General features: G+C 40.4%; 52 protein-coding genes (1 of these 52 running past the window's edge). 20 read left to right on the forward strand and 32 right to left on the reverse strand.

Annotated features, from left to right (window positions below):
* Positions 1 to 501: 501 nt before the first annotated feature.
* The 6 genes from CSV70_RS16715 to efeO all read right to left on the reverse strand — a co-directional run bounded on the left by CSV70_RS16715 (position 502) and on the right by efeO (position 9,264).
* Positions 502 to 1,209 (reverse strand): ferritin-like domain-containing protein, encoded by a 708-nt coding sequence (locus tag CSV70_RS16715; protein ID WP_233191807.1) that lies wholly within the window; start codon positions 1,207 to 1,209, stop codon positions 502 to 504.
* A 331-nt stretch (positions 1,210 to 1,540) separates the two neighbouring features.
* Complete coding sequence (cysI, locus tag CSV70_RS11145) at positions 1,541 to 3,265, reverse strand: assimilatory sulfite reductase (NADPH) hemoprotein subunit (protein WP_099661146.1); 1,725 nt, start codon at positions 3,263 to 3,265, stop codon at positions 1,541 to 1,543.
* Between the two features lie 23 nt (positions 3,266 to 3,288).
* Positions 3,289 to 5,103: an assimilatory sulfite reductase (NADPH) flavoprotein subunit gene (locus CSV70_RS11150; protein WP_199171619.1), complete on the reverse strand. Its 1,815-nt coding sequence runs from the start codon at positions 5,101 to 5,103 to the stop codon at positions 3,289 to 3,291.
* 307 nt (positions 5,104 to 5,410) lie between these two features.
* Positions 5,411 to 7,159 carry an FTR1 family iron permease gene (locus tag CSV70_RS11155; RefSeq protein ID WP_233191808.1) on the reverse strand — a complete coding sequence of 583 codons (1,749 nt, stop codon included), beginning with the start codon at positions 7,157 to 7,159 and terminating at the stop codon, positions 5,411 to 5,413.
* Positions 7,134 to 8,411 carry an iron uptake transporter deferrochelatase/peroxidase subunit gene (gene efeB, locus CSV70_RS11160; RefSeq protein WP_099629026.1) on the reverse strand — a complete coding sequence of 426 codons (1,278 nt, stop codon included), beginning with the start codon at positions 8,409 to 8,411 and terminating at the stop codon, positions 7,134 to 7,136. The genes CSV70_RS11155 and efeB overlap by 26 nt, the downstream gene beginning before the upstream one ends.
* 4 nt (positions 8,412 to 8,415) lie before the next feature.
* Entirely contained in the window at positions 8,416 to 9,264 is an 849-nt protein-coding gene (efeO, locus tag CSV70_RS11165) for an iron uptake system protein EfeO (protein ID WP_099629027.1), read from the reverse strand.
* A 244-nt stretch (positions 9,265 to 9,508) separates the two neighbouring features.
* Here efeO and CSV70_RS11170 point away from each other — a divergent pair, with 244 nt between their 5' ends.
* The 3 genes from CSV70_RS11170 to CSV70_RS11180 all read left to right on the forward strand — a co-directional run bounded on the left by CSV70_RS11170 (position 9,509) and on the right by CSV70_RS11180 (position 13,149).
* Positions 9,509 to 10,591, forward strand: a complete 1,083-nt coding sequence (locus tag CSV70_RS11170; protein ID WP_099629028.1) for a DUF2157 domain-containing protein — start codon at positions 9,509 to 9,511, stop codon at positions 10,589 to 10,591.
* The gene (locus tag CSV70_RS11175) at positions 10,581 to 11,120 is read left to right on the forward strand and encodes a GDYXXLXY domain-containing protein (RefSeq protein WP_085131681.1); all 540 of its coding nucleotides are present in this window, start codon (positions 10,581 to 10,583) and stop codon (positions 11,118 to 11,120) included. The genes CSV70_RS11170 and CSV70_RS11175 overlap by 11 nt, the downstream gene beginning before the upstream one ends.
* A gap of 295 nt (positions 11,121 to 11,415) precedes the next feature.
* Complete coding sequence (locus CSV70_RS11180) at positions 11,416 to 13,149, forward strand: AAA family ATPase (protein ID WP_099629029.1); 1,734 nt, start codon at positions 11,416 to 11,418, stop codon at positions 13,147 to 13,149.
* A 49-nt stretch (positions 13,150 to 13,198) separates the two neighbouring features.
* On the opposite strand, the gene CSV70_RS11185 is transcribed toward CSV70_RS11180, so the two are convergent.
* Positions 13,199 to 14,515: a cytochrome P450 gene (locus tag CSV70_RS11185; RefSeq protein WP_099629030.1), complete on the reverse strand. Its 1,317-nt coding sequence runs from the start codon at positions 14,513 to 14,515 to the stop codon at positions 13,199 to 13,201.
* A 95-nt stretch (positions 14,516 to 14,610) separates the two neighbouring features.
* On the opposite strand from CSV70_RS11185, the gene CSV70_RS11190 reads away from it, so the two are divergent.
* Complete coding sequence (locus tag CSV70_RS11190) at positions 14,611 to 14,766, forward strand: DUF1540 domain-containing protein (protein ID WP_085131684.1); 156 nt, start codon at positions 14,611 to 14,613, stop codon at positions 14,764 to 14,766.
* Between the two features lie 83 nt (positions 14,767 to 14,849).
* Here CSV70_RS11190 and CSV70_RS11195 read toward each other — a convergent pair whose 3' ends face one another.
* Positions 14,850 to 15,257, reverse strand: a complete 408-nt coding sequence (locus CSV70_RS11195) for a PaaI family thioesterase (RefSeq protein WP_085131685.1) — start codon at positions 15,255 to 15,257, stop codon at positions 14,850 to 14,852.
* A 382-nt stretch (positions 15,258 to 15,639) separates the two neighbouring features.
* On the opposite strand from CSV70_RS11195, the gene speD reads away from it, so the two are divergent.
* Genes speD through nspC form a run of 6 tightly spaced genes read left to right on the forward strand, consistent with a single transcriptional unit; the run spans position 15,640 to position 21,993 of the window.
* A complete protein-coding gene (gene speD / locus CSV70_RS11200) occupies positions 15,640 to 16,464 on the forward strand; it encodes an adenosylmethionine decarboxylase (RefSeq protein WP_085131686.1) in 825 nt (274 codons plus the stop codon).
* A gap of 10 nt (positions 16,465 to 16,474) precedes the next feature.
* Entirely contained in the window at positions 16,475 to 17,932 is a 1,458-nt protein-coding gene (locus CSV70_RS11205) for an aminotransferase class I/II-fold pyridoxal phosphate-dependent enzyme (RefSeq protein WP_332308455.1), read from the forward strand.
* A complete protein-coding gene (gene speE / locus CSV70_RS11210; protein WP_085131688.1) occupies positions 17,929 to 18,780 on the forward strand; it encodes a polyamine aminopropyltransferase in 852 nt (283 codons plus the stop codon). Before CSV70_RS11205 ends, speE begins: the two co-directional genes overlap by 4 nt.
* On the forward strand, positions 18,770 to 19,630 hold the full coding sequence (gene speB, locus CSV70_RS11215; protein WP_085131689.1) for an agmatinase: 861 nt from the start codon (positions 18,770 to 18,772) through the stop codon (positions 19,628 to 19,630). Before speE ends, speB begins: the two co-directional genes overlap by 11 nt.
* 16 nt (positions 19,631 to 19,646) lie before the next feature.
* Positions 19,647 to 20,846, forward strand: coding sequence for a saccharopine dehydrogenase family protein (locus CSV70_RS11220; protein WP_085131690.1), 1,200 nt, complete (start codon positions 19,647 to 19,649; stop codon positions 20,844 to 20,846).
* A 10-nt stretch (positions 20,847 to 20,856) separates the two neighbouring features.
* A complete protein-coding gene (gene nspC, locus CSV70_RS11225) occupies positions 20,857 to 21,993 on the forward strand; it encodes a carboxynorspermidine decarboxylase (protein ID WP_099627646.1) in 1,137 nt (378 codons plus the stop codon).
* 616 nt (positions 21,994 to 22,609) lie between these two features.
* Here the strand turns inward: nspC and cax are convergent.
* The 10 genes from cax to CSV70_RS11275 all read right to left on the reverse strand — a co-directional run bounded on the left by cax (position 22,610) and on the right by CSV70_RS11275 (position 34,623).
* Positions 22,610 to 23,656 (reverse strand): calcium/proton exchanger, encoded by a 1,047-nt coding sequence (gene cax, locus CSV70_RS11230; protein WP_255397471.1) that lies wholly within the window; start codon positions 23,654 to 23,656, stop codon positions 22,610 to 22,612.
* Positions 23,657 to 23,843: 187 nt separating this feature from the next.
* A complete protein-coding gene (nikC, locus tag CSV70_RS11235; RefSeq protein ID WP_085131693.1) occupies positions 23,844 to 24,740 on the reverse strand; it encodes a nickel transporter permease in 897 nt (298 codons plus the stop codon).
* Positions 24,741 to 24,757: 17 nt separating this feature from the next.
* On the reverse strand, positions 24,758 to 25,762 hold the full coding sequence (locus CSV70_RS11240; RefSeq protein WP_085131694.1) for an ABC transporter permease: 1,005 nt from the start codon (positions 25,760 to 25,762) through the stop codon (positions 24,758 to 24,760).
* 92 nt (positions 25,763 to 25,854) lie between these two features.
* Positions 25,855 to 27,483 (reverse strand): ABC transporter substrate-binding protein, encoded by a 1,629-nt coding sequence (locus CSV70_RS11245; protein WP_085131695.1) that lies wholly within the window; start codon positions 27,481 to 27,483, stop codon positions 25,855 to 25,857.
* Positions 27,480 to 28,499: an ABC transporter ATP-binding protein gene (locus CSV70_RS11250; protein WP_085131696.1), complete on the reverse strand. Its 1,020-nt coding sequence runs from the start codon at positions 28,497 to 28,499 to the stop codon at positions 27,480 to 27,482. The genes CSV70_RS11245 and CSV70_RS11250 overlap by 4 nt, the downstream gene beginning before the upstream one ends.
* Entirely contained in the window at positions 28,474 to 29,499 is a 1,026-nt protein-coding gene (locus CSV70_RS11255; protein WP_085131697.1) for an ABC transporter ATP-binding protein, read from the reverse strand. Before CSV70_RS11255 ends, CSV70_RS11250 begins: the two co-directional genes overlap by 26 nt.
* Before the next feature lie 215 nt (positions 29,500 to 29,714).
* Positions 29,715 to 31,595 (reverse strand): alkaline phosphatase family protein, encoded by a 1,881-nt coding sequence (locus tag CSV70_RS11260; RefSeq protein ID WP_158232419.1) that lies wholly within the window; start codon positions 31,593 to 31,595, stop codon positions 29,715 to 29,717.
* A 187-nt stretch (positions 31,596 to 31,782) separates the two neighbouring features.
* A complete protein-coding gene (locus CSV70_RS11265) occupies positions 31,783 to 32,580 on the reverse strand; it encodes an alpha/beta hydrolase family protein (protein WP_099629032.1) in 798 nt (265 codons plus the stop codon).
* 235 nt (positions 32,581 to 32,815) lie between these two features.
* On the reverse strand, positions 32,816 to 34,162 hold the full coding sequence (locus CSV70_RS11270; RefSeq protein WP_099629055.1) for a sodium-dependent transporter: 1,347 nt from the start codon (positions 34,160 to 34,162) through the stop codon (positions 32,816 to 32,818).
* A gap of 176 nt (positions 34,163 to 34,338) precedes the next feature.
* Positions 34,339 to 34,623 (reverse strand): con-10 family general stress protein, encoded by a 285-nt coding sequence (locus CSV70_RS11275; protein WP_099629033.1) that lies wholly within the window; start codon positions 34,621 to 34,623, stop codon positions 34,339 to 34,341.
* Positions 34,624 to 34,856: 233 nt separating this feature from the next.
* Here CSV70_RS11275 and CSV70_RS16610 point away from each other — a divergent pair, with 233 nt between their 5' ends.
* Positions 34,857 to 35,015, forward strand: coding sequence for a YfhD family protein (locus tag CSV70_RS16610; RefSeq protein WP_198166082.1), 159 nt, complete (start codon positions 34,857 to 34,859; stop codon positions 35,013 to 35,015).
* Between the two features lie 34 nt (positions 35,016 to 35,049).
* Here CSV70_RS16610 and CSV70_RS11280 read toward each other — a convergent pair whose 3' ends face one another.
* Together CSV70_RS11280 and CSV70_RS11285 are read right to left on the reverse strand one after the other, a co-directional pair.
* Positions 35,050 to 35,787 carry a hypothetical protein gene (locus CSV70_RS11280; protein ID WP_099629034.1) on the reverse strand — a complete coding sequence of 246 codons (738 nt, stop codon included), beginning with the start codon at positions 35,785 to 35,787 and terminating at the stop codon, positions 35,050 to 35,052.
* A gap of 4 nt (positions 35,788 to 35,791) precedes the next feature.
* Positions 35,792 to 39,640, reverse strand: a complete 3,849-nt coding sequence (locus tag CSV70_RS11285) for a DEAD/DEAH box helicase (RefSeq protein WP_099629035.1) — start codon at positions 39,638 to 39,640, stop codon at positions 35,792 to 35,794.
* Positions 39,641 to 39,913: 273 nt separating this feature from the next.
* On the opposite strand from CSV70_RS11285, the gene CSV70_RS11290 reads away from it, so the two are divergent.
* The 3 genes from CSV70_RS11290 (at position 39,914) to CSV70_RS11300 (ending at position 40,737) form a co-directional block, all read left to right on the forward strand.
* Positions 39,914 to 40,129: a hypothetical protein gene (locus tag CSV70_RS11290; protein ID WP_085131703.1), complete on the forward strand. Its 216-nt coding sequence runs from the start codon at positions 39,914 to 39,916 to the stop codon at positions 40,127 to 40,129.
* A gap of 153 nt (positions 40,130 to 40,282) precedes the next feature.
* Positions 40,283 to 40,471, forward strand: coding sequence for a hypothetical protein (locus CSV70_RS11295; RefSeq protein ID WP_099629036.1), 189 nt, complete (start codon positions 40,283 to 40,285; stop codon positions 40,469 to 40,471).
* A gap of 29 nt (positions 40,472 to 40,500) precedes the next feature.
* Positions 40,501 to 40,737, forward strand: coding sequence for a hypothetical protein (locus CSV70_RS11300; protein ID WP_085131705.1), 237 nt, complete (start codon positions 40,501 to 40,503; stop codon positions 40,735 to 40,737).
* Positions 40,738 to 40,849: 112 nt separating this feature from the next.
* Here the strand turns inward: CSV70_RS11300 and CSV70_RS11305 are convergent, their stop codons facing one another.
* Positions 40,850 to 41,179: a YunC family protein gene (locus CSV70_RS11305; RefSeq protein ID WP_099629056.1), complete on the reverse strand. Its 330-nt coding sequence runs from the start codon at positions 41,177 to 41,179 to the stop codon at positions 40,850 to 40,852.
* Positions 41,180 to 41,562: 383 nt separating this feature from the next.
* Here CSV70_RS11305 and glnA point away from each other — a divergent pair, with 383 nt between their 5' ends.
* From glnA to CSV70_RS11320, 3 genes are all read left to right on the forward strand, one after another.
* Positions 41,563 to 42,897, forward strand: coding sequence for a type I glutamate--ammonia ligase (gene glnA, locus CSV70_RS11310; protein WP_085131707.1), 1,335 nt, complete (start codon positions 41,563 to 41,565; stop codon positions 42,895 to 42,897).
* A gap of 126 nt (positions 42,898 to 43,023) precedes the next feature.
* Positions 43,024 to 44,601, forward strand: coding sequence for an amidohydrolase (locus CSV70_RS11315; RefSeq protein ID WP_099629037.1), 1,578 nt, complete (start codon positions 43,024 to 43,026; stop codon positions 44,599 to 44,601).
* 51 nt (positions 44,602 to 44,652) lie between these two features.
* Complete coding sequence (locus CSV70_RS11320) at positions 44,653 to 45,138, forward strand: TspO/MBR family protein (protein ID WP_099627653.1); 486 nt, start codon at positions 44,653 to 44,655, stop codon at positions 45,136 to 45,138.
* 40 nt (positions 45,139 to 45,178) lie between these two features.
* Here the strand turns inward: CSV70_RS11320 and CSV70_RS11325 are convergent, their stop codons facing one another.
* Together CSV70_RS11325 and CSV70_RS11330 are read right to left on the reverse strand one after the other, a co-directional pair.
* Positions 45,179 to 45,406 (reverse strand): hypothetical protein, encoded by a 228-nt coding sequence (locus tag CSV70_RS11325; RefSeq protein WP_085131710.1) that lies wholly within the window; start codon positions 45,404 to 45,406, stop codon positions 45,179 to 45,181.
* A gap of 79 nt (positions 45,407 to 45,485) precedes the next feature.
* Positions 45,486 to 46,466, reverse strand: a complete 981-nt coding sequence (locus tag CSV70_RS11330; protein WP_099627654.1) for a YsnF/AvaK domain-containing protein — start codon at positions 46,464 to 46,466, stop codon at positions 45,486 to 45,488.
* 161 nt (positions 46,467 to 46,627) lie between these two features.
* Here CSV70_RS11330 and CSV70_RS11335 point away from each other — a divergent pair, with 161 nt between their 5' ends.
* Positions 46,628 to 47,035, forward strand: coding sequence for a YugN family protein (locus CSV70_RS11335; RefSeq protein ID WP_099627655.1), 408 nt, complete (start codon positions 46,628 to 46,630; stop codon positions 47,033 to 47,035).
* Positions 47,036 to 47,196: 161 nt separating this feature from the next.
* Here CSV70_RS11335 and CSV70_RS11340 read toward each other — a convergent pair whose 3' ends face one another.
* From CSV70_RS11340 to namA, 4 genes are all read right to left on the reverse strand, one after another.
* Positions 47,197 to 47,538 carry a CHY zinc finger protein gene (locus CSV70_RS11340; RefSeq protein WP_099629038.1) on the reverse strand — a complete coding sequence of 114 codons (342 nt, stop codon included), beginning with the start codon at positions 47,536 to 47,538 and terminating at the stop codon, positions 47,197 to 47,199.
* A gap of 111 nt (positions 47,539 to 47,649) precedes the next feature.
* Positions 47,650 to 48,381 (reverse strand): YqcI/YcgG family protein, encoded by a 732-nt coding sequence (locus tag CSV70_RS11345; protein ID WP_099629039.1) that lies wholly within the window; start codon positions 48,379 to 48,381, stop codon positions 47,650 to 47,652.
* Positions 48,382 to 48,624: 243 nt separating this feature from the next.
* Complete coding sequence (locus CSV70_RS11350; protein ID WP_085131715.1) at positions 48,625 to 48,993, reverse strand: carboxymuconolactone decarboxylase family protein; 369 nt, start codon at positions 48,991 to 48,993, stop codon at positions 48,625 to 48,627.
* A gap of 110 nt (positions 48,994 to 49,103) precedes the next feature.
* Positions 49,104 to 50,123 carry an NADPH dehydrogenase NamA gene (gene namA, locus CSV70_RS11355; protein ID WP_099629040.1) on the reverse strand — a complete coding sequence of 340 codons (1,020 nt, stop codon included), beginning with the start codon at positions 50,121 to 50,123 and terminating at the stop codon, positions 49,104 to 49,106.
* Positions 50,124 to 50,266: 143 nt separating this feature from the next.
* On the opposite strand from namA, the gene CSV70_RS11360 reads away from it, so the two are divergent.
* Positions 50,267 to 50,890, forward strand: coding sequence for a Yip1 family protein (locus CSV70_RS11360; protein WP_158232420.1), 624 nt, complete (start codon positions 50,267 to 50,269; stop codon positions 50,888 to 50,890).
* Between the two features lie 79 nt (positions 50,891 to 50,969).
* On the opposite strand, the gene CSV70_RS11365 is transcribed toward CSV70_RS11360, so the two are convergent.
* Positions 50,970 to 51,524 carry a DJ-1/PfpI family protein gene (locus tag CSV70_RS11365; RefSeq protein ID WP_085131718.1) on the reverse strand — a complete coding sequence of 185 codons (555 nt, stop codon included), beginning with the start codon at positions 51,522 to 51,524 and terminating at the stop codon, positions 50,970 to 50,972.
* Positions 51,525 to 51,670: 146 nt separating this feature from the next.
* Between CSV70_RS11365 and CSV70_RS16520 the strand changes: the two genes are divergently transcribed.
* A complete protein-coding gene (locus CSV70_RS16520) occupies positions 51,671 to 51,844 on the forward strand; it encodes a hypothetical protein (protein ID WP_157111230.1) in 174 nt (57 codons plus the stop codon).
* Between the two features lie 35 nt (positions 51,845 to 51,879).
* On the opposite strand, the gene CSV70_RS11370 is transcribed toward CSV70_RS16520, so the two are convergent.
* The 4 genes from CSV70_RS11370 to CSV70_RS11385 form a co-directional block, all read right to left on the reverse strand.
* The gene (locus CSV70_RS11370; RefSeq protein WP_099629041.1) at positions 51,880 to 53,181 is read right to left on the reverse strand and encodes a purine/pyrimidine permease; all 1,302 of its coding nucleotides are present in this window, start codon (positions 53,179 to 53,181) and stop codon (positions 51,880 to 51,882) included.
* A gap of 201 nt (positions 53,182 to 53,382) precedes the next feature.
* Complete coding sequence (locus tag CSV70_RS11375; RefSeq protein WP_085131720.1) at positions 53,383 to 55,746, reverse strand: penicillin acylase family protein; 2,364 nt, start codon at positions 55,744 to 55,746, stop codon at positions 53,383 to 53,385.
* A 280-nt stretch (positions 55,747 to 56,026) separates the two neighbouring features.
* A complete protein-coding gene (locus CSV70_RS11380; RefSeq protein ID WP_099629042.1) occupies positions 56,027 to 56,821 on the reverse strand; it encodes a VLRF1 family aeRF1-type release factor in 795 nt (264 codons plus the stop codon).
* A 132-nt stretch (positions 56,822 to 56,953) separates the two neighbouring features.
* On the reverse strand, positions 56,954 to 57,671 hold the final stretch of the coding sequence (locus CSV70_RS11385) for a Na+/H+ antiporter NhaC family protein (RefSeq protein WP_099627663.1). Its footprint extends 794 nt past the window's final position; 718 of the gene's 1,512 nt are visible here — the last part of the coding sequence; its start codon lies off the right edge, out of view; it ends in the stop codon at positions 56,954 to 56,956.

Consider the following 57,671-nt stretch of genomic DNA (forward strand, 5'->3'; position numbering starts at 1 on the left):
TTTAGAGTATCAGAATGTACCGGAACGGAGAAAGGCCGACTCCTGAGGGATCAGCGTGCGTCTTGAGACCCTGGACGTAGCAAAGCGAAGGAAGCGGCTCAAGCCACGCCCCTCGGAAAGCGTGCCTTTCGGAGTTCAGGGAAACGCGGTGAGATAGTTATGTCTCAGCCTCCTTTGGATTTCTTATGTCCAAACGCACCCTTAGATGGGATAGTGGTTTAAACTCGTTAATCTGTGTTGCAGCCGGACGCGTGTGCTATGGGCGGGCGGTGAACCACTGATCCTCCCAAAATCACCTGCTGTAGCGAAGATTAACTTAGTAATTACAAATAAATCATGTTACGCAAACCCGCCCGATAGCTGAACCCCGCAAATAGATCTATAAAATTAATAACTTAAAAGTGTTCACAGAAGTATTACTAAATATGAAATAGCTACCATGTAAAGGTAGCCGGTTCTTCAACTAAGCATACATGGTCGTTCGTTTTCCAAGAAGAAATTTCATGGAATTTTCTTACTCTCCTGTAACAATTGAGATTCTCCTGTTCGCTCCCAAGATTCCACAGTTTCATACGCTTGCTTAGGAGAATACCCTTTGCCCACAAGTACCCCCATCAAGATAAACTCTTGAAAAACATGTGTTAAATTGATACCCCTTTTCACATCTTCTTGTGCTTCTTCGACTAAAAACTCTGTGTACCTAATCCAATCGTCAGGAGTTTTTTCTATATTTGATTCATTTTGCACATGACTATTCGTACGATTTTCAGTGTAAAGAAAATTGTACTTTGCGGCATGCTTAAGTTCATCAGTTAATATATCAAATACTATGTCTCGATTTTGACAATCCGGTAGACCTTTTCGTATTTCTCTATACTTTTCTACTGCTTTTAACTCGCCAAAAAGGGCTTGCTGAATTCCTTCTATATAGGAAGCTGGTTTCTTAAAATCCTCTGCAGTTACGTCCATTACTTCTTGACCAGTAAAATCTTTATACATTTTCTTAAACATTAAATTATGTCTAATCTCATCATCTCGAATGGATGAAATTATTTCTTTATCTTCCTGTGTGGGAGCAACAGATATTAAGTACTCATAAAAAAGCCGGTCTTCCTTTTCTCCTTGAACCGCCTCAAACATCAATGCTAATGACTTTTGTAATGCTTCTGGATCGTATCCTTGATATATACTGTTCCCTAAATAGTACACAATTGTCCCCCTTATATATATTTTCATTCATATCATATGGGGTAAATTATGAATTGGTTACTAGTAGCCCATCTATTCTAAAGGTACCTCAATACCGTTAATACCCAAATTACCTAATATTACAGCACCCATAACAATGCCAGCACAGCACCATAATAATAATATCGATAACCATCTTACTAAATGCAATATTACATAAAATCGTTTATCGAGAACAAGAATTCTAAACTCTCTCCTTAATCAACCATATATGTACAATTCACTTCTACACAATATTTCATTTCATGAAAAAGAGCAGTTAGTTTTCACACTAGCTGCTCTGCTTATTTAATCACACGGTATGGAAATTCGTTCCGTCTGTAGTTTCTGCCACAATGCCAGCACGAATTACAAAGTCACCAAAGTGTTCCCCATCATTGCGTTCTTTCGCATAACGCTTTAATATAGGTCCTAATTCACCTAATATCTCTTCTTCACCAATATTCTCACGGTAGATCTTACTCAGGCGTTGCCCCGAAAAACCGCCACCTAAGTACATATTATACTTGCCTGGTCCTTTACCAATGAATCCGAGCTCTGCAATCGCTGGACGTGCACAGCCATTTGGACAACCCGTCATACGCGTCACGATTTCTTCATCTCCAAGCCCTGCTTCATCTAACAAGCCTTCGATTTTCGTGATCAATGAAGGTAGATATCGCTCTGCTTCTGCCATCGCCAACCCACATGTCGGCAGCGACACACATGCCATGGAGTTTCTACGTAATGCTGACTGCTCAGCTGATGACTCTAATCCATACTTCGCAATGATTTCTTCTATATTCTCTTTATTTGAAGCCGCTACATCACCTAATACTAAGTTTTGATTCGGACTCAAACGGAAATCACCTGTGTGGATTTCTGCAATTTCACGAAGTGCGGTCATCAGTTTATAGTTTTCCGTATCACGCACGCGACCGTTTTCAATGAAGAATGTATAATTCCAGTGTTCATTTTCAGCTGGTATCCAACCATAGCGATCGCCATTATGATCGAAGTGATAAGGGCGTGATTCTTCTAATTCCCAGCCAAGACGACTATGAAGTTCTTCAATTAACCAATCAAGTCCACGAGAATCAATCGTGTACTTGAATCGCGCATACTTTCGTACAGAGCGATTTCCGTTATCACGTTGGATCATCATCAAATGCTTCGCTACTTCTACCACTTGATCTGCAGGGATGAAGCCAATTAGACGACCTAACTGAGGATAGGTCTGCTCGTCGCCATGGGCCATTCCCATACCGCCACCAACTGCCACGTTAAAACCGACTAGTTTTTCGTCTTCTACTATAGCAATCAATCCAATATCTTGGGAGAATACATCGATATCATTCATTGGAGGAACTGCAATACCAATCTTGAACTTTCTCGGTAAGTACGTAGCACCATATATAGGTTCCACCTCTTCCCCTGCCGTATCCACAACCTTTTCCTCATCCAACCAAATTTCATGATAAGCCGTTGTTTGTGGCAATAAGTCTAAGCTTAATCGCTTCGACCACTCATAGACTTCCGTGTGAACCGATGACTGATTCGGATTTGGGCTGCACATGACGTTTCGGTTGACATCACCACAAGCTGCGATGGAATCCAGTAATGCATCATTCATTTCCTGGATATTCTTTTTCATATTCCATTTTAAAATACCGTGCATTTGGAACGCTTGGCGTGTCGTTAATTTTAATGTGCCATTACCATATTTATGTGCCAATTTATCCATAACAAGCCATTGTTTTGGCGTAGCGAAGCCAGCTGGTGTCCGCACGCGGATCATGAACTGATAGGCTGGCTCTAGCTTTTGACGCTGTCGCTCGACCCGCAGATCTCGGTCATCCTGCAAATAACTGCCGTGGAATTTCATCAGACGGTTATCATCATCTGGAATTCCTGAACTGATAGAATCATTCATCGTTTCAATGAGATTTCCTCGCAAGTAATCACTTTCAATTTTAATTTCTTCTACATCACTCGGTGCTCCATCTTGTATATGGATCGGTTTTGTTGTTGAAGACACGCTTCCACTCCCCTTCAAATTACTTAATAGACGTCTCTCTGATAGCGTTTTTCTTGAACTAACTGTGTTATGAATTGTTCGGCTTCTTCAAGTGATTTATCGCCTTCTTGCTGAAGGATTTCCAGCAAAGTCGCGTGGACGTCTTTTGCCATGTTCTGTTCATCACCGCATACATAAATCACTGCACCTTCTTCAATCCATTGATACAGTTCTCGACTCGATTGTTTCATACGATGCTGCACATATACTTTTTCATCCGTATCACGTGAAAAAGCTACATCGAGACGTGTTAACGTGCCATCCTTCACGTAATTTTGCCACTCAGTCTGATAATAAAAATCGGTCACATAATGCTGATCTCCAAAGAACAACCAAGACTTTCCTTCCGCTCCTGTTTCACTACGTTCTTCAATGAATGAACGGAATGGCGCGATACCCGTCCCTGGCCCTATCATAATGATGGGTGTTTCCAAATTAGCAGGCAAACGGAAATTATCATTTTTATGAATATAGATGGGTAATGTATCTCCCGGTTCAAGGTTTTCTGCACATTGGATAGAGCAAACGCCTTGTCTATCGCGGCCATGCGCTTCGTAACGAACAACACCAATTGTCAGATGGACTTCTTCAGGATTCGCTTCTAGGCTACTAGCAATTGAATATAATCTCGCGGGCAATTTACGAAGAATCCCCACCAGTTGTTGTTCTGAAGCTTCTACTGGTCCGAAGTCCGTTAATGCATCGTATACATCCCGTCCATCAACATACGCACGTAGTTCATCCGCATTTTCTTTATTTACAATTCGTTTCAACTCTTCCGACTTGGAGTAAGTAGATAGTTTTTCAAGTAGCGGTTTAGTTACTACGGTAATCTCTAAGTGATTCAGTAAAGCAATACGTAAAGCACGGCGTTCTCCTTGTGAATTGATTTCAACTGTTTCTTCTGCATTCCAATTACCTAGCCTAATAATCTTATCGACTAAGTCGGAATTATTCGTTGGAAAAATCCCTACACTATCTCCTGGTTTATATGTCAATCCAGAACCTTCCAATGAAATTTCTATATGACGCGTCTCTTTATTTGAACCTCGACCGTTTAGGTTAATATTTTCAAGTACTTCTGCTTTAAATGGATTTGTGCGTGAGTACTGAGTGGAGGATGAAGCTTCAACTTCTACACTAGCTGCCGCTGATTGGCCCCCCGTATGAATTTCCAATGAGACTTCCACTGCCGCTAACCACTGTGCTGCAGGCTCATCATAATCCAAATCACACTCTACACGCGGTGCTAACTGAATAGCACCGAGTTCGGCTAGTTTCTGATCAAAATCAGCACCTGTCTTACAGAAAAATTCGTACGAGCTATCGCCCAGTGCCAATACAGAATAATGAAGATGATCTAGTTTTGGCGCACGTTTACCATGCAAGAACTCAAAGAATGGTAAAGCTGTGTCAGGTGGATCTCCTTCTCCATGTGTACTGACGACCAGCAATAGGTTTTCAATTTTCTTCAGATTATTTGGTTTAAAATCATTCATGGACTGGATTGTTACATTAAAAGATTGTTCTTTTAACTTGGCAGCTGCTCGTTCTGCTATTCCCTGTCCGTTACCTGTTTGTGATCCGTAAAGAACAGTTATTTCTTTTATCGCTGTCGGAACTTCGATGGCGGGACGTTCTAACACAGCGACGCCAGCCGATGGTACTGAAGCTGAACTGACAGCTGTTAAATAACCACTCAACCAACTTTGCTGTGTTTCTGTAATGTTCGGTAATAAACGATTGAGCAATTCTACTTGTTCTTCACTAAAAGGACTGTTCGATACTTGTAACGCCATATTCATCACCCTCGCAACCTCTTATTGTATTTTTATTATGGCTTAACGTTGTAGAAAATCTGACTAAACTGACAACTTTTTTAAGATGGTTTCATTGTATTATGATTATTCCTATTAGTCAAGTAGGTATTTAATATAGAATGAATTGACAGTTTCCGAGTAGTGATTTGTGCTTCGCAAGAGACGTGTTCCCTACGTACTCACTAGTTAAACTACTACATCTATCAAACATAAACTTTGAACTTAGATATACGTAAAAAAGAATGCCCTGTTGAAGTGAAGTAACTTCTAGGACATTCTCGTTTAGTTAATTCGATAGTTTTACGTTAGTGTGCTTACCTGTTCTTCGTATCCAGGCAGCTACTAAGATGAGGATTAGTAAACCGAGTTGTGCCATAATCGTTTCATAGGTCGGATAAAAACCAATTAAGTCAATTATCGGCAATCTGGGTTGTACCGTTGTGTTGATCACGTTCGTCAACTGCAACGTATGCAGACTGACACCAATAATCTTGAAAGCCAGTACGTAGATCAAAATCGTCGCTACTGCAAAGAAGCGATGGATCGGAATACGATGGCTGAGCTTCATGAAGACGACCGCAACGATCGCCAATATGATAATAGCTAGCAATATCCCCATCACAAATTCCAGAGTAGACATTTTCGGCGCAATTCCTGCATAGAAGACAATCGTTTCCGCACCTTCTCTAAATACAGAAAGGAAACTGACCGATGCCATGGCGAATACACTACCTTTTGAAATTGCTTGACCCATTTGCTTAGATATATATCGATTCCACGAGGCGATATTAGATTTTTGATGCATCCAAATGCCGACACCAATCATTAGTGCAGCAGCTACTAGTCCAACATAACCTTCCATTATTTCACGGTCATTACCAATCGTGAGAGATTGCAATACCGTGGACATCATGATCGCTACTACCATACTAAGCATCATGCCAGCACTTGCTCCAACAAACACCCATTTACGCATAGCTTGTTGATTAGCACTAGTTAAGAATGATAATAGTGCCATAATAATCAGCAATGCTTCGAGACCTTCACGTAATAAAATCAGTGCAGAGTCCCAAAAACTGAAACTATCATTTGTTTGCAGTAAGGCAATCTGTTGTTTGAAATTTTGTAACTGACGATCGGCATTTTTAAGATCATAACCACTATTTGACAATTGTCCAATCATCAAAGGTAGTTCATTTTCAAGCTCTGTATAAAGAGAGGCATTTTTCGTACGCACTTCCCCTTCTACATTCGGCCAAATTTTAATGAACTCACTCAATGATTTCTTCGCGTTATCAAGCTCTCCATTTTGTAAGAAGTCTGAGCTTTCATCTAACAGTGCAATCAATGTGGTCAAAGAATAGTCTTTAGTTGCTGTCTCTTTCAACGTCCCCTCGACAAACTGATCTACCGTGACAGTTAATTCATCAAATTGTGTCCGCAACATATTAAGGTCAGGTTCTTCCTCCGCCAACGTGATTCTCATGAATGCCATAGCCGTTTCAATTGCACCATACGCTGAAATACTTTGCTCTCGCACTGGACGTTCATTGCGTGTCCAAGTAGAAATGAACTGTTGATTGGCTTGTTCGATTTCTTCAAGTGAACCCGACTCAATTGATAATCGCAAGTCCGCGAGCGACGATTCCATCGCTTTTCCAAACTTCTCACGTTCCGCTTGTTCGTCAACTGGATTTTCTGACATTTCCAATTCATGTACTGCTTTAGATAATGAACTCAATAACACTCCGCGTGTTTCCGAGTCAGCTTGTATTGCTTTTTTTAACGTTTTATCGATTTCTTTCGTGTACCGCGAACTCTCCAGATTCTGTTGTTGCCAAATCGTTTCGAATTCTAGTAAAGATGTCAGTGCTTCTGCATCGTTCGATTTCTTAGTTTGCATAATCGAATCACTAATGGAAATATAGAGGTCACTATAATTTGTTTCCGTTTCAGCGAACGCTGGACGGATTGGCATGAATAGAACGATTAACATAACTGCAATCCATTTATATAATTGAGAAGAGTGAGTCACCGATAAAGCCTCCCTTTTGAATCCCAGGGAAGCAGGCGAATAGCGCACTGCCGCGATGAGTAATATATTCATTTAATTTATCTTCACGACCAAAACTATTTTGGATTGCGATAAATTGTTCGGGATCTTTTTGGAACGAGATGAACAATAAACCTGCATCAAATGTACCTGTTGAATCCATAACGCCCGAACTATAGGAGAATGATCGACGTAAAATTTTCTTTTTGGATTTCTTAGCCAACCGCACATGGGAAGTTTGGGAGATAACATACTCACCATTTGCATCTTTTTCATCCAAGTCTACTTCGTCCGTTTCTTTTTCTTTACCTATTGGCGCTCCCGTATCACGATGACGGCCAAATGTAGCTTCTTGTTCCCGCAAAGCTGTTCTGTCCCATGTTTCTAAATGCATCTGAACTCGACGGACAGCCATGTACGTACCATTGGTCATCCAACTTTTTGATTGACCAGCATCTATCCAAGCGACTTCATTCATTTCAGCTTCTTTAGATCCATTAGGATTAACTGAACCATCTTTAAATGCAAATAAATTTCTTGGTGTTTCTTTTTTCTTCCCTTTCATTGGATAGGAATTAAAACCTGCTTGTGTCCATTTTAATGACACTTTCCCTGAAGCTATACGCACTAAGTTTCGAACTGCATGGAACGCAACTTGCGGATCATCTGCACAGGCTTGAATACAAATATCTCCACCCGTATAAGTTGGATCTAGTTGATCTTTCGGGAAGTGCGGCAAATCTTTCAGTTCAGAAGGCTTTTTTGATGCTAAGCCTATAGATTCTTTTTCAAATAGTGACGGACCTACACCAAACGTCAACGTTAAATTGGAAGCATCCAATCCGACTGCTTCTCCTGTATCTTTTGCCGGAATGAGCATATTAGAAGTCTGACCATCAATCTGTTCACCATTCATCATGCGAACAGCAATGGGAGTCCACGTTTTAAATAGATCCATTAATTCTTGTTGTGAATGTACCAAGACATTTAACGAAGCAAAATATACATAACTTTGGCATTCAGTCGCAATTCCGGATTGGTGCTTTCCATAGAAATTAATCTTGTTTTTTGAGAGTGGATTATCTTCTTCCTCTACCATTCCGAATACTTTGAGAACACTGCCAAGACCTGATGCTCCGATCGCTACACCTGCTGCACCTGCTCCTGTATACTTCAGCATTTGACGACGTGAAATTTTCTTTTCATAGAATTTCTCTTCCGTTTGGTCCGTCATAGTATCACTCCGTTACGATGCCCATCATACTTAATGGTTCACCTAATTGATTTACCGCTTCTGATAGCGATTTTGTATCTTCTTTTGTTAGTTCTTCATACGATATATAGCCGCCATTTCCATCTTCATATTCAGCAAGTAGACTATTGATTGTTCGGAATTTCGTTTCAAGTTCATCGACTAGTTGCTGATTTTTCTCTGCCATCTTATCCTTTAGAATTTCATAGATTTTTTCTGCACCTTCAATATTTGCTTTAAAATCATATAGATCGGTGTGAGAATAAATTTCTTCTTCACCAGTTATTTTAGAAGTAGAAACTTCATTCAGTAAATCGACTGCTCCCGTGATCATCAAGTCAGGTGATACTTCAACTGTTTCTACTCGTGCACGCAGTTCCTTTGCATCCTTAAGTAATTGATCCGCAACATCTGCGTACCCTTCGGTTGTATTCTCCACCCATAGACCGTACTCGATTTTATGATAGCCAGACCATTCTTCTTCTCCTTGCCCCTCTTCTTGAACATCTGCAAGGCGTGCATCGATTCGTGGATCTAAGTCTCCAAAGCTTTCTGCAATCGGTTCAGAGCGTTCAAAATACATTCTAGCAAGAGGATAGATTTTCTTTGCTTCTTCTATATCTCCCGCTTTAACAGCTGTGACGAATTTTTCTGTGCCCATAACGAATTCATCCATTTGTTCAAGCGCAAACTCTTTATACGCATCTGTTTCAACAGTTAAGTCGACTTCTTCAGTTGCTGCTGGTGCTTTTCCCGTAGATTCTTCAGCTGCTCCACAACCTGATAGTAAAATTCCTGTTGTTAAAACGAAAGCTGTTACTATTTTTTGTTTCATATTTATTCCTACTTCCCAAAGTTTAGTTTTCTGTTATCAATGATAATCGTTCTCAAATGAATGTCAATAGGAAATTAAAGGAGAAATATGTATCTTTCTAGTATTTATTGTATTTTTAGAAAATATACGAGATACTATATTTAACTAGATAATTCCTGTTAGGATATTTTCATCCTTGATATTCTGTAACATATAATGTATTAATCAGTCTACTTAGTAACTATTATGAAAGGAGGGAATTAGTATGAAAAGAACAGTTAGTAAGCAACAATTCACTTTCTTGCAACAAGAGTTTTCTTTTCTACAACAGCAAGGCAAAATGAAAGAAGCAGATGTCAACGAAATGCTCTCGCTATATGAATCTAAGGGTGGCACTAATTTCGTGAGAATCTTGCTGGCTTTTGGAGCTATATTAGTGGGGATAGGCATACTGAGTTTTATCGCAGGTAACTGGGCTGGACTAACGCCTTTCTTTAAGTTTGGATTAATTGTCGTTGGCATGATCTTGGCATACATCGCGGGATACAAGCTTGAAAGCAATTACGAAAGAACGTCCCGCAGTATGTATTATATAGGAGCTGCCATTTTTGGAGCCGGGATATTTCTAATTGGTCAGAGCTTTCATTTACAACATACCGTATATACAGATTTCCTATTATGGGGTATCGGAATCTCGCCACTTGCCTATTATTTAAAAGATCAATTGCTCGCTGTGTTTGCAAGTGCATTTTTTATTATCTACAGTTTTAGTGCTTTCTCTGCCTATGAAGTTGGAAGCTTTGGTCCTTTCTGGTTGCTACTATTGATTCCTCTACTATTTTGGATGAATGAAACACGATTCGGAAGAAAAAGCTCATTGTTTGTTATGAATGTATTGCTTAGTGCGGCTTTTATCGTCAATATGCTAGAATTCTTCCATATTGAGGAATGGATTTCCGTATTGATTGTCTTTGTATTAGGCGTACTTCTTGCACTCGCACCTTTTCAACATTATCGTACAGAGTCCTCTTGGACGGGTTCCGTACTATTTGGAATTACGGGTATTATGCTGACTTTCCCGTTCATATGGAATGATTTACGATTTGGTGATGCTGTACCTTATATCTTCACCGCTGTATTCATTATCTTATTGATTTATCTTCTAAAGAAAGACAGTTTACCTGCTATTTTGATCACGTGTGCGTTAATCTACCGTTATTACACGGATATCACATATGACTTCATGCCAAAGTCATTATTTTTCATCGTAGGCGGTTTGCTGTTGATTGGCTTTGGATTCTGGTTTGAAAAATCAAGACGAGAGACGGTGAAACGTCATGAAGAATAAACGGAATCTATTTCTTGTTGCTTTAATAGTCCCAATTATCCTTCTCCTAGCGATGACTTGGAAGCCTTTATATACAATGAATACAGGTAAAACCATCACATTGGAAACAGTACCTGTCGATCCGCGCGACATTCTTTATGGTGATTATGTTAGTCTCCAATTTGCGATTGAAGAATTCTCCAAAGAAAGACTTGATCCGGCGCTTATTAAAGAATTCTCCAAACATGATACTGGTAAATTGACGGTATATGCCGTTTTAGAACAAGATGAAGGAAATTTATACGGGTTGAAGACCGTTACACATAAGAAACCAAGTGACGGTCTATTTTTAAAAGGAGATATGTATTATTACGGCGAACACAGTATCGATGAAAATCAAATGTATTTCGCAAACTTCCTTCCCGATCGTTTCTATGTAGCTGAGAATACGGGTATGCAGTTAGAGGATTTATCACGCAAAGGTCAATTGCTTGCAGATATAAAAGTTCGTGATGGCTTTGCTGTGTTAGAAGATGTACGACCTAAATAGGTCACTTTATCAAAGTAGCGGAAGCCGTTGCTGGAGGTCGTGGAATACACGATTTCTAGCAACGGCTTTTTAGTTTGTATTATTTTTGAAGATAGTGAGAAATCGACTGTTGGATGTAGGGCAGTTCATATAGTTCATTCTCAAGAAATACATGATAGTATCACGATATCGCTTGTTTTTAGGCATTTTCTCACAAAGACTTGAATTTGTAACTATTTATTCTGTTTATATACTATTCAAAACTCCTACTTTTACGTATAATTTAAGTAATTCACTAAAGGAGCTGGAGCTGAACTTGAAGCCTATTTCAAAATTAGCATCAAAAATTTTTGTCGTAGTCCTCTTTGTCATGGCCATTGCTGCAGGTGCCACTTGGAACTATTTACAATCCACTGGGGGAAAAGAAGTTTCTTTTGCCCAGATGGAAAAACTGATTGCTGAACAATCAGATGCTAGTGTCTTATTAAACGAAACAGCCAAAGGTCAATTATCAATCATTGTAGATAACACAACATACAGCACGATGGTGCGTCCACAGAGTACATTAGTGGATGACTTGGTACAGAAATATAATGTAACTTATCAATATAAAGCAGCAAGTTCGATGGGTAGCTGGATTTTTGGTGGGCTTGTCCTGGCAGCTCTTTTGACACTTTTCATTCTGCATAAAAAAGGCAAGCTCAATATTGGTGCGTCGGCTATGAAGCATCAAGCGTCAAAAGCGACTCCTCTTCCTGATATTACAATGGACAATATTGGTGGAATCCCTCAAGAAATGAAAGAAGAAATCCTCCAAACGTTAGAAGTATTCAAAAACCCTGAAGTTGCAAATGAAATGGGCATTGCATTGCCTCAAGGTATTTTACTATATGGACCTCCGGGAACAGGTAAAACATTACTAGCTCAAGCTATCGCAAAAGAAATAGGAGCTACTTTTTATTCTTCTAGCGGAGCAGCCTTTACAGAATTATTTGTAGGTGTTGGAGCTTCACGGGTACGTACACTTTTTGAAAATGCCCGCAAACAACGCCCTGCTGTTATCTTCATAGACGAAGTAGATGCATTGGCTGGAAAGAGAAAAGAACATGGTGGAGAAGAATCGGAAAAGACGTTAACCGAACTACTTGTTCAACTTGACGGTGGTAATGATAATGACGGTGTGTTATTCATTGCAGCTACGAATCGAAAAGATATGCTGGATGATGCCTTCTTACGTCCAGGACGTATCGACTTTACGTTTCACGTTCAATTGCCAGATACAAAAGGACGTCGCGAAATTATCGATATCCACACAAACGGCAAAACGTTGGCTCCTAATGTAGCAGCGTCTCTCGATACACTTGCAGACAGCACGTCAGGTTTTTCTGGTGCAGAAATAAGCAGCTTGTTCGAAACAGCCAGCCGCCGTGCCATTCGCGAAGGTCGGAAATTAATCGAGAAGCATGATTTGGATTTTGCAATTGACCGGACAATCCTTGGAAATACAGCACGCACATTAAGCGACCAAGAAACGAAGCGTCGTGTAGCCATTCATGAATCCGGACACGCCATCGTCGCTGCTCTTACAAAGCCAGGTTCGGTTAGAAAAGCAACCATTATTCCAAGAGGTCAAGCACTCGGTTATGTAGCCCCAATTCAAAAGGAATTGCATTTATCTACAGCTAGCGAATTGCTCGACCAAGTCAGTATGATCCTAGCAGGTGGCATTGCAGAGCGTCTATATTTGGGTGAGCATAGTATCGGCGTTGGAGGCGATGTGGAACAGGCCAAGGATATTCTTGAGCGTATGGTGAATACGGGTTTGTTCCAAGATGGATTTTCTTTACTCTTCAATAAAGCGGAAAAAGAAGAAAAAATGCAAATGCTATTTAACCAAGCTGCAAAAAAAACAGAAATGCTCATTAAAGAGCATGCATATCAATTTGAAGAGTTAGTCAATGCACTATATAAAGAAGAAACACTTGAAGGTGATGAAGTACAGCGCATCGTCGAGTTATCGACTCCTAAAGATGCGGTAGTATTTATCTGATAGCAAAACAGCGATCATCTGGATGATCGCTGTTTTTGTTTTGCGTTGGTTAAAGGCGCTTCTCTAACTTCATAGGCCATCCATCTTTGATTCGCAATGAAATCAACGGTTCCGGAACGGGCGCATGTGGTCGCACATTACGGAATATAAACTTCTTATAAAGTACCGATATGATCAAAGTCGCTTCGAGCATCGCAAATCGCGAACCGATGCAACTGCGGGAACCGCCACCAAATGGAAAATAACTAAATGGCGCATACTTATTACCTGCTGCAAACCGATCCGGGTCAAATGCACTAGGATTCGGGAACACCTCTTCATTTCGATGAACCGCATACGGACAGATCATAAACGTGCTTCCCTTTTTGAAAGTTCTTCCAAACATCTCAACAGGTTCGTTAAGTTCGCGATAAATCAACCAAGCAGGCGGATAAAGACGCAAGCCTTCTTCAATAACTTGCTGTGTATATGGTAATTCCCGCATCCAATTAAATGGACTCCCTGTCATGTCCGCAGTATTCAATTCGACCAACAAACGTTTCTCTACTTTTGAGTGCCCCGCAATTTCAGCAAATAACCAGCCCAATAAGTTCGCTGTTGTTTCATGTCCCGCAAGCAACATCGTCATCATCTGATCACGCACTTCTTTATCTGACAATTTGTTTCCATCCTCGTCTGTCACCGCCATCATCAAGCCCAGCAAGGAATCTTTAAACCACCCAGGGTGCTCTTTTGCAGCAATTAACACATCGCTAATCATTGCTTCAAGTGTCTGGATTGCTTCCTTATGCTTCAAATTGGCTTTAGTCGGAACAGAAGCTGGAATCATCACAGGACTAAATAAAATTTTGATACTTTGCTCAATCGTTGTCGTGACGGCGTCCGCAAGCTCTTTCTCTTCTGCCGAGACATCTGTCGAAAACATTGTTCGTGTAATGATTGATAATGTCAACCGCATCATAACCGTGTGTATATCTACTTCCTCTTCATGTTCAAGTCGATCGACTAACTTCTCCGTTTCGTCAATGATGGAATAGGCATAGCGTTCCAGTACCTCTTTATAAAACGCTGGTTGAATATATTTCTTCTGCTTCGCATGCCGCTCACCTTCCGTCGTCAGTAGACCTTCTCCCACTGTTCTTTGCAACACGGTCGTTGTTCGTCCTTTAATAAATGACTGATCTTGACGAATCAAGATTTCCCGAATAGCTTCAGGACTGTTGACCACAAATGTTGGGGAAATGCCCGTCTTCAATGAAATCACATCACCAAGCGGCTCTACTCGCATAAAGAAAGCAATCGGATCACGCACGAATTCCAAATAGTTCTGTAATCGTGGTGTCGCAATATCTTGTACAGTGACCATGAACTCTCCTCCACAATTATCATAATGTATTACTTCTCCATCTCCTGTATGTATGCAGTATTTCTGGATATGCTAGTAAAAAGGAGGTGGGTCAATTGGCAAAAGACGTATTATGTGAAGTAACGAACTGTCATTTTTGGGAATCGGGTAATCAATGTGGTGCAGATGAAATCAAAGTGATCTCTCGAAAAGGTAAAAAGGCAAAAGACTCAGCCGAAACAGATTGTGGTACGTTCCTTCCAAAAGGATGATCCGCTACGCAGCAGCCACGCTTTTATGCTTGGCTGCTGTTTTATTGTACTACCGGTAAACATCACTACTCAGTTCACGACAATCACTTTAACTTAAACGTAGCAGTACAATGAGCAACTAACTCGTCCTTCTCATTGAATAGTGTTCCTTCAACCAAAGCTGTAGAGCGTGTTCTATTAATAATGGCAGCTTTTGAATAAACCGCTTCCTGAACGACCGGCTTTAAGAATTGCGTTGTCATTTGAATCGTCATAACATCATTTGCACCCATTGAACGACAAAGCATTCCCATCGTCGTATCGAGAACGGACATATACATACCACCGTGAATAGTTCCGCGTACATTATCATAATCTTGACGATAAGGTAAATATAATTCCACATGACCCGCTTCTAATTTTTGTGTCTGCAGACCAGCAAATTTCCAAAAAGGGCTTGTTTCGAAATCTTGTCGAACTTGTTCTAAATATTCCACTGTTGTATCGTTCATTTCATTACCTCCAGAAAATGTAGTAATTGTTTTATATACCATATCGTAAAGACGTTCTGCCGACAATTCAAAGCATTTTATCATTTGCTATAAAAACGCTGTTTTCTAATATTTTTCAATAAAAAGTATATATTTTTTATTCTTTTTCCTTTATAATGAAATCAATTTCATAAGTTTTTTAATTTAGGAAGAGTACTTGAGCATTATGCCAATCCAATCACCTGTTATGTAATGGAATAGAATACATCCCTATTCTTATATCAACAAGCGAAACAGAGTAAAGGTCCCTCTCCAATCTGTCATGTTTGTATTATTTCATGTGGATTGGAAAGGGGCTTTTTTATGTGAATATGCTTATAAACACTTTATTTAGAAAGGACGGATGTTACGGTTGGAAAATAAGCTGAAGCTCTACGGCTTTAACAACCTCACCAAAACTCTTAGCTTCAACATTTACGATGTGAGCTATGCAAAAAGTAGAAGAGAGCAAAGTGAGTATATCGCCTATATAGATGAGCAATACAATTCGGAACGGTTAACAAAAATCCTTTACGATGTCACAGAGATGATTGGTGCGCATGTATTGAATGTCAGTAAACAAGATTACGACCCACAAGGCGCTAGTGTAACGTTGATGATTTCAGAGGAAAAGTTCCCTGCATCACAAATTGATCCTTCTTGTAATCAAGGTGCGATTCCCATCTTGCCGGATAAAGATTCTGTCGTCAGTCATTTAGACAAAAGCCACGTGACCGTCCATACGTATCCCGAATATCATCCCGATAACTCCATTGCGACATTTCGAGTTGATATAGATGTGTCAACATGTGGAGAGATTTCTCCATTGAACGCGCTCGACTACCTGATCGGAAGCTTTGATTCGGATATTATTACCGCGGATTATCGTGTGCGTGGATTTACACGGTCAGTCGACGGCAAAAAACTTTTTATGGATCATGCAATTACATCCATTCAAGACTTCATTGACGAGAAAACATTGCAAAAGTATGATGCGATCGATATAAATGTTTACCAAGCGAATATCTTCCATACAAAATTACTCATTAAAGAGATTGATTTACAAGATTATTTATTCAACAAAGATGTTTCAGAATTACCGCCAAAAGAACGCCTTCAAATCTCTCATAATCTTCGCAAAGAGATGATTGAAATCTACAGCGGTTCCAACGTCTATGAAAACGAGTGAGGAGAGACCATTGAAATTATCACAACATCGCGTTCCTATTATGGAAGCATTGCAGCAATATCAAGAAGCACGTGTCGTTCCTTTTGATGTGCCCGGACATAAACACGGTCGTGGCAATAAGGAGCTTGTAGATTTTCTCGGGGATACTTGCTTACAACACGACGTGAATTCCATGAAACCTCTTGATAATTTATGTCACCCCGTTTCTGTCATACGGGAAGCTGAAGAGTTGGCTGCGGACGCGTTTGGCGCGAAGCACGCTTTCCTGCTCGTGAACGGGACGACCTCTGCCGTACAAGCAATGGTCATGACTGCTTGTAAAGCGGGTGAGAAAATTATCATGCCGCGAAATGTTCATCGCAGTGCAATCAATGCCTTGATCTTAAGTGGTGCTATTCCCATCTATGTGAATCCAGGAGTACAGAAAGAACTCGGCATTCCACTCGGCATGGCGGTGGAGGAAGTAAAGAAAGCAATCATGGATCATCCCGATGCAAAGGCAATTCTCATTAATAATCCGACTTATTATGGGATCTGCTCCAATATGAAAGCCATTACTGATCTAGCACATGCACACGGTATGTTGGTGTTAGTGGATGAAGCACACGGTACGCATTTTTATTTCAATGATAAATTGCCTGCTTCGGCAATGTCCGTCGGTGCGGATATGGCTTCTATTAGTATGCATAAATCAGGTGGATCTTTAACGCAAAGCTCATTTTTATTAATCAACAATGAAGTAAGTGAAGGCTATACGCGACAGATTGTTAACTTGACGCAAACTACGAGCGGTTCTTATCTATTGATGTCGTCACTAGATATTTCACGTAAGAACCTGGCACTACACGGGCAGGAAATCTTCGATAAGGTGATCACGATGGCGCAGTATACACGTGATGAAGTCAATCAGATCGGCGGCTACTATGCATATTCTAAAGAGCTAATCAACGGCGATACTATCTATGATTTCGATGAGTCCAAATTGTCGATTCATACGCGCCAAATGGGATTGGCTGGCATTGAAGTGTATGATATTTTACGCGATGAATACGATATCCAAATCGAGTTCGGTGACGTAGCGAATATCCTCGCTTATATTTCAGTCGGAGACCGTACACTGGATCTTGAACGATTAGTCGCAGCACTAGCAGAAATAAACCGGCGTTTTAAAAAGGATCCTGGTACTTTATTCGATCATGAATATATCAATCCTCAAATTGTTCAATCGCCTCAACAAGCATTTTACGCAGATAAAGATACATTATTGTTATCTGAGTCTTCGGGACATGTGGCAAGCGAATTCGTCATGTGCTATCCACCTGGCATTCCAATTGTGGCACCCGGGGAACGAATCACAACCGAAATAATTGAATACATCAATTATTGTAAGGATAAAGGTTGTTTCTTAACCGGTACCGAGGATGCAAAAGTTGATTGGATTAATGTAGTAAAGGAGGACGTCCGATGAATCTATGGTTTACTGAAGATCATTCACCTCACACACGCTTTTCTTTTCGCGTCGAAGAACATCTATATACTGCGACGAGTGAATTCCAGAAAATTGATGTCTTCCAAACGACAGAGTTTGGTAAAATTTTGACATTAGATGGTTATGTCATGGTGACAGAGAAAGACGAATTCATTTATCACGATATGATTGTTCACGTGCCGATGGCTACCAACCCATCCATTCAAAACGTGTTAGTTATCGGTGCAGGTGATGGTGGTACCGTACGCGAATTGACGCGCTATCCATCGATCAAACAAATCGATATGGTGGAGATTGATGAGCAAGTTGTGAAAATATGCCAGAAGTTTTTACCACAAACCGCAGCTCAACTGACTGATCCGCGCGTTACACTTTATTTTGAAGACGGTCTGAAATTCGTCCGTCAGCAAGAAAATGCCTATGATTTGATCATTGTCGATTCCACCGATCCATTCGGCCCAGGTGAAGGTCTCTTCACGAAAGAGTTTTATGGCAATTGCTATAAAGCTTTGAATGAACAAGGTATTCTTGTGAATCAGCATGAAAGTCCATTTTACACCGAAGATGCACGCGGTATGCAGCGAGCACATAAAAGTATCATGGGGTTCTTCCCCGTTTCCAAAGTCTATCAAGCACATATTCCAACCTATCCATCGGGGCACTGGCTGTTCGGATTTGCTTCCAAGAAATATGACCCGATAGAAGATCTGGATGCTGATGCATGGAATACACTTGGTTTGCAAACAAAATATTATAATACAAAACTTCATGTCGGCTCATTCGCCTTGCCGAATTATGTTAAGGAGTTGCTGACCCATGCTAAATAAAAATATAGAAACATTTCTAGGGTTCGAAGCAGACTACGAGGAGGCATCATTCGTAATTTTCGGTGCCCCATTTGATTCCACCACATCATTTCGTCCTGGTACGCGATTTGCCAGTAAAGCGATGCGAAGCGAATCATTCGGTCTTGAGACATACAGTCCTTATCAAGAAGCCGATTTGACGGATTACACATTATTCGACGGTGGCGATCTAGAACTTAGTTTTGGTAATACCGAGCATGCTTTAGAGCAAATTGAAGAATTCACTTCACTTATTTTGAAGGATGGGAAAATCCCCTGCATGATTGGTGGCGAACATTTAGTCACTCTGGGAGCTGTACGTGCTGTTGCAAAAATGTATCCGGATTTACATGTAATCCAATTCGATGCACATACAGACTTGCGTGAAGATTATTTAGATCAACGTCTGTCTCACGCTACAGTTATTCGTAGAATCTGGGACCTGCTTGGAGATAACAAAATATTCCAATACGGTATTCGTTCTGGTGATCGTCCAGAATTTGAATGGGCAGCTAAGCAGCATGTTTTTATGAATAAGTTTAATTTTGATGGACTTGAAGATACGGTTGAAAAACTACAAGATAAACCCGTCTATTTGACGATTGATCTAGACGTACTGGATCCTTCCGTCTTCCCTGGAACCGGTACACCGGAAGCGGGTGGCGTAAGCTTTGTTGAGTTGCTACAAGCCATTTTGACGGTCAGTGGTTTGAATATTGTTGCCTGTGATATCAACGAACTGTCTCCTATCTACGATCAAAGCGGTACATCAACAGCCGTGGCTTGTAAAGTGTTACGTGAATTAACGATTGCTATAAATAAAAATAACTAAATTGGTGGTGTCTTTAATGGGAAAAGCATTAATTATTGGAGCTGGTGGCGTAGCAAGTGTCGTCGTGCATAAGTGTTGTGAGGTACCCGATGTATTTGAAGAAATCTGTATCGCAAGTCGTACGAAATCAAAATGTGATGCATTGAAAGAAAAGCTTGACGGTGGACAAACAAAAATCCAAACAGCTCAAGTGGATGCAGATAACGTGCCTGAACTCGTCGCGTTAATCAATGAATTTAAACCGGATATCGTCATTAATGTCGCATTGCCTTATCAGGATTTGACGATCATGGATGCATGTCTTGAAACAAAAGTAGATTATTTGGATACTGCGAACTACGAGCCACTTGATACAGCGAAATTCGAATATAAATGGCAGTGGGCATATAAAGAGAAGTTTGAAGAAGCAGGTATAACTGCATTGCTCGGCAGTGGTTTCGACCCTGGTGTAACGGGTGTGTTCTCCGCATACGCATTGAAGCATTACTTCGATGAAATCCATACGATTGATATTGTCGATGCCAATGCAGGCGACCACGGGTATCCTTTTGCAACGAACTTTAACCCGGAAATCAATATCCGTGAAATCACAGCTAACGGACGCTATTATGAAAATGGAGAGTTCGTGGAAACAGAACCTCTTGAAGTGAAACGCGTTTATGATCTACCTGAAATCGGACCAAAAGACGTCTACTTGCTATACCACGAAGAACTTGAATCATTGGCGAAAAATATTACCGGTGTAAATAAAATTCGTTTCTGGATGACGTTTTCTGAAAAGTATTTGATGCATTTGCGTGTACTTGAAAATGTGGGAATGACGTCCATTGAACCGATTGATTTTGAAGGTCAGCAAATCGTTCCACTGCAATTCCTGAAAGCTGTACTACCGGACCCCGCTTCGCTAGGACCGCGTACGAAAGGAAAAACGAATATTGGTTGTATCTATCAAGGCACGAAAAACGGTGAGCCAAAAACGTATTATGTTTACAATATTTGTGATCATCAAGCGTGTTATCGTGAAGTGGGATCACAAGCTATTTCCTATACAACAGGTGTTCCAGCTATGATCGGTGCAATGATGATGTTAACAGGCAAATGGAAAAAGCCAGGTGTCTTCAATATTGAAGAGTTCGATCCGGATCCATTCATGGATGCGTTGAATGAGTATGGTTTACCTTGGCATGAAGATTTCAATCCAACTTTAATAGACTGAGGAGAATAGTATGAACTTTGATGTACAAGCAGTCCCATCGCCTAGTTATGTCGTTGATGAAAAATTACTGATTGCTAACTTAGAAAAAATGAAATTCGTTACCGATCAAACAGGATGCAAGATCTTACTTGCACAAAAAGGATTTTCGATGTTTGCAGTCTATCCGTTAATCGGACAGTATTTGCATGGCGTTACTTCAAGTGGTGTATTTGAAGCGCGTCTTGGCTTTGAAGAAATGGGGAAAGAAGTACATACGTATGCCCCCGCTTTTCAAGAAAACGAGTTTGAGGAAATCCTTCGTTACTCTGATCATTTGGTATTCAATTCATTTGCGCAGTGGAAGCAGTTCAAGAGCCAAGTTCAAAAGCAGGAAAAGTCGATTGAATGCGGAATCCGCATCAATCCTGAATACTCCGAGATTGAAGTCGATATGTACAATCCTTGCTTCACCTATTCACGATTCGGTGTTACGTTAGATAATTTCGAAGCTGATGAACTCGAAGGTATTAGTGGCCTGCACTTCCATACGATGTGCGAGCAAAACTCTGATACGTTGTGGCGGACGATCCAAATCATCGACGAAGAATTCGGTCCCCATTTACAGAAGATGAAATGGATCAACTTCGGTGGCGGTCACCATATCACTCGTGCTGATTACGATCTGGAGACATTAATCCGTTGCATTCGTTTCATGCAAGATAAATATAATCTTGACGTTTATCTAGAGCCGGGCGAAGCCGTTGCGCTAAACACCGGCTTCCTCGTCTCGACAGTACTTGATACGATGCATAATGGTATGGACATTGCTATTCTCGATACTTCGGCTTCTTGTCATATGCCAGATGTTCTGGAGATGCCTTATCGTCCGGAGATTATCGGGGCAGGTATGCCAAATGAAAAAGCCCATACCTATAGATTAGGAGGGCCAACTTGTCTTGCTGGGGACGTAATTGGGGATTATTCATTCGATCAGCCATTACAACCTGGCGATCGACTGGTATTTTGCGACATGGCACATTATTCGATGGTGAAGAACAATACGTTTAATGGCGTTAATTTGCCATCGATTGTCCTTCATACTGCCAATGATGAAATCAACGTAGTGAAGCAATTTGGTTATGAGGATTTTAGGCAGCGGTTGTCTTAAGAGTAGTGAGTGGGAAAAGTGAGAGCAAGTTGATCTACGTTCCAGGCGGACGCTTTCCCAAGGACGTGGCTTGGGCCGCTTCGCTACCTGCGGGGTCTCAAGGCGCACGCTTATCCATCAAGAGTCGCCACCTTCCACTACAATCATCTGGTGTCTTTTTCTGATTTTAGAAAGTGGAGTTCAAGTTCATAACTACTAATCAAAATTACATCATTTTCTTTACTCCATTCGACTATTTCGTTTAAGACGTAAAAACCCGATTCGCTGAAAAATGCAAATCGGGTTTTTACACTTTGATACAAATAAGTAATGTGTAAAAGTCTATAATAGTTTAAGGTTTCATTAGAATTACCAATCAACACACTGATACTTTTTATATTCCAGTTCAAGTTAGAATAGTACATAAGTTTTTCATTCCACTCGCGATCATCAGAAGATAACACCAGTTGATCGAAGTGGAAGGCGGCGACTCGGGGAGGATCAGCCCGATCAGGTGAAACAACTAAAGGAGCACCGCGACTAGTTGGTTCACCGCGGGCCCTCCCGAACGCGTCCGCCTGGAACGCAGATCAACGTTACTTACCTCTATCCTGCTCTTAAACCTAATACTTACTACTCACAGTAAGAAGAATCCAATCCCCATAATTAGATAGGCTGAAAATAGCACGAGTCCCTCGAACCAATTTGACTCTCCGTCATGACATATATTGACGACTAGTAATGTGGCGGTAATCATCGCGATCAACTCTGGCCACGTGAATACAAGTGGCATTGCAGTAGGCATCATTAACGATATCAGTACCAGCACCGGTGTGACAAACATTGCGACCTGCAATGTAGAACCGATTGCAATCTCTACCGATACATCCATTTTATTTTTCATCGCCAATGTAATTGCAGAAGAATGCTCTGCCGCGTTACCAACGATTGCGACGATGATGACACCGATAAACAACTCTGACCAGCCAAACTTCTCACCTAGCGTCCCAAATGTATGCACAAGCTTTTCTGAAACAAATGCAACAGCTACTGTTGCAACTAATAGTACCACTATAGATTTCTTCTTTGTCCACTCTGGCACTTCTTCTGTCTCATGAGTTTCGGTACCGAATACGCCACGATGTGTAAATAACTTAAATACCAGACCTGCCAAATAAATCAGGATGAGTATGATAGAAATACCGATACTCAAATTCAATCCAGTTTTAGTATCCATCGTCATCGAGAAGACTTCCGGAATCACAAATGCCACGACAATGGCAAAAATCAATAATGCAGAATTAAACCGGGCATCAAAAATATTAAAATTCTGTCTTTTATGCTTAATACCACCTGCGAAAAACGATAGACCAAGAACTAATAATAAGTTTCCTAATACTGAACCTGTCAACGATGCCAGTACGATTGCAATTAATCCAGCTTTCAAAGTAAAGATAGAAATAATAAGTTCAACTGCATTACCGAATGTTGCATTTAATAAACCACCGATTCGTGGTCCACTGACAATCGCTAAACTTTCTGTTGCTCTTCCAATGAATCCAGCAAGGGCAATAATACTGTAACAACACAATGCAAACATCCATAAATCTGACCAATTCAAGAATGATGCTATAAATACTAAAGGTACTCCTGTAAATGCCATGACAGTAAATACTTTATTCAGTGTCTCCACCTCTTTCCATAATCAATTTGTTATAATCTTTCCCTAATTCCAGTTCAAATAAACTGGTTTATCATCAAAACGAAAATTATCACCTACTAGTACTAAAAAAAGGTAGGGGAGAGTCTGTAAATAAGACTCTCCCCTACCTATTACATTTTTTAGATTATATCCATCATAAAAAAACAGCTTAACTCTTCATTTTCGGATCCAAGGCATCTCGTAAGCCATCACCCATTAGGTTAAAACCTAGTACAGTCAGCATAATCGCAAGCCCAGGGAAAATCATTGTCCAGGGAGCATTTTGCAAGTAATCTTTGGAGTCGGCTAACATCTTTCCCCACTCAGGGTATGGAGCTTCTGCCCCTAATCCTAGAAATCCGAGTGCCGCTGCTTCAAGAATAGCTGTAGCAATCGCCAATGTACCTTGTACGATGACAGGCGCCATCGAGTTAGGCAAAATATGCGAAAACAGAATTCTGAAGTCTTTCATACCAATTGCTTTTGCCGCTGTAATATATTCATCCTCTTTAATACTCAATACTTTGGATCGTATTAATCGCCCGAAGTTTGGTACGTTAATAATTGCAATAGCAATCAATGCGTTACGTAAGCTGGGTCCCAATACAGATACAATCGCAATAGCCAATAAAATAGAAGGGAAAGCAAGCATAATATCGAATATTCTAGAGATAATAGTATCGATCCAGCGACCGTAATAACCCGCTATGATCCCAAGGAAACTCCCCACTACAATTGAACCAACGACCGAGAAGAATCCAACAGACAATGAAATACGCGCACCATGAATAATGCGTGAGAATATATCACGTCCGAAGTCATCCGTTCCAAACCAATACTCCGAAGAAGGAGGTTGCAGTCGATCTGTCATTAATTGTTCGTTGATGCCTTCTTTTGTGACAAGAGGACCAAAGAGTGCAAGCAAAATAAAGAATATGACAATAAATGCGCCTACGACAGCTACTTTACTTTTGCGAAAACCTACCCAAGCTTCCCGCCAAGGTCCTGTTGTTTTTTCTAACTTTGCTTCTGCTACCCCGTCTACCTTAGGCGTAAATTCTGACATGAACTATTCCTCCTTCCTCAATCATACTTAATCCTCGGATCGATCAGTCCATATAGTAAATCGACGATCAGATTAATCATGACAAAGATAAATGCCACGATGAGAATGCCCGATTGAATAACAGGATAATCTCTAAAGTTGATTGCGTCATAGATATAACGTCCAATTCCAGGCCAAGCGAAGATGGTTTCCGTCAGAATAGCTCCACCCAAGAGTAGACCAATTTGCAGACCGATAACTGTCAAAACAGGAATGATTGCATTTTTTAATGCATGCTTATATACTACCCAAAACATTTTCTGACCCTTTGCTCGTGCTGTACGAATATAGTCTGAACGCATCACTTCTAGCATGCTTGAACGCGTCATCCGGGCGATAATCGCCATCGGAATGGTTGCAAGCGCTAGTCCAGGTAAGATCAAGTGTTTAATAACTACCCATAATTGATCAAATCTGCCCTGGATAAGCGTGTCAATTATGTATAAATTGGTTATAGCGGATACAGGATCACGGACATTTTCACGTCCAGTTGTCGGCAACCATTGCAATTCGATTGCAAATGCCCACTGCCCCATTAACCCTAACCAGAAGATCGGCATGGAAACACCAACTAGTGCTAGTACCATCGCTGAATAGTCAAACCATGAATTTTGGAACCAAGCAGAAATAATACCGGCATTCACCCCTACAACGACTGCGATAATCATCGCAAATAATGCCAACTCCAATGTAGCTGCTAAATAAGGCCAAATTTCGTCTGCTACAGGAAGGCGTGTACGCATGGATTCTCCTAAATCACCTTTTAAAATCCCGCCAAGATAACTGAAGTATTGTGTATACCATGGTTGATCAAGACCTAGCTTGATCGTCAAGGCTTCTACTGCTTCTTTTGTTGCTTGTTGTCCTAAAATTACTTGTGCTGGATTACCAGGAATTGCACGAATCAACATAAAAACTAAAAAGGTCATACCAAGCAGGACAGGAATTAGCTGTAAAAGCCTCTTAATCGTATAGTTGAACAACTCTTTCACCCCTCCGGCTTATCATGTATTAATCAAAGAAAGGGAGAATGCTGGCTTCTCCCTCTTCTTCCGTCATGTAATTTACGTATTACTTATTTGAATTCTACGTTCGACAACAAATCAGAACCAGTTGGATGCGGAACAAACCCTGTCAGTTCCTTCGCTCCACCTAACAATGGGATGGAGTGCGCAAGTGGTACCCATGGAGCTTCTTCGTGAAGAATTTCCTGTGCTTGCTTATACAACTCGATACGCTTGTCTTCGTCTACTTCTGTTTGTGCTTCTAGGAATAGCTTATGTGTTTCGTCGTTCTTAAAGTACGTGTAGTTATTACTTCCGATATTGTCTTCATCTAATAGTACATATAGGAAGTTGTCTGCGTCTCCATTATCCCCAGTCCAACCAAGCATGAAAGCATCTGCTTCCCCTTTGCTCGCCTTATCTAGGTAAGTCGCCCACTCATAAGAAACGATTTTCGCTTTAATACCCACATCAGCCAAATTGCTTTGAATAGCTTCCGCTACTTTCGTTCCGTCCGGCATATATGGACGTGGAACTGGCATTGCCCAAAGTTCCATTTCAAATCCGTCTTCAAGACCTGCTTCTTTCAATAGTTCTTTAGCTTTTTCAGGATCATATGCATATGCTTCTACATCTTCGTTATAACCTGAAATAGATGAAGGCATTGGATTTTTCGCCACTTCGGCACGTCCTTCAAAGAATGAATCGACAATAGATTGTTTATCGATTGCATAGTTCATCGCCTGACGAACTTCTTTTTTATCAAATGGCGCACGAGTTACTGTTAATCCGAGGTATCCTACGTTCATGGAAGGGCGCTCGAACAACTGCAATGCATCATTATCTTCAATCTTTACTCCATCAGCTGGATTGATTCCATCTGCTAAATCTATTTCTCCAGATAGTAAAGCATTCAGACGAGCAGAGTTATCAGGAATGGCTTGGAAAATGATGCGTTCCAATTTTGGTAACCCTTCTTGCCAGTATTCTTCGTTCTTTTCAATTGTAATGGTTTCATTTGGCTTCCACTCTACAAACTTGAATGGACCTGTCCCTACTGGGTTACGCTCATACTCATCATCGCCCTTTTCAAAAGCTTCAGGACTTGAAATAGCGAACATACTCATCGCAAGATTTTTCAAGAATGGTGCTTGTGGACGCTTCAATGTAATAATCACTGTGGATTCTCCATCTGCTTTAACCGATTCAATTACGTGCTCTTCATCGTCTTTAAATCCACCAAACATAGAGTTGTAGTATGGGAATGTATCTGAATCCCCATTCGCCCAACGCTCAAAGTTCTTTACGACTGCTTCTGCATTAAAATCAGTGCCATCATGGAATTTCACGCCTTCTTGTAATTGGAATGTATACGTCAATCCATCTTCACTTGTGTCATACTCTTTAGCAAGACCTGGTTGAACCGTCGTATCCTGCTCCCCAAAGTTTAATAACGTTTCGAATAAATTCACCGTTACTTTAAATGTCTCCCCTTCTGTTACACGGGATGGGTCAAGAGATGTTGAATCTCCGCCTCGTCCAAATACTAACGTTTTGTTCTCACTGCCGCCTTTATCCGCAGCGTCTTTGTCCTTGTCGCCACTGCCTTCATTATCATCGCCGCCTGAACAAGCCGCCAAAGCAGTCGATAAGATAAGAAGCATGATCAACGCGAACGACCACAGTTTCCCTTTTCTCATACAGATCCCTCCAATTGTTTTTTTCTTTCTATATCATCGTTGCTTTCCGTTGAATAAAGATGGCAAGCAACAGAATGACCAGCTTTCTCCTCTGCTAATACAGGGGTTACTTTCGTACACACATCCATTTTAAAAGGGCAGCGAGTGTGGAATGCACAACCGCTTGGCGGATTCGCTGGGCTTGGCATATCCCCTTCAATAATGATTTGTTCCTTCTTGTAATTTGGATCTGGTACAGGTACTGCAGACAGTAAAGCCTGTGTATACGGGTGGAGGGGGGTTGCATATAGCTCTTCACTTTCTGTAATCTCCACAATCTTCCCCAAGTACATTACTGCCACACGATCACTGATATGGCGTACAACACCAAGATCATGTGCAATGAAGATATATGTCAAATTGAATTCCTTTTGTAAATCCTGCATTAAGTTTAATACTTGCGCCTGAATGGATACGTCAAGTGCAGACACTGGTTCATCTGCAATAATCAACTTGGGATTCGTCATTAAAGCGCGGGCAATCCCAATTCGCTGACGCTGCCCTCCACTAAATTGGTGAGGATAACGTGTTGCGTGATATTCACTCAAACCGACAATTTTTAGGAACTCTACGACTTTTTCACGTCGTTCTTTTGCATTGCCACCACCATGGACAATCAATGGTTCTTCTAATATCTTGCCGATTGTATGACGAGGATTCAATGAAGCATAAGGATCTTGGAAGACCATTTGGATGTCTCGACGAACCGCTCGAATATCATTAGCAGAGAGCTTCGTCAAATCTTTCCCCTGGAATTCGACGACTCCTTCTGTCGGTTCCAGCAACTGCATAATCGTCCGTCCTGTCGTCGATTTACCGCAACCGCTTTCTCCTACTATGCCGAGCGTCTCTCCCTCATTTACATGAAACGAAACATTATCGATCGCTTTGACATGACCTACTGTTTTACCAATCAATCCTTTGCGAATTGGGAAGTATTTTTTCAATCCTTCAACTCTTAGCAGTGGTTTGTTCATTAGCACCCGTCACTCCTTCTTGTTCGTCATATAAAAAGCATCTAGTTTGATGATTTTCGGAGTTTCGGTATAATTCCGGTGTTTCTACCCAACACCTCGAGAAAGCGCTTTCACATCTCGCTGCGAATCTACATCCTCTATCAATGGATCCGGGTTTTGGCACGTTACCTGGAATCGAATAGAGACGATCTTTTTTATCTCGCATATCTGGTACAGACTGAATCAGTCCGCGTGTATAAGGGTGACAAGGATTTTTAAAAATTACTTCGGTTGGGGCTTCTTCAATAACTTGTCCTGCATACATGACTACGACACGTTCACAAGTTTCAGCCACCACTCCTAAGTCATGCGTGATGAGTAAAATCGCTGTATTCATGCGCTCGTTCAACTCTCGCATCAATTTCAGGATTTGTGCTTGAATAGTTACATCAAGTGCTGTTGTAGGTTCATCGGCAATGAGTACTTTCGGATCGCATACAAGCGCCATTGCAATCATGACACGCTGTCGCATACCACCGGATAACTGATGAGGATATTCCTTCATAATTTCTTCAGAGCGGGGTAGTCCGACTAGTTTCAACATTTCGATTGCTCGGTCCTTAATTTGCTTTTTCGACCATTTTTTCTGATGAAGTGAAATGGCTTCAGACATCTGATTGCCTATTGTGAAAAGTGGATTCAATGAAGTCATAGGCTCTTGAAAGATCATTGCGACGTCATTCCCACGAATCTCTCTCATTTCCTTCTCCGTTTTCCTTAAGAGATCTTGACCTTCAAAGAGGATTTCTCCTCCAGTGATTTTCCCTGGCGGACTTGGAACTAACTGCATGATAGATAAAGAGGTGACACTCTTTCCGCAACCTGATTCTCCAACAATCCCTAAGACTTCTCCTTCTCTTACATAGAAGTCCACATGATCTACTGCTGGAATTTCTCCTGAATCCGTGAAAAAGGTCGTTTGCAAATCTTTAACTTCAAGTAATTTCTTTCTTTTGTTCATTTACTCACCTTTTTCCTTTTTTCTGAAATAACTCATTAATCATTATTATACTTTTATTCTGATTAAATGCAAGATGCTTTTTTCATAAAATAATATAGTGAGAGAATATGGCAATAAAAAAAGAAGTGCATTAGGAAAGTTGATACCTACGCACTTCTTAAAATTTCTGATTTTTCTAATGTTATGCTACTCTTTTAACTGCATAATTATTTCCCTTACCAAATGGCTTGACCATCTATAAATTCTGGAGCTTTTAAATCTAGTAGTTTATATAGACTTGGTGCAATATCGGTCATCGTTATTCTTTCGCTAATTTCGCCGCTTGAAATTTTGGGACCTGATGCAAATAGAATAGGATGTAATGGCAAACGCTCAGGATTACCACCATGACTCCCCAATTCTTGGGTCGGTTCGACAGCAATTTTCGCATCTTTTCCCATTAAGTATCCTGGAGCAGCAGATAAGAATACATCACCGCTATTATCATTACTAAAAGTTACATATTCCTCTTGTTCTTCTGTCCAAACCGCTTCATACGGTGAGATCTCGATATTCTTCTGCTTAGATAAGACTGAAGGTACCGGATAAGTATAGGCTAGATCCGCTTTACCAGTGAGCCAACTCAAAATAGGATGAGCTACTCTTTCAGGATCTTGTGAAAGGGCAGAAAAAACGGTCTTATCGGTAAAAACTGATACAATTTCATTCTTTACTTGTTCGTATTCCTCTTCTTTTACAATTCCATTTTTCTCTCTGCCTTTTAAATTTACATACACATGCGCAATGGTTCCACTTGCTTCCGCATATGCTTTCGTCTTAGATGTATCCACATTTCCTTTTTCATCTTTTACAAGCAGTCCGGCTTTTTCAAGCTCTTTATTCGGTGAAAGCCTCGTGTGAATTGGTTCCAACCCATGATCTGAAACAATCAATAAGTGATCATCAGGGTTAAGATTGTTTTTGATTCGCCCAATCGCTCGGTCCGCTTGTCCAAATGCCCAGCTAACATATTTCTCTTTCTCCAACACATTCGATAAATCATATCCTGGTTGGGCAGGTTCTCTCAATAAAAAGTTATGCAGTTCAGTATCTACAACTGGATAATAATAAAATAATAAGTCTGGTTGATAGTGGTCTTTAATATATAAGCTGACATCCGTCACCCAATTTGCGAAACGTTCGCCTACTTGTTCATATTCTTCTCTTGTAATATCTCCTTTTTTGAAGGCATCTATCTCATCAGCCGCGGGATAAAATCCAAATTCAGATTCTATCTCGTCCGTGAATTGGTCAGGTCCCTTGTACAGACCTCCCATTACAGTACCTTGAAATAATTGTAGCCTATCTTTACCTGCAGGATCCTCTTTTAGTTTTATATAGAATCCTGCACTATCAAAGTCTGGTAGGTCTAGCACGATACCGATCCAGTCGTTTGCTGATACTTTTTCTCCTATTTGTTTGGGATCCATTGAAATATAGAGTTCCGGTTCTTCCTCATCTATTCGCAACACATATAATTGTTGGGATGGTGAATTCTTTATATCTAATGTAATCACCGCTTCTTCCACTTCTGTTGTGGTAGTTGCAGTTAATTGTTTAACACGTTGATCTTCTATAGGTGAAAATTTCAAATTATGAAGTTTCGAATCTGCTAAGGTCCCACCTGAATAAACAGCGTACGTAGCAGCAGAGGCATTATCAGGATTCGAATCGGGGAAAGAGACTGTCGCTGTTACTTTTCCTTGATTTCTCGCTTCTTTCCATATAGGTGTAACGCCTAACGTTTGTGCAAATCCGCTTTGATCATCTTTTACTTTTTCACCTGTCGAGTGGAACTGATTACTCACAATCCCCGTCTTGGAAGGTGCTGCACCGCTTGCCAGTGTGGCATGTGATGGCGCAGTCAATGATGGTGTAACTGTAATGAAATCCGTCGCATAGGCAGCCTCTTTTTGAAAGCTCTCTAAATTCAACATGATTCCTTTATTTATGTATCTCTGTGCGTCTTGATAACCCAATCCATCGAATGACACAACACTTATTGTGCCCGTTGGTTGTGTTGCTTGAACAGACGAAGAGGTAGTAGTACTAGTCATGCTACAAACAACCAAAATTATTATAATAGTTAGTGGCTTAAACATATTGCATCCCTCGCTTTGTATTACTATTCCCTACCTTAAATCACGGTAAACTTGCTAACTACAATATGTTCTAAAAGTCATGTTTTTTATTAAAAATACCTCCTGCAATTCTCTTATGCAGAAGGTATTTATCAATTTATGGTTACAATGCAAGCTGTTTTACTGAATTTCTTTCAAGCCACGTCAAGCTTTTATCAAACAGTTCATTTTCAAAAGAATAACTTGAAAATGTGTGATCAGCCTGTTCAATATATTGTTCAACTACTCGCTCACCGTTCAAGCGCTTATTGAGTGAATTTACGTATTGTCTCGCATGTTCTTTTGATATTTGTTCATCTTCTTTTGCATGAACAATTTGAACAGGTCCGGTAAATGAACGAATCGCTTCGATAGGTTGATGTCTTTTCAAATCCTTAAGAAAAGTTTGGCTGATCATAAATCCGTGATAATCATGACTGCCTTGCCTTATAATTTCATGAACTGCTTTTGGTCCAAGAATTCCCGTTATATCTTCGTATGGTGTACCTACCGGTGACCAGAGAATCAGTTGTTTAATACGTGAATCACTCGCTGCTGTTAGCGACGCAACTGCCCCTCCCATACTGTGTCCTACTAATGAAATCCGGCTTTTATCTATACCGCGAAACGAACTTAAATAATCGATGACATCCTGTACTTCCTTTAATTGATTAGTCAATGTCACATCTGCATAATCTCCGTCACTTTCACCACAACCGCTAAAGTCAAAGCGGAATACCCCATATCCATGCTCTGTGAAATAACGAGCGGCTTTAACAAACAAACGATGTTCCCCTACTTTACTACCTACGAACCCATGGATAAATATAAGCAAAGGTATAGCTTCTTTTCTATATTCAGGCAGATGCAACGCACCCGACAAATTATTTTCCCCAGAACGAATCGTGATCATTTTTTGCATTTCTTCCCTACTCTCATGTAAGTATATTATTCCAACATGTTTAATAGGTATTATACAATTCAAATAGATTTAAGTCAAATAAATCCAATAGTAACTCTTATTCTTACATAGAAAAAAGACTCCTATATTAGGGAGCCTGATTAGTATATTCAAATGAATAAGTACAGAGTGATTTGGAATTTCCGTTGCAGAGGGGATACAGGTCAACGATGCCACTCCCCTTTGCACAACGACTTTACTTCACAATCCCAAGCGTATTTAAGAACACTACAATAATAGTCAATGGGACTACCCACTTCATTAAAAAGTGCCAGAGTGGATAAAAACCTGTAGATTTCGTATTATACTGTGTAAATTCATCACGCACTAACACTTGATCCATCTTATGAACAATAAATAATGCAATCAGCAAACTTCCAGCTGGCAGCAAAATATTACTGACCAAGTAATCTGTCGCATCAAAAACACTCTTATCGAATAGTAGCAACCCTGACAACGTACTAGAAGACAAAGCAGAAGGAATTGCAGCTATGAATACAACCGCACCAATTAACCAAGTCACAGACTTACGTGTACGCTTGCCACTCGCTGTCATCGCTGCCACAATAATTTCGTACAAACTAAACGAAGATGTCAATGTCGCAAACAAGAACAAAATTAAGAATAACGCTAAGAATACTTGCCCTAGCGGAAGTTGCGAAAAGACTGCTGGCAACACCATGAAGAGTAATTCCGGTCCCGCTGCCGGTTCTTGCCCGAACGCGAATACTGCTGGAAAAATAGCTAAACCTGCTAGTAACGATACAAATAAATTCATCCCTACTACGGAACTTGCAGATGAAGTCAAACTAACGTCTTTTTTCAGATATGAACTATACGTTACCATACATGAAAATCCGACGGCTAATGAAAAGAAAGACTGTCCAAGTGCATATAATACTGATTCTCTTGTAATACTAGAGAAATCAGGCTTCAGGAAGAATGATACACCTTCCATTGCACCAGGCAACGTCAATGAACGAATAACTAAAATAATAAAAAACACAAATAATAAAGGCATCATATATTTATTCGCTTTTTCAATACCGTTTTGCACACCGGAAGATACGACTAATATGTTAATGATGGTAAATAGGAACAGACCGATTAATGTTGTTACTGGCGAACCGACAATCGAACCAAATTGTTCCGAATAGGAAGCACCTTCACTAATGATCTTGCCACCTATAGATAATCCGCTATACACGAATACCCAACCACCCACTACACTATAGAAGGATAGTAAAAGGAAACACCCTGCTACACCAAGCTTACCAATCCATGGCCATGCACTAGCTGGCGCCAACTTCTTGTAAGCACTGATTGCTTCTCTACCTGAACCACGTCCAATAATGAATTCGGAAACCAGCATGGGTAACCCAATCAAAATTGTAAAGACGACAAATAATAGGAAAAATGCGCCACCGCCACTCATTCCTGTAACATACGGGAACTTCCAGATTGCTCCAAGGCCGATTGCTGCACCTGCCGAGGACATGATAAATCCAAGCTTCGAAGACCATTGTTCTTTACGTTGTTCCATTTCTTCACCCATTTCCCTTTACTTCTGCTAATTATAGTTATACTGTACTACACCATTAGAAACAATAGCAGATTTGTATTGTTTATAGTTATGCACAACAAAAAAGATGTACCTGAATCGAAATACTCCATTCGGTTACATCTTTTCTTCTTAAAGAATATATTCCCGTTAGCCATTTAGTTCACACTCTTATTCTGTTGCGCTCTAGCTTCTCCTCCCTTACGTCCAATGTTCTCATAAAATTGTTTATCGTGCTTCTCAGCAGTAGCTTTTCCACCTTTACGACCAATTTCTCTATAAAATTCACTACTATGCTTTTGAGCTGTGGCTTCCCCGCCTTTACGACCAATCTGTTCATAGAACTCTTTGTCGCGCTTTTTAGATGTTGCTTGACCGCCTTTACGTCCCGCTTCTTTCAAAGTCATTTTCTTCTCTTGATCAGTATGATGTTGATTAGCCATATATATTCTTCCTCCCTATTATTCAATTTACAATGCTTAATGAATATATTCCCAATTCACTACGAGCTAAACACAAGACTACGTAAATAGCCTTTTTTCGATAGAAAGGCTTACAGAATGGAATTCAGTACACATCTATACGTATTGCTAAAAGCTGTCTACATATTCATGTATAACTTCTCGTTTTTGAACCAACTTACTTATGAAGGTACTTACAGAAGGGAGAATAACAAATGGGAAGAGATGAACATAAAAAAGGGAGTAATTCGGCTGGTTCGTTACCACAAACTCCAAAGAACCAAACGATTGCCGCACGCGACATGAATGAAGAAATCTCGAAAGAATTCGCTGAATTACGTAAAGCTTCCGCACAAAAAAAACGTAAGTCATAAGCAAAAAGACCAGGAAAAATTTCCTGGTCTTTATTTATTTTTTTCGAAGAGGAGCTTGTTCATCTATGAGTTTCTCCAGACGCTCATCCCATTCTTCTGTTAATGTATTCCATACTCTAGTGAAATAGCTGTTCTCCGTGCGATTGTATAGAGAAAACTCCACACAGGGAATAAATTGGTTAGCAAGTGATTGGGGAATTTCTATTTTATCCACAATCTTCTGTAGTGGGCCTTCTGCGGCTTCTGCTCCTGTAGCAATCAGTGTTGCACGCAATTGTTCATCATCTAGTCGTTGCGGACTTCTTGTGAATTTCTTAGCTAATCTAAACTCTTTAACTTTTGCTGTGAACACTTTTTCAGGTTGTTCACATAAAATTGAATCGTGGCACGGACTATAATAAAACGTTTTTTCTGCTTTTTCAGGTGGATGTTCGTAAATACCCGATTGTAATTGGCTTACTCCAACACTCGTCAACTGAAAACGATCTTTACGTAACTCGATCATTTGTGCAGATTCCATCTTATTAAACAAATTCTCGATAAACAGTGGTTCCACAGCGAGAAAATCTGCAATTTTTTTTGATTCAGTTACATCTAATTTTTGAACTGTAAGTAAAATCATTTTCATTAATATGTCCATCGTCGTGCGCTTAATCGTTGTGTAGGGTATAGTAATGAGCACAACCGGCAACCCCCAGCTGTCTGATTGTTGTATTTGGATATCTGGCTGTCGTAGCAGTTCTTGTTGTAACTTTTTTCGAAGCGAATCCATCTACTCAACCTCCTTGCATCTGATCTATTTTGCGCAATCCACCTTGATGTTCCACGACTTCCCGCAATTGTTTATACATATCTCTCGTAGAAGCATTCTTTGTCTTGACGGTGAACATCTCGGAACTTCCAACGATAATAAGTAGTTCCCTAGCACGCGATAACGCTACATTCAAACGCCGATAGTCTTTAGCGAATCCAATGTCACCATTTTTCTCACCATGATTTCTAACGAAACTCAGAATAATAATATCCATTTCCATGCCTTGGAACTTATCTACGGAACCAGTTCGACAATGCAATTGTTTGGGTCGGATTTCCTGCTGAATCAGTCGGTCAATTCGCTTTACTTGTTCGCCGTAAAAGCTGATGACGCCAACGCTTTTCTTTTCCTCTGGCTTCATTAGACCATCTTTTTTAGCTTTTTCTGTCGCTTGTTCAATATCGAGTAAAGTGTCTTGAATGACGGTTAGTTCTGCTTCATTGAAACGACTCGTCCCACCCTTGACTTGTTCTTCAAAAAATGAAGGCGTATTGGGCATATCTAGCCATAGCAAATGGTCTTTTCTAGTGATTTTACTGCTTTCGAGCAGATGATCACGCAATTCGTCTGAATTAGGAAGCCCGCATTGTAATTGATAGTCCCCATCTTTATAAAATGGGGCAATGGTTTCCATGATTTTTTCATGCATACGGTACTGGATACTGAGCATCGTTTTGTTTTGCTTAGGCAATGTACGGAATAATCGTTCAAATAATGATTCATTCAGCATTTTCTTCATTTCCCGTTGCACTTCAGGATCTTTTTGCTGATCTACCAGTTCGTCCATCGTTTCTTGTCCTACTAGTGGCGGTAACTGATGATGGTCACCCACTAGAATAACTTTTTTACCTTTCAACATGGGCAATAAGAGTTCTGGTGGTGTGGCTTTTGATACTTCATCGATAATGACTACATCGAAGACAGGGTATTCATCCATGAACTTTTTGGAAGCTGATGCCACACAAGTCGTGCCAATTACATTCGCATGATCGATATAAAGCTTTCGGATTTCATCAAGGTCATATTCGTTGGCACCACGCAGTAATTCTTCCCACTGTGATTGCAGTTCTTGTAGAACGGGAAGTTGTTGCTGTTCCTTTATTACTTCTGCTTGTTGTGTCTCGGCTTGACCAAGCGCTATTTCAATTTTCTCTAATTGCTCTTTTATATCAGGCTTCAATTGAACTGTAAGCTCTTCTATTTCCTGCTGTCGTTGATTTTGTTCTTCTTGTAATTGCAGAGTTTTTTGCTCTACTGCTAATACTTCTACTTTTTCTTGTTCAAGCAGTTGTTTTTCTTGAGAACACTTTAGTTCTGAAGTAGTCATAGACGCTGATAATTGCGTTACGTTTTTTATTTGTTGTCGACACTCATTTAACTTAGTTTCTAGCTGATCAATTTCCTGTGTAAGCAGATTTTTCTCCCATTGTTTTTCAGGTAGCTCGTTGGTTTGTAGCCATTCTTCAATCTGCTTCTCTAATTCGTTTTGCCTAGATTGCAGTTGTTGCTTCTGCTTTTCTATTCGTTGTATGTGGTTTTGTATTTCTTGAAGTTCCTGCTGTAGGAATCTTAGAATTTCATGTTTCACTTCTGCAAATACTTCCTTAACAGAGTGAACTTTCTGTTGCTGTAGTTCAATTCCTTTTGCTCGAACAACCTCTTCTTTACCATAAAATAAAGACATACCTTGTGCAATCTTTTGTAGAACTTCCGTTTTACCAGATGAAATTTCTTTGTTTTCGAGCATCTTTTTTGTTGCAGGATGAATTAAAAACTTCCCCAAACGATCAATCATTTCATGCATTTCCTGAATGGTTGTAAAATTATCAGTTGAACGCTTCATAATAGTTTCTACCGGGTAACGATGCGCCTGTAAAAGGGTCTGTGTTTTTTTAATAGCTGTCTGGAAGCGTTCGTGAAGCTCTTTCCATTCTTGAAATTCATAGGAATACTCTCCACTTTCAATCGACTTGATGATTCGCTGTAAGTCATTATTCCTCAACGTAATATGAATAGGTAATTCTATCTGGCGTGCAGTAAGCGTCATTTGAATATCTTTCATTTTCGTCTGAGACATTACATCACGATGTGTTGCTTGTAGTTTTTGTTCACTGTCGGGAAGCGTTTTGTGTTCTTCTATGATCATTTGTTGTGTTTCGGTATTGCTCTGCAACTCTGCCAACCAGTTGAGATATATTTGTGTCTCTTTTAATAGGCGTTGCTCTTTTAACAACTCCTCAACTCGAGCTGTCAATTCTTCTTTATTCGGCTCCGAATTTAGTTGTTTGCGTAACTCAATAATTTCTTTTATACGTTGTGCAAGGGCTATTTCAGTTTGCTCCAATCCCTGTTGCTTTTGAGACAGCCGGCGTACAGACTGATCAAGCAGGGATTTTCGTGAAAAGTATTCAGATTTTAGTTTTTTTAACTCTTCTTGTACAATTTTTTGTGATTGTAATTGCTCAGTTAATGTAATTTTCATTTCCGTGTTCTTTCGGATTTCCTCAGATAATTGATCCGCATGTTTTTGCAATTCGGTATCTTTCGTTCGATATACTGCACGTGTCGCTTGTACGGTTTCTAGTGTTTCATTTCTCCAATGCAATGCCACATTTTCTTCCATGAAACGCTTGCCTTCTTCTTCGATACTTTCTGATCTTCCATAGCGTAAAATACGCGTTGCTGGATCTGTTAGTAACCGACCAAGTGCGTTATCCACTGCTAGATTTGATTGAGATGCAACAAGTGTCCGCAAGCCGGCTTTGACGTTCTGATAGCAAATCTCAGAAATTACGGTTGTTTTCCCAGTACCTGGCGGGCCTTGGACTACAAACAAGTCATGCGCTTTCATCGCACCCGATACTGCTTCTCGCTGGAATTCATTCAAATTATTATGGAACTCCAGTTGCGGCTGTTTATTCGTAATTTGCACAACAGGTCGTTCTTCAAATAATATCTTTTCCAAATTCGCGTTTGCAGCGAGACCATCTTGTAAGTCTTTGAACCCTTTACGTAAACGACGAATCTGACTTAATTCAGCAAAGTTCGTCAGCACCATACTTTTATTATGTGTTGGCAACCATTGTTCGGATCTTGCTTTCTTTTGAAATCTTTGATTTAGTTCCACGACGAGTATCTTTTGTCCTTTCTGAGCATCGATGACTTGACCGATCTCAGTAGAAAGTTCATTCATTTTCACACTAAATCCGCGGAGTTGTTTCCAGTTTTTCATTTGCAAATCGTTACATTGAAGACGTACTTTTGTAAAATCACTAGTAAAACTAGCTTGGCTAAACGTACAGGAGATATCTGCTACATCTGCATTTTTCTCTGCAATTTGTAGATAGCCTTCCCAACTTTCAATTCGTTTTTTCACATATTCTGAACGCTCTTCTGCAATAGGCAATTGGCGTAACTGCGTATAGAATTCGATGGGTAGCGCTACTCCTGCACGGTGTAACTTAAACTTTATGGCTGTATGTAGCCTCCGATTTGTTTGAACAGGCTCTCTTGCGCTTCTAACATGAAAGCCCGTTGCTAGCAGACCATCCGGTTTCAATACGCATTCCATAACTGCCACACGTTGCTGAACTTCTTTGGCAAACCTTTTATTTGTGTGGGGATCAAAAAACAGCGCATAGGATTGGTTCCCCATGCGGTTCTCTGGTTTCTTTTCAATATGTATATCAAAAACAGACTCCGAAGAAACGAAAGCCTCTTCACTTATAAACCATTGTTCCAAACCTTTTCGTGCATTTTTTGTTATGTCTAGACTACAAAGTATCTTTTCTATATTGTGTAACACACTCATATTAGTACATTCTTTTCACTAGAGGGTTGTACGTCAGCAAGATCATTCATCATGCTTCTCCCTGTTATTCCCTTGTTCAAAGCTCTCACCTCAGTCCTCTATTATAGATCATAAGTGCATATACCGCGAGTAAGAAAAATCTTAGAAAACTTTTTAAAATATTTTTAAAAAAGATGTTTAGGAATGTTTTACATGGGTATACTATTACTACAAGGCAAACCAAAGGAGCTAGTCAGAGAAGTAAGCTGCTAGATCTGGAGGAGATGCACAGCCTTGGCGGAAAATTTTTCTTCACTGGCAAGTGGTACACTCGGTTTGGGAATCAGCTTTTTAGATTCCGACAGAAGGACAGGTTTACCAAGTAAGGCGAAAGAAGTTTTTTGTGTAAGTGCACGTGAAATACCTGCTTCAAAGAAGTTAAGCAGTGTAACATGCAAGAAGCATACGACGAGGGTACAATGTCGTCAGTATGGAGTAATCGCAACATAAAATTTTCCGCATAGTTTGAGAAGAACAGTCAGTGATTGGATATTTTCAATCGCTGGCTGTTTTTTGTTACATCTCTTAACCAATTGAGTTGTTTAGTATGAATGAAAACTGGGAAGACAACATATAAGAAACACTAACGAGGAGGAGCACTATATGAAGAAAAGAATGGCTTTGACAGCTATTGGTTTAGGTGCAGCCTATTTAATGCGTAACAAAGATGCGCGGGACAAATTGTCTCGGCAATTCGACGAGTTCAATGACACACCTATGCGCGGAGATCGTAAAGGCAACGCGAAGAAATCTGAACCAACTAAAGGTTTATTAGGTAATTTTTCAGATTAAATCATTCAATTGCAAGGGAGCAGATCTGTATGAGTGAAGAGAAAAAAGTATTTACAGAAAAAGATCGTGACAAGGCAGAGGGCGGTTATATGGATAACCCTGAAAATTTAAAAACCGATAAAGAAAGTATTTATGATATGCATGAAGATATGCAGACCGTAGATGCCATACCATTAGAAGATGTTCGGATGGAAGAGGAAGAAGAAAGAAATCATCGTGAGACAAAAAATCGTTCATCCAGCGAAGAGAAATTCGATGGAAAATAATTATATTGCATTAAAGACCACAGCCTACTCTTGAATGAAGAGCGAGCTGTGGTCTTTTGATTTCATAAGAAACCCTTGATGAAGTGATTCTTTCTTTACTTCAAAATAATTTTCATACCATTTTCAAAAGTGCTTCTGATCCAATCATACCTGCTGAAATCCCATATTGTTCAGCCTCAAGCGTGACGGATTCCAGCGGGGCTGCGAGCAATTGCTCAATCGTTTTTACGCCAACAGCACGACCCGCAACAATTTTGCGATCCGCTAGCACACTATTTAATAGTCCTACATCAAGTGCACCACACATAATATATCCTTTGTCATTCGAAACTGTAAGTAACGTTGTTTTCGGCAATTTTACCGTGACCGCTTGAAATGACTGCCCATCTATAGATATGCTTTGGTGTTCAATCAAGACACCCACCCCTTTCTTTATCAGCATATGATAGATCATTCAAAACGTGCGAAATCTTAAAACATCTCACACTCTGCACGACATACTGCATCAAATATACAAAATATTCCCCGCCATCTAAGCAGTCTTTTGCATACTAAATAATCGTTATAGATAACCTAATTATGACTGTTCCAATTCCCTATTTATAATTACTAGTTTTTATTAACTGATTTTTTATTAGTAAAATAGATAGATTTTATAACTTTTTATATAGTGTGTTTTTCTTTTTTAAAAGAAATAAGCAACTTAAGTCATGACTTTCTTTTAAAAAGTAACAAAAAATTCTTGTAATCTATTCTCCTGACCTTTATTATAGAAAAATGTTGCGAAGTAGATTCGTACCAAACAATCATAAGGAGTGTGGTCTGATGGAAACCGTAACAAGAGAAGATATTTATCAATTCGTTGAAGAAAACCATGTCAATTTCATTCGTCTTCAGTTTACGGATATTTTTGGCGTAATTAAGAATGTAGAGATTCCGATCAGCCAGCTCGAAAAGGCGCTAGACAATAAAATGATGTTTGACGGATCTTCTATCGAAGGTTTTGTAAGGATTGAAGAATCAGATATGTTTTTAGTACCTGACTTAGATACATGGATGGTATTTCCATGGCCATCAGGTACAGGAAAAGTAGCGCGCTTAATCTGCGATGTCTATTTGGCGAATGGTGAACCTTTTTCTGGAGATCCCCGTGGAAATCTAAAACGGCTCATTAAAGAAATGAAAGAGCTTGGATTCACTGATTTCAACTTAGGACCTGAACCGGAATTCTTTCTTTTTAAACTAGATGCAAATAAACAACCGACAATGGAATTGAATGACCATGGTGATTATTTTGATTTGGCACCCATCGACCTAGGTGAAAATTGTCGTCGGGATATTGTCTTGGAACTTGAAGAATTAGGATTTGAAGTGGAAGCTTCCCATCATGAAGCAGCGCCAGGACAACATGAAATCGACTTTAAATATGCCGATGTATTAACAGCTTGCGATCATATTCAAACCTTTAAACTAGTCGTTAAAACGATAGCGCGTAAACACGGTTTACATGCCACATTTATGCCTAAGCCATTATACGGTGTGAGCGGTTCGGGCATGCACTGCAATGTTTCTCTATTTAAAGATGGTGAGAATGTCTTTTTTGATGAAAATGGCGAACGTCAATTAAGTGAGACTGCTTATCATTTCATGGCAGGAGTGTTGGACCATGTTCGTGGTTTCACTGCCATCACGAACCCTACTGTCAATTCTTATAAACGTTTGGTACCCGGCTATGAAGCGCCTTGCTACGTCGCTTGGTCCTCACAGAATCGTAGTCCATTGATCCGCATACCCGCATCACGTGGATTGAGTACACGTGTTGAAGTGCGCTCTGTCGATTCCTCTGCTAATCCCTATTTGGCAATGGCCGTTATATTAAAAGCAGGTCTTGATGGTATTAAGCGCAAGTTGAATCCGCCAGCCCCTGTTAATCGTAATATTTATGAAATGAAGGCAGATGAGCTTGCGGAAAATAACATTGGGTTATTACCAACAGATCTTGACCATGCGCTCATCGCCTTATCTGAAGACTTGATTATACAAGACGCACTTGGTTCACATATTTATGCAAACTTTAATGAAGCAAAACAGCAAGAATGGGAAAGCTACCGAATTACAGTACATCCATGGGAGCTTGAACGATATATGAAGATGTATTAATGTGACTTTACAATAGTAGGATGTACAATAAAGTAAACGGCTGTAAATACAGCCGTTTTTTTGATAGAGAAAATTATGTCGAATGATCTTACTCGATTTACTATAGGAAGATTAGGAGGTTTTATTATGATCACGATTTGGTTTAATGCACTCTTTTATACAATGCAACATGAAGGACATACACTAGACGCTTTACTGACAAAGGATGGCAAAATAGTAGCGACTGGGTCATATAACGAATTAAAAGATTGGGCCGATGAACAAATTGACTTGCAGGGTGCTTTTGTATACCCGGGGTTTATCGATAACCATATGCACATAATTGGCCAAGGTGAAAAGTTATTACGCCTTGATTTATCAAACACCACTTCCTCAAAAGACATGATGGAGTTACTCCTGAATGCGTATAAAGATTTGCCAAAGGATGAGTGGTTTATTGGAGAAGGTTGGGATGAGAATAATTTTCCTGACAAGAAAATCTTCACACGCTATGAATTGGATGCTGTGACGGATTCACCTATGCTATTAAAACGTACTTGTTGGCATGCCGCTATCGTCAATTCAAAGGCGCTGGAACTCGCAGGTATCACAAAAGATACACCTGATCCCGATGATGGTGTCATTGAGCGTGATCATACTGGAGAGCCAACGGGATTATTGAAAGAAGGCGCTATGCAGCGAGTACTTCAACTTTTACCGAATCCAACAGTGGCCTATGTAACGAAAGCATTGGAAACTTCTGTTGATCATTTACTATCTGTTGGTTTGACTGGCGTTGTGACCGATGACTTAGGTTACTACGGACACTATCAGACGCCGTTGAAAGCTTTCAATCACGTTCTCGGTGGTAAGCGTAAATTCCGTGCTCACTTACTGCGTCATTTTAGCGTATTTCCTGATTTGATGGAAAACAATGCCTTCTATAATGAACCGTGGGTAGAACCTGGCGAAATGAAGTTCTTTATTGATGGCGCTTTAGGTGGCAGTACCGCGCTCTTAAGTGAGCCTTACTCCGATGAACCCGATAATGTAGGAACAGCTGTATTGACTGATGAAGAGCTCGAGAACCATGTCAAAATGGCAAGATACTATGGGGAAGCTGTCGCCATACATGTGATTGGCGATTTAGCAGTTGAAAGAGCACTAGATGTCATAGAAAAGTATCCTGCTCCAGTTGGCAAGAAAGATCGGTTTATACATGTCATTTTATTACGTGATGATTTAGTGGAGCGGATGCAAAGGCTTCCCATTGTTATAGATATACAGCCTGCTTTCGTTCCTTCTGATTTCCCTTGGGTTAGAGACCGACTTGGTGAAGATCGGCTTGACTGGGCGTATGCATGGAAGAAACTTCTAACTAAAGGTTTTATTTGTGGCGGGGGATCAGATGCTCCTATTGAAGACCCAAATCCTTTGTTAGGAATACACGCTGCGATCACAAGAAGATTGAGTTTTGAACAGCATGAAGGGTATTTGCCAGATGAAAAACTTAATCGCTATGAGGCAGTACAATTATTTACTTCGGGTGCAGCGGCTACTATAGGTAAAGCTAATTCACGTGGAAAGATTTCCGTTGGATTTGACGCAGACTTCACTGTCTTAAAAGAAGATCTCTTCACCGTAGAAGTGGATCGAATAGCTGAAGTACAAGTAGAGAAGACTATAGTCGCTGGTGAAGTTATGTATACATCGAATACACGATAACTGTTTAGTAAGTAGCGAAAGGGGAAAACTTTCTAAAAAGGAGGTTTTTCTTTGGAATTGCTAAAAGTACAAAGTGAACTGGATTGGAAGAAGCTAACGCGTAACGTTTTGATTCCCGTCGTCGGTGGATCGATTATCGGATATCTTGCCAACCGCAATACACAAGAACAGTATGCTAAATTGGAGAAACCTTCATTTTCTCCTCCAAGCGCTGTATTCCCGATTGCTTGGACGACTTTATACACGATGATGGGTGTAGCGAATTACCGCGTAGAAATGAAGCAGGGCACAAAAGCTGCTCCTCCTTTGTATGATATTCAATTAGGTCTTAATTTTCTTTGGTCCTTCCTATTCTTCAAGTGGAATTTACGAGGTACTGCACTGATCGAGATGACGATTATGTTAGGGACAATTGCTATGACAGCTTATGAATTCAATAAAACTGATCGTACCGCAGGCGCATTAATGGTCCCGTATATCGGATGGGTCATGTTCGCACTAGTATTGAATTATTCTACGTGGAAATTAAATAAGTGAAACAGAAAAATGTCCCTGCCACTTCCGGCTGGGACATTTTTCATTGTTGATTATAATTCATACGCTTTGCAGTCTTATAGGCATCATACATTCCCCAAATCCATACAATGGGATAGGTAATCAATCCGATACCTACAAACATGAGTAGACCGTTGATTCCTTGCAAGATAATAAGTAAAACCCCTTTAAGGATTTGTCCATTATATATTTGACCGACGCCAGTCCAGAAAAAACTTAGCACGGCGGCAATACCTGGATGCTTAAACATGTCATCTCCCCTTTCTGGCTGTTACATCTATCCTACAGTACACAGAAAGGGAATGACAAGATGTTTGCTATATATCTTTTTAGAAACGGTCTTTATCCAACTGATCACCCTTAACTTCTACGTCCCCTTCTTTTTCAAAGTGTACTTCTTCACGCTTCACTGTTTCGTGAATTGTTTCATTCTCTACAACCTCACGTTTTTTGAGTATGATTTCTTCCGTTACAACTGGTTTCTTTGTTACTTCCACTTGTTCTTCAGTAATCGGAATACGAATTGTCTCGTCATCTTCCCTGAATGCTGCAGCTTCATTGCCGTAGCGTCCTTCAAGACCAGCTCCCCCATCTACAACAGGTCTACGTTCGATCGTCACTTCATCGTGTGAAACGCTGACATCTACTGATCTAGGTTCTTCCACTACTTCTTTTTCAACACGGATTTCTCCACGCTGTGTTTCATGCTTATCCACTTGAAGACGTTCTTCGTGTAAGCGTAAACGTTCTTCATCTGTATCTGTACCAGAGAAAGCATGTTCGCTTGTATGAAGTCCAGAATCTATGTCTCGATTGTGATGGTTGAGTGTTTGATCAGGAAGCGTTTGATTCAATCTGAATGCCGGATCTCCGCCATTCAATTCTTGGTCTGTTACACTCAAACCGTTTGCTCCAAGATTCACGTCTGTACTTTTTCCATCTCTACCATAGAACTCGGTGTTGTTCATATAATGGCGATTTGCTTCACCGGAATCAACATATAGCAACATTCCACCCTGTTCGATTTGCTCATAGTATTTTACTGTGTCTTCTGTTCCAAACTCCAGGCTATCTACCATACGACGTACATGGTCTTCTCCGGATACAAAGCCCATAAAGCGATCCCACCATGAATCGTCTGCTGATTTAATTTCTGCATCTGTACGACTTCTAAGCATAGTTAGTTGATCTTCATTTTTTACAACTACATAAATATCGTCTTCAGGCCATCCTTCTTTTTTTAGCTCATCTAGACGGTTCACCAATTCTGTTTCATTAAAGTACATTCCAATATATCTATTCTTACCCATATAAATCTCCTCCTAGTGTTGTAGTAAATTATTTAGAACTCTTATATCGTCGTGTTGATACATTTACCCCAGTTTTTTAAAATAGAAACCTTTTCATTAAATTATTTATGGGATGTATAAATTTTTGCTAGTAAGGAATGCTGATAAAAAGGAGTGATGTCATGCTGGAATTAGATACGCCAATTGAAGGCAAATTAGCTTGTTTTGGGACTTTACGGGATAAAGTGGATCAGCACGGGTATCATTTTGGTGGTGGCTGGGATTATCATAAAGGTAGTTTCGATTCCATCCTTCATAGGGAAGCTGGAGAAACCATTTACTTACGTGTACCCTTTGTAGTCCATGACGGCGAACTTGATGATTTCAACACATCCATTAAATTCAAAAAGCCATACGTGATCAAACATGTGGTCAATACGGGGCTAGATCCTGACTCAAGTTCTTTAATAAGTGGTTCACTCAATCAATTCCAGGAACCATTAGATCGCGATGCAGAAATCCGTGATAAGAGTCGTTGGGAAATTGCCGGTGAACTAGCAATTGAAGAAATACTACAGTATTTGGAATGAAAAAGAGGATCTTCTCGCCGGCTTTGGCTGAAGATCCTTTTCTCATCCGCCACTTCGGCAAATAACAGTAATTCTTCTGTACTTATAGACGCTATTTTCATGCAAACCCTTCACTTTACTTGTTTAATTTAGCGTTCCCTGTTGGTCGTCGCTAAAACTATTCAGCTACTTGCTTCATTTTCAAAGTACAATTCCTTATGCTGGCCACAACCTGGATTGAAGTTCTTCTTACAAGAAGGACATTGATAGGAGCTATGAAAGTATTCGTTAATCGTTAGTTCATGACCGCACGTACCACAAAGTATTGCTTTCTTGTCAAATTGACTAGCCGGCCAAACTGCGTGATGATCGCAACCTGTTTCTTCATGGCATACGTGACATGGGAAATAGGTATCGCAACAATAGAACTTGATGGCAATTCGGTCTGTTTCTGCTGTGTAATGAATGCAGCGCGTTTCATCATCTACTAACAACCCCCGAACTTCATGATGGTGTTTTTTCATTTAACCACTCCTCGTATAGTAGTAAGAGCTCTTTCCGAACGAATATCTAGTATGCATGATAAAAAGACATCTCAACAACCGTAAGTTTACGACTACTGAGACGTCTTATGTCTACATATCCTTATGAGTAAATGGACACTTTCCTGTAAGTGGCACGCTGTCATCGCCGATAAAAAACTGTTTCCATTCGTTATGTGTTGGGTCTCCATAGTGGCTAATGTCCGGATGCTTTGGTAGGTCATCCCATAACTCTACACGTTCACGAACTTTCTCTCGCGAGTTAATTCCACCTTTTTCTGTACCTGTTAGGCCTTTGAAAATCTTGCGTGGCTGAAACCCGATGACCATTGCGTTTCCTAGATCTCGTGTCTTCCGTTGCTTATAGGCCGGTGCATTCCCGAAAGCAAAAATCGGTTCACCTTGGAAATGGAAATCCCACAGATAATGATCGGGATCCCGTGGTGCTTCAGCAGGCCATTGTTCTTTATCTTCTGTATGTAAATACTGCAAAATATCCCAAAACTGCTGTCGATACTCTTCTATTGTTCCCTCTTTTTCAAAGGGTTCAACAAATACAAACAGACCATGGCGCTTATGCTTTGGATTTTCGAATAGTGTCAAAAAGGCTTCCAATGCCTGTGCCAAGTTCGACCAGTCATCTTGAGACACATAGGCGTATCGTAGTTCACCCTTATTTTCGCCAGCCATTCCAAAATAGCATGGAAATGTTTTATCGGTCACGATAGTATGAAAGGTCTGATATTCTCTAAGTAACCATTCTGGTAAATCATTACGTTCTGCAAAGTCTTCCTTTGTTAATAAAGCGTTTGACGTTTGAATCAACGTTTCATCCCCCTCTAACTTACTATGTTGTATATCCTTTACCCTGTTGTTTACAATTTAACACATATGTATTTCGAATATAGGTTTCGTCAGTAGGAACCTATATAGTATATAGAAGACAATAAGGCATTATGAGTAGTAAATTCACTTTCATTTCCGTACTATTTGATTCAATACAGTTGAATAGGTATCTACATTCCACCTAAAAAACACCTTATCGATTTCATTCGACAAGGTGTTTTTTCATTGTAGAGGTTTTGGATTTTCCTGTATTTCATCTATCGTCTGCATAACCAATGTAACTGCCTGACTTAAGGCACTACCTCCGCCAAGCGCTGCAGCGACACCTACAGCTTCCAATACTTCTGAAACTGTTGAACCTGCATCCATAGAAGCTTTTGTATGGTAAATAATGCAATACTCACTATGTGCATAGACACTTACTGCAAGTGCAATAAGTTGCTTATATTTCTGGCTAATTTCTCCTTCTTCAAAACTGACCTCTGTGAATTTGTGGAATGATTTCATTAACTTAGGCAATTGTTCACTCATTGCGCCCATACCAGTTTTGTAATCTTGCAGCACTGCATCCGTAAATGTATAGTCTTCCATAAAATCGCCTCCCGTCATAGCAACAGTATGTCCGATTCTTTGTTTGCTATTCAGCGATAGCGAAAATGATTATTTTTTGATGATAAAACATGAATTACAGGACGAATGGATTAATATGTCCACCCACGTTTATATTGAACGGGTGCTTCGATTTCTACATTCAGTTCTTTTGCTGCTGTATATGCCCAATAAGGATCACGCAATAATTCACGGGCAAGCAAAACAATGTCCGCACGATTGTTCTGGAGAATTTCTTCCGCTTGTAGGGCTGACGTAATCAATCCTACCGCACCCGTTGCAATATTTGCTTGCTGACGAATGACGTCTGCAAACGGTACTTGATAGCCTGGAAATGGATGGATAGTAGCTGGGACTACACCACCAGAACTCACATCGACCAGATCGACGCCCTGTTCTTTCATCCACCCGGCCATTTCTGCATATTGTGAAGGATCCATGCCGCCCTCTTGATAATCTTCTGCTGAGATTCTGACAAATAATGGACCTTCCCAAACAGAACGGATTTCATCAATTACTTGCCCTAGTATACGATAACGATTTTCTGCTGATCCTCCATATTCATCCTCACGGTGATTACATAGTGGAGTCAAGAACTCATTGAGTAAATAACCATGTGCACCATGGATTTCAATCACGTCAAAACCAGCTTGTTTGGAACGGATTGCCCCTTGTTTGAATGCTTCGATTGTTTCTTCAATGTCAGCAATAGTCATTTCTGCTGGTGTTTTATACTCTTCATTAAATGCAATGGGGCTTGGAGCATGAATGGTTCCGTCCACTGTTGCTTTTCTTCCTGCATGCGCTAATTGGATACCAGTACGGGCACCATGCTGTTTCATCAAACGAACGATTTCAGTTAGACCTTCGATATGCTCATCTGACCATATCCCTAAATCCTCACTTGAGATTCTTCCTCGTGGCTGAACGGCTGTTGCTTCAACGATGATCAGGCCAACTTGTCCTACCGCACGTGTTGCATAGTGAATTTTATGCCAATCTTCTACATTTCCATTCTGATTATGTGAAGAATACATACACATCGGTGCCATGGCGATACGATTTTTGAACTCGACGCCGCGTATAGTATAAGGACTAAATAATTTTGCCATGAATAATTCCTCCTCTAATAGTTGCTAGGGAAAGTATAGCAAATTTATACTGATTTTTAATGTCCAAGGATTTCAAACCAACTTTATGAAACATATGGTAGCTCTTGAACGTATAGTAGACTATAAATAAAGGAGGTTTTCTTTTGAACCCACTCGTTTCAATATGGACACAACCTAAGCAAACCATTCGTTATGTTCTCGAATACAAAACATGGAGTTATAGTTTTTTCATCTTGTTCCTTGTTTCAGTCAGCGTCGGTATGACATCCTTTGCTGAGACGGATATCTTACCTGACCTTTCATTACCTTTAATTATCATGCTTAGTATCGTGTCGTCGTTCATCGGAACTATTATCAGCGTGTTTATCAGTTCTGCTCTATACACTTGGGTAGGGAAATGGCTTGGAGGTAAAGGGAATTTCAAAGACATGGTGCAAATGTCGCCGATCGCTTCCATTCCGATGATTTGGATGATGCCGATTAATTTGCTACTTGTTATTATCTTCGGTAAGAACTTATTTGTGGATACGATGAATAGTGTAGATCACGATGTATTTGGAACATTATCTATTGTATTATTGTTTACCAACTTACTCACACTAGCGTTAGGCATTTTCGGTACTGTGATTTTATCTAAAGGTATTGGGGTTGTCCATCACTTTTCTTCATGGCGCGGATTTGGTACGATTATGATTGTTACCGGTTTATTTTTAGTATTAATGATTCCTTTTATCATCTTTTTAGTATTTGTTCTACTTGCTTCCTAAATTCAAAATAAAAAACTGAAGGCGATTCCACTTCTGGAAACGTCTTCAGTCTGACGCAAAGCCTAATGAGCTTTGCGTTTTATTTATTGACCATTTTCATAAATTCTTTCATTAAGCCTGGAAGATCTGGCCAAGCATGTCCTGATACTAGATTTCCTTCTGTATGAAGATCTTTTTCGATATATGTGGCACCAGTTGCTGTAACATCCGGCTTACATGCGATATATGCTGTATACTCTCTGCCTTTCATTAGATCCGGAATGACAGATAACACCTGTGCAGCATGGCAAACTACCGCCACAGGTTTATTCTCTTCAAAGAAATGGCGGACAATGGCTGGTAATGATTCGTCTAGCCGGATATATTCCGGTGCACGTCCACCTGGAATAATGAGGGCATCATAGTCTGCGGGATTGACATCTTTGAAGGCAATATGTGAATCCAAACCATACGCTGGCTTTTCAACATACGTTTCCATTCCATCGATGAAATCATGGGTAACAGTATATAATTTCTTTACTGATGGCGAAGCAATAGTTGTGTCGAATCCTTCTTCCAAACAACGGTAGTACGGATAGAAAATTTCCAATGCTTCTACGGCATCGCCGCCGAGAATCAATACTTTTTTACTCATATACAAATCCACTCCCTACTCTGAATTGTCTTACTCCTTTACTTCATTCGACAATTTGATAATGAACCCTCTTTCTTTCCATGAAATTCCCTTCTTTATGTATGGTTATCTCGAATTAAACCATATTATGACGAGGAGGGATTTCTATGGATAAAGATATACGTCATTTGTTTCATAAAGGGACGATCAATGAGGAAATGGGAATGGAGTTTGAGGCAACTGCCGAAGAAGCTTCACGCGCTCGAGAAAATGCAAGCGGTAAAGAGTATCGGGATGCGTTGAAAGAAGTCTATCGCACAACGGAGGATAAAAGAAAATAATTCGTAAAAAGCCCAGTGTAATTTTGTGGGCTTTTTTACATCTTACTAGACATATTCCTTTGTCTTCTGCGTATCATATATTGCTCAATAATGATTGCGAGGATCGTTCCTGTAATTAATCCGTTAGATAATGTTGAAGCTACAACGGCAGGGAGTTGAGAAAGACTTTCTGCTGGTACGAACATAGTACCTACACCTACCATTAAACCAAATGCTACGGCTTGTCGCGCGCGTTCTTTTTCCGGATCAGCATCGAGTTCATTGAATGCCATTGATACCATTTTCGTAAAGATGGCGAAAGTTACAGCGTATGCAACGGACGCTGGTAAAGCTGCAAATATTGCCATGATACTTGGAAACAGTGTAATGAATACTAATAGTGTACTCCCAATAATAAATGGTTTTATAGACGCCATACGTGTCGTGCCGACAAACCCGGCAGATCCTGAAATCGGTACGGATCCAATGGCAGAAAAAGCCCCTGCGATCAGATGGATGAATCCTGAAGCAAAGGCTCCTTGGCGTAATCGATCTGGCGCTTTGATTTGGAAAGACTCCTTCAATAAATGTTCCATGACACGGATAGACGCGAGCATATTCGCTACTAACAATAATGTGATGAAGATCGCTGTAACGAGAACACCACTATCCCACACAGGTTTTCCATAGACAAACATTTTCGGTAGTTGGATTATCTGTTCGGACACGTTTGCGATGGTTGGTGTTTTTCCTAACATTAAGAAAATCCCCCAGCCAAGTGTAATGGAGATCAATATCGCATATTTAGATATGAACGGGCGTTTATTAGCCATCGCAATAAACGTGATGAATAAAACCATGACACTTCCAAGGAAAATGACTGGATCAAGATGGTCTCCTACTTCTTCTACTCCCATCATTCCTTTCATGAAGGTTCCGCTTAATTGTAGGATCAGCAACATTAAATAAGTGAACGTGATCGCTGGCGTGAAGAGCACTTTCATTTTTGTGATGATTCCCGTGGCTGCGAGAATAATGAATAGGACACCACTGTACAACATCCCACTTTGCAATGCTTGCAAGGCGTCTGTTGACGTTGTATAAAAAACGCCAACCATTCCAGCATAGACCACATAAATTCCCCACCATAAGCCTGCGGGCCCTTCGTTGATTGGCATTTTATGTCCAAAGAATGCCTGGATCAGACTGGCAACGCCAAGGACGAATATGGTTCTTTGCATAAATAGCGATGTCGCTACTGGGTCCATACCGAAGGCGTGCGCGATGGCTATGGGGGCTGCAATAGATGATGCGATGAGAAAGACGGTCCATTGTATGCCGCCTGCTAGATGTTTCATTAGACGATTCCTCCAATAGTGCCGTGCGAATTAGAATTCATATAGTATACCATGTGAGTAATTTTTTTATCATATATTGTCGCTTCTTCCATTTTAGTTTTGATGCAAAATTAAAATGAAAAAAAAGACTAAAGACACCCCCTAATTCAGGAGTTTGTCTTCAGCCTTACACTACATAATTAGCTAATAATCCACTTTCCGTTATTTACCGGACGGTTGCAACGTAAGTACACGGCCGTCAGGGATTTCTTGTGTCATGAGTGTTTCGTGGTATCGGCCTTTTGCCCAGTCTTCTGCTTGATCGTGGAACCATTTGGATTTCAGATGTCCGCTTTGACCAGGTCCGACGACATGATAGGTTTTGGACAAATCATCTAGGTCGGCAACGAAACGCCATGATGCACCGTGGTTGACGGAGCCGTCGTCTTTGAAGGCAGCGGCTTGTACTGTGATATTGGATCCGCCAATCGGTTGTTTTTCAGGATTTAATAGTTTTGCGAATAGGGGGGATGCGCTTGCAAGTGGGTGAGGGAATGTCAGTTGATGATAGTCGCCCCATGACCATTTTTGTTGTTTGTCCCCATAGTCATTGGCGATTTTTTTCATTGCATTACTGAATGAATCATACACCCATTGATCGATGCCTTGTTTCTCATCTAACCAGACACTTTCTTCTCCGCTATAGCCTTTACGTAGAAGTTCGTCTGTAATTTGGTTTTTGCCTGGCATTAGTTCATAGACATCTGCCGGCATTTCATCGCGGAACATATCAATTTGCAGTTGTTTCATCCACTTATGAAAAACTAGTGGAGCACTGCTATCTTTTGAATCGACTTGATCCCATTGCTTCAACGTATTCAATACTTCTTTAAAGTCACCGGATTGGTCTTTGTTCTCTACTGATTTAATCATGGAATCAAGGAATTCAGCTGCGTAGAGGTTTTTTTGATCCATTTGCAGTTTCATCATGTCATCCACCGTGAAATTATCTCCTTCCCGCAACACTTCCGCAATCCGTTCGAAGCGGTATGGTTGCGCCCAGAACTTCGTGATGTGATATGGATACTTTTCATCCACTACTTCATTATTAGCTGTTGCGATAAAACCTTCTTTAGGATTCACGACACGTGGTAGCTCATCATATGGAATATAGCCTTCCCAACCGTAGTCGGAAGAATCTCCTGGCACTGCCAATTGTGCGTCACCTTGTTTACGAATGGGAATGCGACCATTCGCTTTATACGCGATTGTGCCGTCCGTCGAAGCAAAGACGAAATTCTGTGCCGGGGCGTGAAACTTCTCTAATGCCTTCTCGAAGCTTTCCCAATCTGATGATTTATTCATCTCCATAATCGCTTCGAGTTCAAGTGTGGGTTCGAGTGCCGTCCACTGCATAGAGAATAATGCATCGGGATTTTCTTTTTTATACATCACATCTGAAATAATCGGACCGTGTTTTGTGACAATTACTTCATATGGAACATCTTCGGCCCCTTTTACTTTAATTGTCTCATTTCGCACTTCTGCCTGTTCCCACTTGCCATCATAAAGGAATTGGGCTTTTTCACTTGGATGCGGAACTTCAATATAAAGATCTTGCACATCTGGTCCAACGTTCGTCACACCCCAGGCAATATCTTCATTATTTCCTAAAATGATTCCTGGTATGCCCGCAAAGATTACTCCTTCAACATTCTGCTCTGGAGATTGTAAATGCATCTGATACCAAATTGACGGTGTACTGAGTCCTAAATGCGGATCATCAGCTAGTAATGGTTTACCGGAAGCCGTCTTTTCTCCTGATACTACCCAGTTGTTACTACCATTGAATTCAGGTGGTGAAAGTTCCGGTAGAAAACGTCCCGCCACCTCTACGTTATGTTCTTTATTAGCTGTCATGATAGATTCTGCATTTTCGGGATACGTCAGGAATAAATCCTTCACTTTCTCTTTTGGAAATGCATTAATCGCCCAGTGGCGGAATGCTTGCGGTTGCCATCTTCCACCTAAGTCATACGCCATATACTTCCCTATCGTTAATGAATCGACCGGTGTCCACTCTTCAGGCTCATATCCAAGAAGTGCAAATTCATAGGACAGTTTCTTTTCAGATGTAGCTTCCTCAATGAATGCGTTGACCCCTTCTGCATACCAGCCAAGCACCGCTTTTGCATGTTCTCCATATCCTTCATATGAAGCTTCCGCAGCATTTCGCAAACTAAACGTACGAAATAACTTATCCGTATCGACAGCCTTATCCCCGATGACTTCTGCCAGACGACCACTCGCCTGTCTGCGTGCTAAGTCCATTTGGAATAAACGGTCTTGCGCTTGCACATAACCTTGCGCTCGGTACAGATCTTCATCCGAAGCAGCGTTGATATGTGGGACTCCATTTTGATCCCGTGTAATGACTACTTCTTGCTCAATGAATGAGACTTGGTGCTCTCCTGCTTCAAGCGGTTTCGACTTCAGGATGTAAGCGTTTGCAAATATAGCGACAAGCACAGCTATAATAGATAGTATACTAAGCGCCCACAGCGTAATTTTTCTACCTCTCCCCATATTATTCCCCCCTCTTTAGAACTTAGTATACTATTAATATTCTAAAATTACTTTAGTTATTATTCTGTAATGTAAGGATATAAAATGATATTGATAAATTGGAAAGATATTGGGGTTACATTTTGAACTACATAGACGTACTCCCCCGAAAATGCGGACCTAAACTGGAACTTTCCCCTCCTTCTCACTAACAGCTTCTATTATGCCTAAAATTTTAAAACCACAAAAAAGAATGCCCCTAAAAGTCATTGACTTCTGGGACATCCTTTTTTCAGTCTACTTAACGGGATTCGAAAATCTTTTGGATGACGTGATTATTGTTCGATTTTCCAAAGTTTTTATGAATACAGCTCTCGGGCTTTTCGCGTAAGATGGACGCGAAGCTTTTGGCCAATTCCGCTTCCCCCGCCACATGCACTTCTTTCCATCCACGCTTCTTTTTCATATTACCGACAACAGAGCCCATGTCTTTATAAAAACGATCCAGATTTTCTTTCAATCGCTGATCAAATCCGTCTGTATGTCCTCCTACTCCCCGCTGTATGGAAGACTTGATGTCTTTTTGTTCTTTCCAGACATCGAGACCCGAATCAAATTCATACACTGTTTCGTCATGGACTCTCCCCATTGCTGTATCCAAAATCCGGACATTACTGTAACTCGGGAGTATAATTCCCGCTTCTGGATATGCTTGTAACATATACCCCAATTCATTCGTCATCGCTTGGTTTTCCCAATGGAAACTCGTCTTGACTGCCACTTGAACATAATGAACAGACCAAATTTCAGGATCTGCTGCTGCAAAAATGATAGCACCTTTCGCCAAATCATTTTGCTTATCTTCAATTTCCTTCATCACACGGTCTTTCAATGAACGAAATGCAGTCAATTCTTTTTCATCTCCGGATGCGACAAGATATTCATCAAGCCTTTTCAAACCAGATTTCAAATGAATTCTCCATGCAGCTTGTTGTTGTTCAGGATCTGCAGGATTCGTGTTTAAGTATACTGATAGCACACATCGATCATCACAGTGAAATGCTTTCAACTTTTTCAATTCTTCGCTAATACTCATCCAATCATCCTCCTTATTCCCTCAACTGTAGTATGCCCGCTGAAATGAATATTACAAGGTAATTAGAGCTGTGAATTTTTTCAAGTAGAAAAGCAGTGCATCCTCACACGAGTAATACACTGCCTTTACTATTTAACTAGTTAAACTTTTTTCCTGTCTCCTGGATAATATCCATGCTACAACAATAATAATCGCAACCGATAAGAAAATTGTATATACACTACCTGTTATCCCTGCTACTACAAATCCAATGAATGCAGCAACAGCATTCAATAAAGCATAAGGGAATTGTGTTTTAACGTGATCGATGTGGTCTGCGCCAGCACCGGTTGAGGATAAGATGGTTGTGTCGGAAATCGGAGAACAGTGATCTCCAAAAATCCCTCCTGATAACACTGCTCCAATACAAACGAGCAGATGTGCATCTAATGCAACTGCCATTGGAATAGCAATCGGAAGCATGATGGCAAATGTACCCCATGAAGTACCAGATGCAATTGCCATGATGGCACCTACAACAAATAATATTGCAGGTATGATAAAGGCTGGAATATTTCCTTTCATCATTTCTACGATATAATTTGCCGTACCCATTTCACCAATGACTTGGCCAAGTGCCCATGCTAGCACAAGCGTTGTCGCGACATAGACCATTTTTTGCATGCCCGTTGTATAAATATCAACAGTTTCGCCAAACTTTTTGACTTTAAAAATCAGCATCAGCAATACAATTGTGATGGCGGCAAATAAATAGGCCGTACTAAGTGACACACGGAAATCTCCACCTGGTACCGGTTCGAACGGAAATCCGTAAGAAACAAGCAAACCGAATAAAGTAATAAATAGAACT

The sequence above is a fragment of the Sporosarcina sp. P25 genome (assembly GCF_002743235.1).
Taxonomy (GTDB): domain Bacteria; phylum Bacillota; class Bacilli; order Bacillales_A; family Planococcaceae; genus Sporosarcina; species Sporosarcina ureae_B.

Coding starts and splice junctions, on each gene's coding strand:
- CSV70_RS11245 (WP_085131695.1), bottom strand. CDS start 27,483: ATGAGAAAAGGGAAACTGTGGTCGTTCGCGTTGATCATGCTTCTTATC.
- CSV70_RS11265 (WP_099629032.1), bottom strand. CDS start 32,580: ATGCAAAAAATGATCACGATTCGTTCTGGGGAAAATAATTTGTCGGGT.
- CSV70_RS11275 (WP_099629033.1), bottom strand. CDS start 34,623: ATGGCTAATCAACATCATACTGATCAAGAGAAGAAAATGACTTTGAAA.
- CSV70_RS11150 (WP_199171619.1), bottom strand. CDS start 5,103: ATGGCGTTACAAGTATCGAACAGTCCTTTTAGTGAAGAACAAGTAGAA.
- CSV70_RS11195 (WP_085131685.1), bottom strand. CDS start 15,257: ATGAACGATACAACAGTGGAATATTTAGAACAAGTTCGACAAGATTTC.
- speD (WP_085131686.1), top strand. CDS start 15,640: ATGTTACGGTTGGAAAATAAGCTGAAGCTCTACGGCTTTAACAACCTC.
- CSV70_RS11285 (WP_099629035.1), bottom strand. CDS start 39,640: ATGAGTGTGTTACACAATATAGAAAAGATACTTTGTAGTCTAGACATA.
- CSV70_RS11380 (WP_099629042.1), bottom strand. CDS start 56,821: ATGAGTATTAGCGAAGAATTGAAAAAGTTGAAAGCATTTCACTGTGAT.
- CSV70_RS11280 (WP_099629034.1), bottom strand. CDS start 35,787: ATGGATTCGCTTCGAAAAAAGTTACAACAAGAACTGCTACGACAGCCA.
- CSV70_RS11365 (WP_085131718.1), bottom strand. CDS start 51,524: ATGAGTAAAAAAGTATTGATTCTCGGCGGCGATGCCGTAGAAGCATTG.
- CSV70_RS11295 (WP_099629036.1), top strand. CDS start 40,283: ATGAAGAAAAGAATGGCTTTGACAGCTATTGGTTTAGGTGCAGCCTAT.
- CSV70_RS11250 (WP_085131696.1), bottom strand. CDS start 28,499: ATGAACAAACCACTGCTAAGAGTTGAAGGATTGAAAAAATACTTCCCA.
- CSV70_RS11350 (WP_085131715.1), bottom strand. CDS start 48,993: ATGGAAGACTATACATTTACGGATGCAGTGCTGCAAGATTACAAAACT.
- speE (WP_085131688.1), top strand. CDS start 17,929: ATGAATCTATGGTTTACTGAAGATCATTCACCTCACACACGCTTTTCT.
- CSV70_RS11305 (WP_099629056.1), bottom strand. CDS start 41,179: ATGCTGATAAAGAAAGGGGTGGGTGTCTTGATTGAACACCAAAGCATA.
- CSV70_RS11220 (WP_085131690.1), top strand. CDS start 19,647: ATGGGAAAAGCATTAATTATTGGAGCTGGTGGCGTAGCAAGTGTCGTC.
- CSV70_RS11375 (WP_085131720.1), bottom strand. CDS start 55,746: ATGGGGAGAGGTAGAAAAATTACGCTGTGGGCGCTTAGTATACTATCT.
- CSV70_RS11340 (WP_099629038.1), bottom strand. CDS start 47,538: ATGAAAAAACACCATCATGAAGTTCGGGGGTTGTTAGTAGATGATGAA.
- CSV70_RS11170 (WP_099629028.1), top strand. CDS start 9,509: ATGAAAAGAACAGTTAGTAAGCAACAATTCACTTTCTTGCAACAAGAG.
- CSV70_RS11335 (WP_099627655.1), top strand. CDS start 46,628: ATGCTGGAATTAGATACGCCAATTGAAGGCAAATTAGCTTGTTTTGGG.
- speB (WP_085131689.1), top strand. CDS start 18,770: ATGCTAAATAAAAATATAGAAACATTTCTAGGGTTCGAAGCAGACTAC.
- CSV70_RS11325 (WP_085131710.1), bottom strand. CDS start 45,406: ATGTTTAAGCATCCAGGTATTGCCGCCGTGCTAAGTTTTTTCTGGACT.
- CSV70_RS11370 (WP_099629041.1), bottom strand. CDS start 53,181: ATGAAACATCTAGCAGGCGGCATACAATGGACCGTCTTTCTCATCGCA.
- CSV70_RS11185 (WP_099629030.1), bottom strand. CDS start 14,515: ATGGTCACTGTACAAGATATTGCGACACCACGATTACAGAACTATTTG.
- CSV70_RS11260 (WP_158232419.1), bottom strand. CDS start 31,595: ATGACTAGTACTACTACCTCTTCGTCTGTTCAAGCAACACAACCAACG.
- CSV70_RS11330 (WP_099627654.1), bottom strand. CDS start 46,466: ATGGGTAAGAATAGATATATTGGAATGTACTTTAATGAAACAGAATTG.
- nikC (WP_085131693.1), bottom strand. CDS start 24,740: ATGTCAGAATTTACGCCTAAGGTAGACGGGGTAGCAGAAGCAAAGTTA.
- glnA (WP_085131707.1), top strand. CDS start 41,563: ATGGAAACCGTAACAAGAGAAGATATTTATCAATTCGTTGAAGAAAAC.
- namA (WP_099629040.1), bottom strand. CDS start 50,123: ATGGCAAAATTATTTAGTCCTTATACTATACGCGGCGTCGAGTTCAAA.
- nspC (WP_099627646.1), top strand. CDS start 20,857: ATGAACTTTGATGTACAAGCAGTCCCATCGCCTAGTTATGTCGTTGAT.
- CSV70_RS11175 (WP_085131681.1), top strand. CDS start 10,581: ATGAAGAATAAACGGAATCTATTTCTTGTTGCTTTAATAGTCCCAATT.
- CSV70_RS11270 (WP_099629055.1), bottom strand. CDS start 34,162: ATGGAACAACGTAAAGAACAATGGTCTTCGAAGCTTGGATTTATCATG.
- CSV70_RS11315 (WP_099629037.1), top strand. CDS start 43,024: ATGATCACGATTTGGTTTAATGCACTCTTTTATACAATGCAACATGAA.
- CSV70_RS11255 (WP_085131697.1), bottom strand. CDS start 29,499: ATGAACAAAAGAAAGAAATTACTTGAAGTTAAAGATTTGCAAACGACC.
- CSV70_RS16610 (WP_198166082.1), top strand. CDS start 34,857: ATGGGAAGAGATGAACATAAAAAAGGGAGTAATTCGGCTGGTTCGTTA.
- CSV70_RS16520 (WP_157111230.1), top strand. CDS start 51,671: ATGGATAAAGATATACGTCATTTGTTTCATAAAGGGACGATCAATGAG.
- efeO (WP_099629027.1), bottom strand. CDS start 9,264: ATGAAACAAAAAATAGTAACAGCTTTCGTTTTAACAACAGGAATTTTA.
- CSV70_RS11300 (WP_085131705.1), top strand. CDS start 40,501: ATGAGTGAAGAGAAAAAAGTATTTACAGAAAAAGATCGTGACAAGGCA.
- efeB (WP_099629026.1), bottom strand. CDS start 8,411: ATGACGGACCAAACGGAAGAGAAATTCTATGAAAAGAAAATTTCACGT.